The 55,047-nt window shown below is 67.7% G+C and carries 57 protein-coding genes and 1 riboswitch (1 of these 58 only partly in view); of the genes, 39 read left to right on the forward strand and 18 right to left on the reverse strand.

The features are described 5' to 3' along the window. From G6N77_RS13275 to G6N77_RS13285, 3 genes are all read left to right on the forward strand, one after another. Positions 1-394: P-loop NTPase family protein (locus G6N77_RS13275; protein WP_476855472.1), on the forward strand; the 394-nt coding region annotated here is incomplete at its 5' end. A 78-nt stretch (positions 395-472) separates the two neighbouring features. Then, positions 473-1,471, forward strand: coding sequence for a Gfo/Idh/MocA family oxidoreductase (locus G6N77_RS13280; protein ID WP_165182653.1), 999 nt, complete (start codon positions 473-475; stop codon positions 1,469-1,471). Next, positions 1,468-2,508, forward strand: coding sequence for a Gfo/Idh/MocA family protein (locus tag G6N77_RS13285; RefSeq protein ID WP_165182654.1), 1,041 nt, complete (start codon positions 1,468-1,470; stop codon positions 2,506-2,508). Before G6N77_RS13280 ends, G6N77_RS13285 begins: the two co-directional genes overlap by 4 nt. Here G6N77_RS13285 and G6N77_RS13290 read toward each other — a convergent pair. After that, positions 2,489-3,598 (reverse strand): LacI family DNA-binding transcriptional regulator, encoded by a 1,110-nt coding sequence (locus G6N77_RS13290; RefSeq protein ID WP_205678274.1) that lies wholly within the window; start codon positions 3,596-3,598, stop codon positions 2,489-2,491. The genes G6N77_RS13285 and G6N77_RS13290 overlap by 20 nt on opposite strands. A 118-nt stretch (positions 3,599-3,716) precedes the next feature. On the opposite strand from G6N77_RS13290, the gene G6N77_RS13295 reads away from it, so the two are divergent. Next, a complete protein-coding gene (locus G6N77_RS13295; RefSeq protein WP_165182655.1) occupies positions 3,717-4,886 on the forward strand; it encodes a Gfo/Idh/MocA family oxidoreductase in 1,170 nt (389 codons plus the stop codon). Further along, positions 4,886-5,656, forward strand: coding sequence for a TIM barrel protein (locus tag G6N77_RS13300; protein WP_165182656.1), 771 nt, complete (start codon positions 4,886-4,888; stop codon positions 5,654-5,656). The genes G6N77_RS13295 and G6N77_RS13300 overlap by 1 nt, the downstream gene beginning before the upstream one ends. A gap of 62 nt (positions 5,657-5,718) precedes the next feature. Here G6N77_RS13300 and G6N77_RS13305 read toward each other — a convergent pair whose 3' ends face one another. Further along, entirely contained in the window at positions 5,719-6,024 is a 306-nt protein-coding gene (locus G6N77_RS13305) for a rhodanese-like domain-containing protein (RefSeq protein ID WP_165182657.1), read from the reverse strand. Between the two features lie 124 nt (positions 6,025-6,148). Here G6N77_RS13305 and G6N77_RS13310 point away from each other — a divergent pair, with 124 nt between their 5' ends. Then, positions 6,149-7,291, forward strand: a complete 1,143-nt coding sequence (locus tag G6N77_RS13310) for an LOG family protein (RefSeq protein ID WP_306987337.1) — start codon at positions 6,149-6,151, stop codon at positions 7,289-7,291. A 1-nt stretch (position 7,292) separates the two neighbouring features. On the opposite strand, the gene G6N77_RS13315 is transcribed toward G6N77_RS13310, so the two are convergent. Beyond that, positions 7,293-8,384 carry a VIT1/CCC1 transporter family protein gene (locus G6N77_RS13315; RefSeq protein ID WP_306987338.1) on the reverse strand — a complete coding sequence of 364 codons (1,092 nt, stop codon included), beginning with the start codon at positions 8,382-8,384 and terminating at the stop codon, positions 7,293-7,295. A 250-nt stretch (positions 8,385-8,634) separates the two neighbouring features. Between G6N77_RS13315 and G6N77_RS13320 the strand changes: the two genes are divergently transcribed. From G6N77_RS13320 to G6N77_RS13335, 4 genes are all read left to right on the forward strand, one after another. Then, entirely contained in the window at positions 8,635-9,426 is a 792-nt protein-coding gene (locus G6N77_RS13320; protein WP_165182658.1) for an IclR family transcriptional regulator, read from the forward strand. 139 nt (positions 9,427-9,565) lie between these two features. After that, on the forward strand, positions 9,566-10,588 hold the full coding sequence (locus G6N77_RS13325; RefSeq protein ID WP_165182659.1) for a thiamine pyrophosphate-dependent dehydrogenase E1 component subunit alpha: 1,023 nt from the start codon (positions 9,566-9,568) through the stop codon (positions 10,586-10,588). Continuing rightward, a complete protein-coding gene (locus tag G6N77_RS13330; protein ID WP_240902146.1) occupies positions 10,585-11,652 on the forward strand; it encodes an alpha-ketoacid dehydrogenase subunit beta in 1,068 nt (355 codons plus the stop codon). Before G6N77_RS13325 ends, G6N77_RS13330 begins: the two co-directional genes overlap by 4 nt. Next, a complete protein-coding gene (locus G6N77_RS13335; RefSeq protein WP_165182660.1) occupies positions 11,649-11,879 on the forward strand; it encodes a biotin/lipoyl-containing protein in 231 nt (76 codons plus the stop codon). Before G6N77_RS13330 ends, G6N77_RS13335 begins: the two co-directional genes overlap by 4 nt. A 48-nt stretch (positions 11,880-11,927) precedes the next feature. Here G6N77_RS13335 and G6N77_RS13340 read toward each other — a convergent pair whose 3' ends face one another. Then, on the reverse strand, positions 11,928-12,227 hold the full coding sequence (locus G6N77_RS13340; protein WP_165182661.1) for a hypothetical protein: 300 nt from the start codon (positions 12,225-12,227) through the stop codon (positions 11,928-11,930). A gap of 14 nt (positions 12,228-12,241) precedes the next feature. Further along, positions 12,242-12,355, reverse strand: a riboswitch (SAM riboswitch). Between the two features lie 196 nt (positions 12,356-12,551). Then, a complete protein-coding gene (locus G6N77_RS13345) occupies positions 12,552-14,078 on the reverse strand; it encodes a sodium:solute symporter family protein (protein ID WP_205678275.1) in 1,527 nt (508 codons plus the stop codon). Positions 14,079-14,253: 175 nt separating this feature from the next. Here G6N77_RS13345 and G6N77_RS13350 point away from each other — a divergent pair, with 175 nt between their 5' ends. Further along, positions 14,254-14,838 (forward strand): helix-turn-helix domain-containing protein, encoded by a 585-nt coding sequence (locus tag G6N77_RS13350; protein WP_165182663.1) that lies wholly within the window; start codon positions 14,254-14,256, stop codon positions 14,836-14,838. 235 nt (positions 14,839-15,073) lie between these two features. Here G6N77_RS13350 and G6N77_RS13355 read toward each other — a convergent pair whose 3' ends face one another. After that, positions 15,074-15,295: a hypothetical protein gene (locus tag G6N77_RS13355; protein ID WP_165182664.1), complete on the reverse strand. Its 222-nt coding sequence runs from the start codon at positions 15,293-15,295 to the stop codon at positions 15,074-15,076. A 51-nt stretch (positions 15,296-15,346) separates the two neighbouring features. Here G6N77_RS13355 and G6N77_RS13360 point away from each other — a divergent pair, with 51 nt between their 5' ends. Genes G6N77_RS13360 through G6N77_RS13375 form a run of 4 tightly spaced genes read left to right on the forward strand, consistent with a single transcriptional unit; the run spans position 15,347 to position 18,588 of the window. After that, positions 15,347-16,375, forward strand: a complete 1,029-nt coding sequence (locus G6N77_RS13360; RefSeq protein WP_165182665.1) for an FAD:protein FMN transferase — start codon at positions 15,347-15,349, stop codon at positions 16,373-16,375. Further along, the gene (locus G6N77_RS13365; protein ID WP_240902148.1) at positions 16,368-16,937 is read left to right on the forward strand and encodes a ferric reductase-like transmembrane domain-containing protein; all 570 of its coding nucleotides are present in this window, start codon (positions 16,368-16,370) and stop codon (positions 16,935-16,937) included. Before G6N77_RS13360 ends, G6N77_RS13365 begins: the two co-directional genes overlap by 8 nt. Beyond that, positions 16,934-18,334: an NADH-ubiquinone oxidoreductase-F iron-sulfur binding region domain-containing protein gene (locus G6N77_RS13370; protein ID WP_165182666.1), complete on the forward strand. Its 1,401-nt coding sequence runs from the start codon at positions 16,934-16,936 to the stop codon at positions 18,332-18,334. Before G6N77_RS13365 ends, G6N77_RS13370 begins: the two co-directional genes overlap by 4 nt. Further along, positions 18,331-18,588, forward strand: coding sequence for a ferredoxin (locus G6N77_RS13375; protein ID WP_165182667.1), 258 nt, complete (start codon positions 18,331-18,333; stop codon positions 18,586-18,588). Before G6N77_RS13370 ends, G6N77_RS13375 begins: the two co-directional genes overlap by 4 nt. A 128-nt stretch (positions 18,589-18,716) precedes the next feature. Here G6N77_RS13375 and G6N77_RS13380 read toward each other — a convergent pair whose 3' ends face one another. Beyond that, positions 18,717-20,696, reverse strand: coding sequence for an amino acid permease (locus tag G6N77_RS13380; RefSeq protein ID WP_165182668.1), 1,980 nt, complete (start codon positions 20,694-20,696; stop codon positions 18,717-18,719). A 288-nt stretch (positions 20,697-20,984) separates the two neighbouring features. Between G6N77_RS13380 and speB the strand changes: the two genes are divergently transcribed. From speB to G6N77_RS13405, 5 genes are all read left to right on the forward strand, one after another. Continuing rightward, positions 20,985-22,124: an agmatinase gene (gene speB / locus G6N77_RS13385; RefSeq protein ID WP_240902150.1), complete on the forward strand. Its 1,140-nt coding sequence runs from the start codon at positions 20,985-20,987 to the stop codon at positions 22,122-22,124. Positions 22,125-22,144: 20 nt separating this feature from the next. Next, entirely contained in the window at positions 22,145-23,839 is a 1,695-nt protein-coding gene (locus G6N77_RS13390) for a thiamine pyrophosphate-binding protein (RefSeq protein ID WP_165182714.1), read from the forward strand. A 154-nt stretch (positions 23,840-23,993) separates the two neighbouring features. Beyond that, complete coding sequence (locus tag G6N77_RS13395; protein WP_165182669.1) at positions 23,994-24,926, forward strand: hypothetical protein; 933 nt, start codon at positions 23,994-23,996, stop codon at positions 24,924-24,926. A gap of 116 nt (positions 24,927-25,042) precedes the next feature. Further along, positions 25,043-25,378, forward strand: coding sequence for a hypothetical protein (locus G6N77_RS19655; protein ID WP_205678276.1), 336 nt, complete (start codon positions 25,043-25,045; stop codon positions 25,376-25,378). A 10-nt stretch (positions 25,379-25,388) separates the two neighbouring features. Then, a complete protein-coding gene (locus G6N77_RS13405) occupies positions 25,389-26,009 on the forward strand; it encodes a CG0192-related protein (protein WP_165182670.1) in 621 nt (206 codons plus the stop codon). 25 nt (positions 26,010-26,034) lie between these two features. Here the strand turns inward: G6N77_RS13405 and G6N77_RS13410 are convergent, their stop codons facing one another. After that, positions 26,035-26,883, reverse strand: coding sequence for an SDR family oxidoreductase (locus tag G6N77_RS13410; RefSeq protein ID WP_165182671.1), 849 nt, complete (start codon positions 26,881-26,883; stop codon positions 26,035-26,037). Between the two features lie 7 nt (positions 26,884-26,890). Then, the gene (locus G6N77_RS13415) at positions 26,891-27,184 is read right to left on the reverse strand and encodes a hypothetical protein (protein ID WP_165182672.1); all 294 of its coding nucleotides are present in this window, start codon (positions 27,182-27,184) and stop codon (positions 26,891-26,893) included. A 130-nt stretch (positions 27,185-27,314) separates the two neighbouring features. On the opposite strand from G6N77_RS13415, the gene G6N77_RS13420 reads away from it, so the two are divergent. The 9 genes from G6N77_RS13420 (at position 27,315) to G6N77_RS13460 (ending at position 37,470) form a co-directional block, all read left to right on the forward strand. Continuing rightward, complete coding sequence (locus G6N77_RS13420; protein WP_165182673.1) at positions 27,315-27,968, forward strand: TetR/AcrR family transcriptional regulator; 654 nt, start codon at positions 27,315-27,317, stop codon at positions 27,966-27,968. Continuing rightward, positions 27,965-28,855: a TIGR01777 family oxidoreductase gene (locus G6N77_RS13425; RefSeq protein WP_165182674.1), complete on the forward strand. Its 891-nt coding sequence runs from the start codon at positions 27,965-27,967 to the stop codon at positions 28,853-28,855. The genes G6N77_RS13420 and G6N77_RS13425 overlap by 4 nt, the downstream gene beginning before the upstream one ends. A 1-nt stretch (position 28,856) precedes the next feature. Continuing rightward, positions 28,857-29,363: a hypothetical protein gene (locus G6N77_RS13430; protein WP_165182675.1), complete on the forward strand. Its 507-nt coding sequence runs from the start codon at positions 28,857-28,859 to the stop codon at positions 29,361-29,363. After that, positions 29,360-31,417: a DUF5107 domain-containing protein gene (locus tag G6N77_RS13435; RefSeq protein WP_240902151.1), complete on the forward strand. Its 2,058-nt coding sequence runs from the start codon at positions 29,360-29,362 to the stop codon at positions 31,415-31,417. Before G6N77_RS13430 ends, G6N77_RS13435 begins: the two co-directional genes overlap by 4 nt. A gap of 458 nt (positions 31,418-31,875) precedes the next feature. Next, complete coding sequence (locus G6N77_RS13440; RefSeq protein WP_165182676.1) at positions 31,876-32,583, forward strand: FadR/GntR family transcriptional regulator; 708 nt, start codon at positions 31,876-31,878, stop codon at positions 32,581-32,583. Beyond that, a complete protein-coding gene (locus G6N77_RS13445; RefSeq protein WP_165182677.1) occupies positions 32,580-33,542 on the forward strand; it encodes an asparaginase in 963 nt (320 codons plus the stop codon). The genes G6N77_RS13440 and G6N77_RS13445 overlap by 4 nt, the downstream gene beginning before the upstream one ends. A 49-nt stretch (positions 33,543-33,591) precedes the next feature. Further along, a complete protein-coding gene (gene aspA, locus G6N77_RS13450) occupies positions 33,592-35,031 on the forward strand; it encodes an aspartate ammonia-lyase (RefSeq protein ID WP_165182678.1) in 1,440 nt (479 codons plus the stop codon). 47 nt (positions 35,032-35,078) lie between these two features. Next, entirely contained in the window at positions 35,079-36,617 is a 1,539-nt protein-coding gene (locus G6N77_RS13455) for an amino acid permease (RefSeq protein ID WP_165182679.1), read from the forward strand. A gap of 124 nt (positions 36,618-36,741) precedes the next feature. Further along, on the forward strand, positions 36,742-37,470 hold the full coding sequence (locus G6N77_RS13460; RefSeq protein ID WP_165182680.1) for an FMN reductase: 729 nt from the start codon (positions 36,742-36,744) through the stop codon (positions 37,468-37,470). A gap of 26 nt (positions 37,471-37,496) precedes the next feature. Here G6N77_RS13460 and G6N77_RS13465 read toward each other — a convergent pair whose 3' ends face one another. Beyond that, positions 37,497-38,561, reverse strand: coding sequence for a hypothetical protein (locus tag G6N77_RS13465; RefSeq protein WP_165182681.1), 1,065 nt, complete (start codon positions 38,559-38,561; stop codon positions 37,497-37,499). A gap of 125 nt (positions 38,562-38,686) precedes the next feature. Here G6N77_RS13465 and G6N77_RS13470 point away from each other — a divergent pair, with 125 nt between their 5' ends. Beyond that, positions 38,687-39,406, forward strand: coding sequence for a TetR/AcrR family transcriptional regulator (locus G6N77_RS13470; protein ID WP_165182682.1), 720 nt, complete (start codon positions 38,687-38,689; stop codon positions 39,404-39,406). Here the strand turns inward: G6N77_RS13470 and G6N77_RS13475 are convergent. Continuing rightward, complete coding sequence (locus G6N77_RS13475) at positions 39,396-39,968, reverse strand: NADPH-dependent FMN reductase (RefSeq protein ID WP_165182717.1); 573 nt, start codon at positions 39,966-39,968, stop codon at positions 39,396-39,398. The two genes, G6N77_RS13470 and G6N77_RS13475, sit on opposite strands and share 11 nt — an antisense overlap. 177 nt (positions 39,969-40,145) lie before the next feature. Between G6N77_RS13475 and G6N77_RS13480 the strand changes: the two genes are divergently transcribed. From G6N77_RS13480 to G6N77_RS13495, 4 genes are all read left to right on the forward strand, one after another. Continuing rightward, entirely contained in the window at positions 40,146-40,925 is a 780-nt protein-coding gene (locus G6N77_RS13480; protein WP_165182683.1) for a hypothetical protein, read from the forward strand. Continuing rightward, entirely contained in the window at positions 40,922-41,119 is a 198-nt protein-coding gene (locus G6N77_RS13485; protein ID WP_165182684.1) for a DUF6186 family protein, read from the forward strand. The genes G6N77_RS13480 and G6N77_RS13485 overlap by 4 nt, the downstream gene beginning before the upstream one ends. Positions 41,120-41,230: 111 nt before the next feature. Then, a complete protein-coding gene (locus G6N77_RS13490; protein ID WP_165182685.1) occupies positions 41,231-41,887 on the forward strand; it encodes a hypothetical protein in 657 nt (218 codons plus the stop codon). Positions 41,888-41,953: 66 nt separating this feature from the next. Continuing rightward, on the forward strand, positions 41,954-42,775 hold the full coding sequence (locus tag G6N77_RS13495) for an SDR family NAD(P)-dependent oxidoreductase (RefSeq protein WP_165182686.1): 822 nt from the start codon (positions 41,954-41,956) through the stop codon (positions 42,773-42,775). Here the strand turns inward: G6N77_RS13495 and idi are convergent. From idi to G6N77_RS13515, 4 genes are all read right to left on the reverse strand, one after another. Beyond that, positions 42,768-43,346 carry an isopentenyl-diphosphate Delta-isomerase gene (gene idi, locus G6N77_RS13500; RefSeq protein ID WP_165182687.1) on the reverse strand — a complete coding sequence of 193 codons (579 nt, stop codon included), beginning with the start codon at positions 43,344-43,346 and terminating at the stop codon, positions 42,768-42,770. The two genes, G6N77_RS13495 and idi, sit on opposite strands and share 8 nt — an antisense overlap. Positions 43,347-43,380: 34 nt before the next feature. Further along, entirely contained in the window at positions 43,381-45,207 is a 1,827-nt protein-coding gene (locus G6N77_RS13505; RefSeq protein ID WP_165182688.1) for a hypothetical protein, read from the reverse strand. A 158-nt stretch (positions 45,208-45,365) separates the two neighbouring features. Continuing rightward, complete coding sequence (locus G6N77_RS13510) at positions 45,366-46,133, reverse strand: cache domain-containing protein (protein ID WP_165182689.1); 768 nt, start codon at positions 46,131-46,133, stop codon at positions 45,366-45,368. A gap of 49 nt (positions 46,134-46,182) precedes the next feature. Continuing rightward, the gene (locus G6N77_RS13515) at positions 46,183-46,941 is read right to left on the reverse strand and encodes a FadR/GntR family transcriptional regulator (protein ID WP_165182690.1); all 759 of its coding nucleotides are present in this window, start codon (positions 46,939-46,941) and stop codon (positions 46,183-46,185) included. A gap of 197 nt (positions 46,942-47,138) precedes the next feature. Here G6N77_RS13515 and G6N77_RS13520 point away from each other — a divergent pair, with 197 nt between their 5' ends. From G6N77_RS13520 to G6N77_RS13540, 5 genes are all read left to right on the forward strand, one after another. Continuing rightward, a complete protein-coding gene (locus G6N77_RS13520; RefSeq protein ID WP_165182691.1) occupies positions 47,139-48,221 on the forward strand; it encodes an ABC transporter ATP-binding protein in 1,083 nt (360 codons plus the stop codon). A gap of 40 nt (positions 48,222-48,261) precedes the next feature. Further along, complete coding sequence (locus G6N77_RS13525) at positions 48,262-49,434, forward strand: ABC transporter substrate-binding protein (protein ID WP_165182692.1); 1,173 nt, start codon at positions 48,262-48,264, stop codon at positions 49,432-49,434. 3 nt (positions 49,435-49,437) lie between these two features. Then, a complete protein-coding gene (locus G6N77_RS13530) occupies positions 49,438-50,379 on the forward strand; it encodes an ABC transporter permease (protein ID WP_165182693.1) in 942 nt (313 codons plus the stop codon). 10 nt (positions 50,380-50,389) lie between these two features. Continuing rightward, positions 50,390-51,211, forward strand: coding sequence for an ABC transporter permease (locus G6N77_RS13535; protein WP_165182694.1), 822 nt, complete (start codon positions 50,390-50,392; stop codon positions 51,209-51,211). Between the two features lie 232 nt (positions 51,212-51,443). After that, on the forward strand, positions 51,444-51,710 hold the full coding sequence (locus G6N77_RS13540; protein ID WP_165182695.1) for a hypothetical protein: 267 nt from the start codon (positions 51,444-51,446) through the stop codon (positions 51,708-51,710). 521 nt (positions 51,711-52,231) lie between these two features. On the opposite strand, the gene G6N77_RS13545 is transcribed toward G6N77_RS13540, so the two are convergent. From G6N77_RS13545 to G6N77_RS13555, 3 genes are all read right to left on the reverse strand, one after another. Next, positions 52,232-53,329: a pyridoxal-phosphate-dependent aminotransferase family protein gene (locus G6N77_RS13545; RefSeq protein ID WP_165182696.1), complete on the reverse strand. Its 1,098-nt coding sequence runs from the start codon at positions 53,327-53,329 to the stop codon at positions 52,232-52,234. 267 nt (positions 53,330-53,596) lie between these two features. After that, positions 53,597-54,328, reverse strand: coding sequence for an IclR family transcriptional regulator (locus G6N77_RS13550; RefSeq protein WP_165182697.1), 732 nt, complete (start codon positions 54,326-54,328; stop codon positions 53,597-53,599). Positions 54,329-54,376: 48 nt separating this feature from the next. Further along, positions 54,377-55,047, reverse strand: the 3' portion of a protein-coding gene (locus G6N77_RS13555; RefSeq protein WP_165182698.1) for a type III PLP-dependent enzyme domain-containing protein. It continues 613 nt past the right edge of the window; 671 of the gene's 1,284 nt are visible here — the last part of the coding sequence; its start codon lies off the right edge, out of view; it ends in the stop codon at positions 54,377-54,379.

A 55,047-nucleotide genomic window follows, 5' to 3' on the forward strand; every position in this document is an offset into this window, starting at 1 on the left:
GCGACAGTGCGTGGCCATTGCCCGCGCCGTGCACTTCGGTGCGAAGGCCCTGATCCTGGACGAACCCACCGCGGCCCTGGGCGTGAAGCAGTCCGGGGTGGTGCTGCGCTACATCCTCCAGGCCCGCGACCGCGGCCTGGGCGTCATCTTCATCACCCACAACCCGCACCACGCCTACCCCGTCGGGGACAGGTTCCTGCTCCTCAAGCGCGGCAAGTCCATCGGTTACTACGACAAAAAGGACATCACCCTGGAGGAACTCACCGCCCAAATGGCCGGCGGCGCGGAGCTGGCCGAGCTGGCCCACGAACTCGAAAGCCTCGGCGGACACAGCGACATCGTCAGCGAAGTCCAGGCCGAAGTGGCCGAAACCGCTGATCAGCTGCCGCGCTAGCAAGACAGCCGGCTAGCATAACAGCCCGCAGGCACAACAGCCCGCAGGGCCACTTCACAAACAGGGGAGAACACCAGCATGACCCTCAACGTAGGCGTGATCGGCGCCGGAATCATGGGCGCCGACCACATCACCAACCTGGCCACGGCCATCAGCGGCGCCAGCGTCAGCTACGTGGCGGACATCGACGGGGACCGTGCCTCAGCCGCGGCGGCCGCCGCGGGCGCCCGCGCAACCACCGACGCACGCAAGCTCATCCGCTCAAGCCGGGTGGACGCCGTCGTGATTGCCTCGCATGATTCGACGCATGCCGGGCTCATCCTCGACTGCCTTGAGGCAGGCAAGCCGGTCCTGTGCGAAAAGCCCCTGGCCCCGACGGTGGCGGAATGCCGCGAGGTGGTGGCGGCGGATGAGGAGATTGCCGCCGCCACGGGGCGTTCGCTGCTGTCGCTGGGGTTCATGCGGCGCTTCGACCCGGGCCACCGTGAACTGCGCCGCCATGCCCAATCCGGGGACGCGGGCGAGACGCTGATGGTGCACTGCATCAGCCGCAACAGCACCTCCGCACCCAACGCCACCACCGCCTCCGCCGTGACCAACTCCGCCATCCATGAGCTGGACACCATTCCGTGGCTGCTGGGCTCGCCCATCACGGAGGTGGCCTGGCACGCCGGAAAACGGACGACGGCGGCACCCGGCGGGCTCCATGACCCCGCGTTCATCCTGCTGCGCACCGCTGACGGCGTCCTGACCACGCTGGAGCTGTTCCTCAATGCCCAGTACGGCTACACCACCCAATGTGAGGTGGTGGCCGAGCGCGGCACGGCCTCCCTGGCCGAGCCGGCCCTGCTGGCCGTGAATGCGCAGCGCAGCAGGTCGACGGAATATCCGGAGGACTGGCGGCCGCGGTTTGCCGACGCCTACCGGATTGAGCTGCAGGCCTGGATCCATTCACTCCAGCGCGGCGAACCATCGCCGCTGGCCACCGCCCGCGACGGGCTGCGCGCGGCCCAGGTGGCCGAAGCCGTCATTGCCGCGGCCGGCACGGGGCTCTTCACCGCGGTGGATTACACGTGAGTTTGCAGGCAACCGCGCCCGCGGTCCTGCCCGCTTCACGCGTGCCCGATTCCATGGATGCCCCGCCCCTGCGCTGGGGCATCATGGGTCCGGGCTGGATCGCCGGGCGCTTCACCGAGTCCGTCCAGGCGCACACGCGCCAGATGATTGCCGCCGTGGGGTCCCGCTCCCGGGAGCGTTCCCAGGCCTTCGCGGACACGTTCGGCATTGCAGCGGCGTACGGCAGCTACGGGGAACTGGCCGCCGCCGACATCGACATTGTCTATGTGGCCACGCCGCACACCTCCCACCACTCCGCCGCGCTGGCCGCCTTGGCGGCGGGAAAGCACGTGTTGATCGAGAAGCCCATCGGCATCAACGCCGCCCAGGCCCGGGACATCCGTGACAAGGCCGCCGCTGCAGGGCTGTTTGCCGCCGAGGCGCTGTGGACCTTCTTCCTGCCCAAGTTCGACGCCGTCCGGCAACTGCTCGACGCCGGCGCACTGGGCACCCTGACCACCGTCATCGCCGAGTACGGCGAACACTTTGAGCCGGGGCACCGGATCTTCGACCCCATGCTGGCAGGCGGCCCGCTGCTGGACCTGGGCACCTACCCGCTGGCGCTGGTCACCGCCGTCCTGGGCGCCCCGGACCAGCTCCGGGCGCTGGGCATCGGCCACCCGTCGGGCGTCAACGGCCAAATTTCAGCCGCCATGTCCTTTCCCGGCGGCGCCCACGCGGTGGTGAACACGCAGCTGAACAACTTCACGCCCACCCAGGCAAGCCTGGTGGGGACGGCCGCCACACTGACCCTTGACGGACCGTTCAACATGCCCGGCGGGTTCACGCTCAGCCAGCCCGACGGCACCAGCCTCCGCTACGAGGAGCCCGCGGGGGCGCACTTCGAGGGCCTGCACTTCGAGGCCGCCGCCGTCGCCCGGGCCATCCACGCCGGGCGCACCTCCGTGGCGGAACGCCCACTGGAGGCATCCATCCTGACCATGGACGTGGCGGATGCCATCCGCGGCCAGCTGGGAATCACCTTCCCGGGGGAGTGAGCCTCGCCGTGGTGCCGCCCGGCTCCAGCGACGGCGGGATGACCACGTCCTCCGCGGCGGCGCCGGCAATCCGGGCGGCCGCGCTGCGGACGGCGGCGGCCGCCAGCGCGGGCCCGTCCTGGCCAATGCTGGTCAGGTTGATGTGCTCCAGCCGCGCCATGCGGGAATTGTCGTAGCCCACCACGGACAGCTCCCCGGGCACGCCCAGCCCCGCGCGCCGGAAGGTGTCCAGGGCGCCCAGGGCGCTGCGGTCGTTGAAAACCACGACGGCGGTGGGCGCGCCGGGTGCCCCCGATGCGGTGCCGCCGTGGCCGGCATATGTGGCGTGCCCGGCCTGGGTGTTCCCCTCACGTCCGGCCCCGGCAGGCGGCCGGCCCATGGACGCCAGCAGCATGGCTGCCGCCCGCGATCCGTCCGATTCCAGGGGACCGCCGGGGATTACCTGTGCCGCCTCGCCGGCGTCGGCCATCCAGGCCAGGTAGGCGGTGCGCCGGGCTGCCGAGCCGACGGCGGCACCGCCGTCGAGGTGGGCGATGCGCCGGTGACCCAGGCCGTGAAGGTGGTCCATGGCCAGCCTGATCCCGGCGGCCTCGTCGCTTGCAACACTGGCGACGGCCCCGCCGCCCGGGGCCCGCAACATGGATACGACGGGAACGGGCAGGGCTGCGAGTTCCGCCGTCGGGCTGGTGGGGGCAATGACCACCGCCGCCTCCACGCCCAGGTCCAGCAGCGATTCAACAGCCTCCCGCTCGCCCCGGCGCGGCCCCGTGGCGCTGAGGGTGATGGCGTAGCGTTCGGCGGCGGCAGCCTCATAGAGGAGCTCGACCAACTCGGCGTGGTACGGCTCGGTCACGTTGAAGACCACGCCGATCAGCCGTGTCCGGCTGCTGCGCAACAGCCGGGCCCTGGTGTCCGGGCGGTAGCCGAGGTCCTTGGCCGCCTGCAGCACGCGCCGGCGGGTGGCGTCGCTGGCCCCTTCCGCGCCCCGGATGACGATTGAGACGAGGGCCCGCGAGACGCCGGCGGCCGCGGCGACGTCGGCCATGGTGGGGCGCCGGGGCGGTTGCGGGGGCTCTGCGGGGTTCATCATGGAAACAGACTACTAGATCGATCTAGACACGGTGCGGGATGTCGTGCCAGACTGGATCCATCACGTCGGCTAGATCGATCTAGTTCCGGCCCCAACTCCACTGAACGGTCGGCTTCCCATGGCATATCTGCAAGGACACACGGCAACTCCGGCACCGGCGGTGCGCCTGGGCCTCATTGGCGCCGGCTGGATCGGCGCCTTCCATGCCGAGAGCGTGGCCCTCCGCCTGCCCGGCGCCGTGCTGGAGGCCATTGCCGACCCGGCCATCGATGCTGCGTCCGCGCTGGCAGCCCGCCTGGGCGTGGCCAAGGTCAGTGCCGACCCGGCGGACCTGTTTGCCGACCCGGACCTGGATGGTGTCATCATTGCCAGCCCGGCCCGTTTCCACTCCACCCTGATTTCCCAGGCGGCGAAGGCCGGCAAGCACGTTTTCTGCGAGAAGCCGGCCGGGCTGTCGCTCGAGGAACTTGATGCGGCGCTGGCGGACGTGGCCGCCGCCGGCGTGCAATTCCAGGTGGGCTTCAACCGGCGCTACGCCGAGGACTTCCTGGCCGCGAAGGCGGACATTGACGCCGGGGTGGTGGGGACGCCCCAGCTGCTGCGCTCGCTCACCCGCGACCCCGGGACCGGCAGCATACAGGGGGCCGCGAAGACACCGCCGTGGACGGTGTTCCTGGAAACGCTGATCCACGACTTCGACACGCTCAACTGGTTCAATTCCGGGGCCGAGCCGGTGAACGTCTATGCAGTGGCGGACGCGCTGGTGGAGCCCGGCTTCAAGGACCAGGGCTTCCTGGACACCGCCGTGGTGACGGTCAAGTACAGCAACGGGGCCGTGGCTGTGGCGGAGGCAAACTTCAGCGCCCTCTACGGCTATGACATCCGCGGTGAGGTCTTCGGTTCCAAGGGTATGGTCCAGGCCGGACGAAGCACTGAAACCGCCGCCCGGCGCTACACCGCCGGCGGCCTGTCCGCCAACACGCCGCGGCTGAACGTGGAATTGTTCAAGCAGGCCTACACCGACGAACTCGCCGACTTTGCCGCCACCATTGCCGGGCTGCGAAACCCGGCGGACGGGGCCGCCGCATCCGGGTCCGGCGGGGCCGGGGCCTCAGTCACTCCCGGCGGTGCCGACGCCCGCCGCGCCCTGGCTGTGGCCCTGGCCTGCATCGAGTCCGTCACCACGGGCCAGCCCGCCGCCGTCGCCCGGCCGGCCGCGGTGGCCCGGCCGGCCGCGGTGGCCCGGCCGGCCGCCGTCGAGCCTTCACACAACGCGGCAGGCGCCTGATGCGCCTGGCAGTCTGCGCCGAAATGGTTTACACCGAGCTGCCGTTCGCGGAGCGGGTGCGCAGGATCCACGCGGCGGGCTTTGACGTGGAAATCTGGGACTCGCGCACCAAGGACGTGGCCGCACTCAAGTCAACGGGCGCCGCATTTTCCTCCATGACGGGATATTCCGCCGGCAGCGTGGTGGATGCCGACAGCTGCGATGACGTGGTCCGGACGGCGGCCGAACTCATCCCGACCGCGCTGGAGCTCGGAATCCCGCGCATGGTGGTGCACTCCGCCGAGCTCATCGACGGGCACGCGGCCCGCCCCGCGTTCAGGGCCACGGGGCGGATGTGGGCCACGGGCGCACGCACCCTCGCCCGCCTCGGCGAGCTGGGCGCACGCCACGGCATCACGTTTTGCCTCGAAAACCTCAACACCATCCTGGACCATCCGGGCATCCCGCTGGCGCGGGCCAAGGACACCCGGGCCCTGGTGGAGGCTGCCGGCCACCCCAACGTGAAGATGATGCTGGACCTCTACCACGCGCAAATGGGGGAGGGAAACCTGATCGGGCTGGTCCGCGACTCGCTGCCGCACATTGGCGAGATCCAGGTGGCGGACGTCCCCGGGCGCTGCGAACCGGGCACGGGGGAGATCAACTACGCGGCAGTCCACCGCGCACTGCTCGACGCCGGCTACCGCGGCACCGTGGGCATGGAGGCCTGGGCGCAGGGGGACAGCGACGCCGCCCTTGCCGCGTTCGGCGCCGCCTTCGGCCGGGTCTGACGTCCGCTTGCGGCGGCGGCTCGGCCGGGTCGGGCCGGCGGCGGCTCGGCATTTTCCGTTTCCTACGCAGGCGGGACCATGGGCAGGCCCTCGGCCTCCCAGTTGCTCATCCCGCCCACCAGGGTGTCCGCGTTGTAGCCGAGCTCCGTCAAAGCTTCAGCTACGCGCCCGCTGCGCCCGCCGCCATGGCAGACGGCGATGATGCGGCGCGACTTGTCCAGTTCGCCCACGCGCTCCAGGACTTCGCCGGAGGGAATGTGGACGGCGTCCTCGATCATGCCGGTGCTGAGTTCGCCCGCCTCGCGGACATCGATGATCTGCACGTCGGGATCGGCGGCCAGGACGTCGTTGGTGGTGATTTCCTTCAATGGGGCTCCTTGGTGGGGGCGGCGTGTCCGGGAGGGGCCGCCGTCGTGCTTGGAATTGCTGCCGTATCCACCGTACCCGGCCCCGCCTGGCCCGGCCGCCGGCGCGGCTCGCTATGCTGAAGGCGTGAACGCACCCCTTGCCCCCCGTGCCCGGACCCTCGAGGTTGAGGATGTGGCGGGGTTTGACGCCTTGCTGGCCGGCGGCGCCACATCCATGCACGGCTGGCACTTCCAGGCCGTGGACCTGCGGCAGAGGTCGGCGGAGCTGTTGGGCCTGCGGGCGTCGGGCGCCATTTTCATGGGCTGCCGCTTTGCCGCAGGGGTGGAGGCGCGGCTGAGGTCGGGCGGAGCCCTGATTTTCCCCACGCTGCCCAACATTCCCTTCAACGCCTACCGCGGCCACCTCTACACGGCTGCCGAGCTGTACAAGGGCATTGGCGGGGCGGAATACGAGGCTGTGCCGGACGCGCAAATCTACCAGTGGACGCTGCAGGACGGGCACGGACGCGAACTGAACGCCACGCTGGCCACGGCCATGCACGACCACGCGATTTCAGACTCCCTGGACGATTTTCTCGATGCCTGCGCGGCTGCCGGGAAGCGTGTGGTGGGTGTCATGGGCGGGCATGCCGCGGCCCGGGACAGCATTGAATATGAGCAAGCTGCCCGGCTGGGGCGGACCCTGGCGCACCAGGGCTTCATGGTGGCCACCGGCGGCGGGCCAGGCGCCATGGAGGCTGCAAACCTGGGGGCTTACCTGTCCCCGTACCGCGCCGATGCCCTGGACAGTGCGCTGCGCACCCTGGGGGCCGTCCCCGGCTTCCGGCCCTCCGTCACGGAGTGGGCCAGGGCGGCGGAATCCGTGCTGGCAAAGTTTCCCGGCGGGGCCGACAGCCTGGGCATCCCCACCTGGTTTTACGGCCACGAGCCGCCCAACCTCTTTGCCACCCGGATCGCGAAGTACTTTGCGAACTCGATCCGGGAGGCCGTGCTACTGGCGCGCTGCAACGGCGGGATCATCTTCCTGCCCGGGGCCGCCGGCACGGTGCAGGAGATTTTCCAGGACGCCTGCGAGAACTACTATGCGGCGGATGCGGCGGTGACACCCATGGTGCTGGTGGGGCGCCGGCACTGGGAAGAGGAACTGCCCGTCCGGCCCCTGCTTGCCGCCCTCGCCAACGGCCGGGCCATGGCGGAGCGGATGCGCGTGGTGGACACCATTGACGAGGCCTGTGCACTGCTGTCGGGCTGGTCCGGGCAGCCGTGAATCAGCCGACGATGGTGCCGAACACCAGCCCCAGCAGGTAGGTGGCGGCGGCCGCGCCCAGGCCAATGCCCAGCTGCCGCAGCCCGCGCCACATGGGCGAGGCCCCGGACAGCAGCCCCACCACGCCGCCGGTCCCCAGCAGCACCAGGCCCACCAGCGTGCACGCCAGGACAAGGGCCCCGATTCCCGTCATGCCAAACAGGAACGGGATGATGGGGATGATGGCGCCGGAGGCAAAGAAGCAGAAGCTCGACGACGCCGCGCCCCAGGCCGTGCCCAGCGTCTCGTGCTCGTCCGCCGTCTCGAAAGTGTCGGGGCGCAGTGACAGGCTGGGGTCGCAGTCGCAGGTGAAATGGCCCAGCCGCTCGGCTGCACGGTGTTCGGCAGCCTCGCGGGACATCCCGCGGGCCAAGTAGACCAGCACCAGCTCGTTGTTTTTCAGGTCCAGTTCAGGCGCTGCCGTCAGGGTGACCTGCGTGGGCGCGGACGCCTCCAGGAGCTCGCGCTGGGACCTGACCGAGACATATTCGCCGGCCCCCATTGACAGGGCGCCGGCGAGCAGGCCTGCGATGCCGCTGAACAGGACCACCTGGCTGCCCACACCGGTGGCGGCCATGCCCATGACGAGGGAGAGGTTGGAGACCAGCCCGTCATTGGCGCCAAACACGGCGGCCCGGAAGGAGCCGGCCAGCCGGTTGCGGCCCCGGGTGGCAAGTCCGCGGACCACTTCCTCATGGATGGCCTCATCGGCCGCCATGGCCTTCGTGGCGTCAAGGTCGGTGGCGTACGGGGAGCGCGACTCGGAGCGTTGCGCCAAGGCAAGGACAAAGACCGAACCAAAGCGGCGGGCCAAAAGCCCCAGGAACCGGTTTCGGAATGAGGGGCGTTTCGGCGGCCCCTCATGCTGGCCCAGCAGCCCCAGCCAGTGTTGTTCGTGCCGGCCCTCGGCCTCGGCCAGCGCCAGCAGGACGGACTTTTCCTCGCCGTCCCGGCGCTTGGCCAGATCGCGGTAGACCGAGGCCTCGGCACGTTCATCGGCCAGGTATTGGCGCCACCGCCTGATTTCGGCGGGCGTGGGAATGCGTTCGGGCACGGTGGAAACTCCTCGGGTCAGCCATCACTGTAGCGCTTTCCGTCCCGGAATACCGGCCGGTAGTCCTCGGAATAAAGTTTCGGGAAGCCGCAATCCGGCCGCCGCCGTCGAGGTAGCGGGTCCGCGCCGAGATCCCCCAAACATTGTGGGTGGTTTCGGCGCGGGGCCGCTGTCTCGGCGAATCCCACTGCGGGACCGGCCCCGTGAAAACCCCTGCAATCCGTAGTAGTCTGGCAAGTAAGGAGTTGTGATGCAGCCCACCTTCGCCAACGACGAAAAAACACCGACGCTGATCGCCTCGGTAAGCCGCGCCCTGGCTGTGTTGGACTGCATCGGTTCCTCCTCCCGCCCCCTGCCGGCCAAGTCCATTGCGCGCGCCACGGCCCTTAGTCTGGGCACCACCTACAACGTACTGCGCACCCTGGCGCACTCAAACTATGTGGTTCAGGACCATGACGGCTTCGTCCTGGGGCCCGGGCATCCGGCCCTCGCAGCGGCCGGGGGTGCAGTGTCGCTCGCGCAGGGCCGCACCGTGCTCAACGGCATCCGCGACGAACTGCGCGCCGCCACGTACCTGAGCCGCTTCTACGACGGCGAAATTGAGCTGGTGGACATTGTGGACGGGCCGCTCACGCCCCGGGTGGACTTGTGGGTAGGCCTGCAGGACGGCGCCCACGCCACGGCGTTCGGGAAGCAGATTCTGGCCGGCCTCGGTGCCGGCGAACGCCTGGAGTATGTTTCCTCGCATCCACTGGCCGAGCTCACGCCCTACACCATCACCTCGCCGCGGGAGTTCCTGCGGACACTTGAAGGCAGCCCGTCCTCCATGCTGGACGACCAGGAATATGCGCTCGGGTTCACCTGCCTGGCCGTGCCCGTTGCTGCGTCGTCGTGGGCCGGGGCCCTGGCCATCTCACTGCCGGCAGGGGAACAACGCCGCGGAATGAACTACACGGAGACCCTCAAGGACGCCGCTGCGCACCTGGAATTGATCCTGGGCGCCGGCGGCACCATCAGCGCGGGGCCCACTGGTCAAGGGTAGCTTTTTCACCTACTGAAATCCGCGCGGTGTTGCCGGCGTCGAACCCGTGCCTAGGCTCAAAAGTGAAAGGCATGCGAGCCGCCACAATCCTCCACGCTCAGTGGCACAGGCGGCGGCGCATCTGTGGAAGGGAGAGGCGATGACCACCGAAACAACCGAGGTCGCGAAGGACCTCAGTGCGGCGCAGCGGCAGGAGCTGTTGCGCCAGATGATCCTGATCAGGACGTTCGAGGCAGCAATTTTGCGTGAATACCACGCCGACAAGAGCCCCGGCTTTGACATTGGCAAGGGCCTGATCCCGGGGGAGATGCACCTTTCCGCCGGGCAGGAGCCGGTGGCCGCGGGCCTGTGCGCACACCTGGAATCCGGCGACGCACTCACGGCCACCCACCGCCCGCACCACCTGGCCATTGCCAAGGGCATGAACCTGCGCGCGCTGGCCGGGGAGATCTTCGGCCGCGAGTCCGGGCTGGGCCACGGCCGGGGCGGCCACATGCACCTCTTTGATCCGGCCACGCATTTCTCCTGCTCCGGCATCGTGGCCGAGGGCTTCCCCGCCGCGCTGGGCCAGGCCTTCGCGTTCCAGCGTGCCGGCACTCGAAACATTGCTGTGGCTGTCGCCGGTGAGGGCGCCGCCAACGCCGGCCCGTTCCACGAGTGCCTGAACCTGGCAGCCCTGTGGAAGCTGCCTGTCATCTTCGTCATCGAGGACAACGACTGGGGCATCTCCGTCCACCGCAGTGCCTCCACCTCAGTGCCGTCCAATGCGGTGCGGGCGGCGGGCTACGGCATGCCGGGGGTCCGGGTGGAAAATAACGACGTCGAAGCCGTCCACGCTGCTGTTGGCGAGGCCGTGGTGCGTGCCCGGGCAGGCAACGGGCCCAGCCTTATCGAGATCCACACGCTCCGACTGTGGGGCCACTTTGAAGGCGACGCCCAGGGCTACCGGCCCGAACTGGCCGAGGTTCCCGACCGGGACCCCATACCCGCCTACGAAAAGCAATTGCGCGACGCCGGGATCCTCACGGACGCTGACCTGGCCGAAATGACAGCGTGGGCGGGCACCCAGGTGGACGACGCCGTCGAACATGCCAAGGCCGCGCCAACGCCCAACCCGGCCGAGGCACTGAAGTACGTATTTGTGGAAGGAGCCCAGTCATGAGCATCTCAACCAGTGCAGCTGCCGCTGCTCAAATGTCACTGCCCGTGGAGCCAGACGCCGGCAGCCGGCGGTTGAACACGGCCAAGGCGCTGCAGGAAGCCATCGGCTCGCAGATGGAAAAGGACCCGTCTGTATTCGTGATGGGTGAGGACGTGGCGGCCTACGGCGGCATTTTCTCCTCCACCACGGGGCTGCTGGAGAGGTTCGGACCGGAGCGGATCATTGACACGCCGATTTCCGAGACGGCGTTCATCGGGCTGGGCATCGGGGCGGCCGTGGAAGGCATGCGGCCCATTGTCGAGCTGATGTTCGTGGACTTCTTCGGCGTGTGCATGGACCAGATCTACAACCACATGGCCAAGATCCACTACGAATCAGGCGGCAACGTCCGCGTCCCCATGGTGCTGATGACGGCGGTGGGCGGCGGCTATTCCGACGGCGCCCAGCACTCGCAAACACTGTGGGGCACGTTCGCGCATCTGCCCGGCATGAAGGTGGTGGTCCCCTCCAACCCGTACGACGCGAAGGGGCTCATGACGGCGGCCATCCAATCCGACGACCCCGTGGTGTACATGTTCCACAAAGGCGTCATGGGCCTGGCCTGGATGGCGAAGAACAAGCGCTCCATCGGCGCCGTCCCGGAGGAGGACTACGTGGTTCCGATCGGCAAGGCCAAGGTGGTCCGGGAGGGCACGGACGTCAGCATCGTGACGCTGTCGCTGTCCGTGCACCACAGCCTGGACGTGGCGGAGAAGCTGGAGGAGGAGGGCATCAACGTGGAGGTGCTGGACCTGCGCTCGCTGGTGCCGCTGGACCGGGAGGCGGTCATCGCCACCGCCGCCAAGACCGGGCGCGTGATTGTGGTGGATGAGGACTACCAGTCGTTCGGGCTTTCCGGCGAAATCGCGGCCACCATCACCGAGCACGACCCGGCCCTCTTGAAGCACTTCAGCCGCGTCTGCGTCCCCGACGTGCCCATTCCGTACGCCCATGAACTCGAATATGCTGTGTTGCCAACGGCCGCACGCATTGAGGCCGCGGTCCGGAAGGCGGCAACTGCATGAACGAAGTCCTGTTTCCGATGATGACGGGGGACGCCTCCGAGCCCGGCGTCCTGGCCACCTGGTACGTGGCCGACGGCGACGCAGTTGCCGAAAAGCACCTGCTCGCCGAGGTGGCCATAGACAAGGTCGACGCCGAAATCTACGCGCCCGTGGCCGGCACCGTCCGGCTTCGCGTTCAGGAAGGCGACGAAGTGGCGCAGGGTGCGGTGATCGCAGTCATCGAATGACCGCAGGCGGTTAGTGCGCCGCGGGCCAGCTAGTGCGCCGCAGGCCGGTTAGTGCGCCGCGAGGCGGAAGCCGAGGCGCCGGCCGGTCCGCACGCCGGTCTGGGCCACGGTCACCACCAGCGTGGCGATTTCCGGGATCCACTGGGCCGGGCGGACCGCCTGCGACAGCGCGTCCACCAGCAGGTCCGGCTCGGCAGACCAATAATTGTGGTGCCCGGACGGGGTGAAGAACGTGACAGTGCCGTAGTTGATATCCACGGCCGGCAGCACGGGAATGCCCTGCGGCGGTGTGGCGGCCCGGGCAGCGTTGCGGTTCGCGGGAATGCGGTTGACGGAGATAACGGTCATCATCACGGCCTTTGGGAGTGCTCTTGCCCCCGGATCCTGTCACCGCGGGCCGCTTCCTCATCCGAACCACCCTGTGAACATGGGGTTGGTGCGCGGCCAGTCGGAGCTTGGCGCCGCATCTCTTGAAGCTGGCTCAAGATTACCGCCAAAAAGCACGACGGCGGATGGTGACGTAATTTATTACGTGACCATCCGCCGTCGTGCCGCTTACGCAACGATGCACTTTCCTGTGGGGCAAAACTCGACTTGGGTTGTGCCCCCGGTGCACCCGGGGCAAAACCCAGCCCGGGTTTTGCCCCAGGGAAAAGTTCCCGACTGGTCCGGCTACTTCCGGCCGGTGAGCACCTCGATGTCGTCCTCGTTGGAATCCGTGGCAGCCGCACTCAACCGGCGGTCCCAGGCGTCGCGGATGTGGGCCGGAGTGGCCGGGGTGGCCAGCGAGACGGCAACGTAGACAATGAGGGAGGCGAGCAGGCCGTAGTAGATGGGCTCGTTGGCGTAGATGCCGTCCGCGCTGGGGATCACGCCCGTCGCGTAGAGCACCAGCAGCACCAGGGTCAGGCCGCAGCCCACAGCCATGGACCAGGCGGCACCCAGGCCGGTGCCGCGCTTCCACGTCAGCCCGCCGATGATGGCCACCAGGAGCCCGCCCACCAGGATGTCGTAGGCGATGGTCAGTGCGAAGACCACGTCGCTGACCACGATGGAAATGAGCACCACGCCCAGCCCCAGGCCCAGCACGTACCAGCGGTTGGCGTTGACGTCGTGCTCCGGGTTGGAGGTGTCGGAGGTGTCAACGGTCTTGCCGAACCAGCTGGCCACGAACGGGACCACGTCCTTGCGGGCCACGGTGGCTGCGGCGATCAGGGCGCCGGAGGCGGTGGACATCATGGCGGCCACGGCGGCGGCCATGACGATCCCGCCCAGGCCGATGGGCAGCAGGTGCGTGGCAACCTCCGCGTAAACCACGTCCTTGCCCAGCGTGGCGACGTCAATGGAGGGCAGGGCCACGCGGGCGGCCAGGCCGATCAGGGCACCGGCCACGCCGTACAGGATGCAGTAGATGCCGGCCGTGGCGCCGCCAACGCGGGCCACCTTGGGGTCGCGGGCGGTGAAGACGCGCTGCCAGATGTCCTGGCCGATCAGCAGGCCCAGAGTGTAGATGACAAAGTAGGTGATGATGGTCTGGACGCCGATGCCGTCCCACTGGAAGAAGCTGGACTCAACGCGGGACTGGATGCCGGCGAGACCTCCGGCGGCGTTCCAGGCGAAGGGGAGCATGAGCAGGAAGACTCCCACGGTCTTGATGACGAACTGCACCTGGTCCGCCAGGGTGATGGACCACATGCCGCCAATGGTGGAGTAGACCAGCACAATGGCACCGCCCACGGCAATGGCCAGCCAGCGCTCCCAGCCAAACAGCACCACAAAGATGGTGGCGTAGGCGCCGGTGGAGGTTGCCGAGATCATGACCGTGTAGGCCAGCATCACAATGCCGGACATCTTGGTGGTTTCCTGCCCGTAGCGCAGGCTGAGCATTTGGGAGACCGTGTAGATCTTCAGCTTTTGGATGGTGGGAGCGAACAGCAGGCTCAGCAGCAGCACGCCCACGCCGATCGCCACCACCAGCCACATGCCGGAAATGCCGAACTTGTACCCGAGGCCCACGCCGCCCACGGTTGAGGCGCCGCCCAGGACGACGGCGGCCATCGTGCCGGTGTACAGGAACGGGCCCAGGCGCCGCCCGGCCACCAGGAAGTCGCTGTTGTTCTTGGTGCGCGATTTGCCCCACCACCCGAAGGCCAGCATGGCCACCAGGTAGAGGACGACTATGGCAATGTTCAAGCTCATGTAAGGCTCCAGGGTGCAGTGATGATGACTCCTCGATAGAAAATTGCCTATCAGGCAACTTCCGTTGTCCATTAGGCTAAACTGTGATTGCGGTAACAGTCAAAATGGAAGTACGCCCGTCACATCCGTATAGAGTCGCCTTGGGCACGTGGTGCCCGGAGCTAAAGGAGTGAACATGAAGGCATTACCCGTTGAGCCCAGCTCGGCACCGGTGGCCATCGGGTCCAGGATCCGGGCGGCCCGCCAGTCCCAGCGGCTGACCATTGAGCACGTGGCCGATGCAACGGGACTCACCAAGGGCTTCCTGAGCCGGGTGGAGCGAGACCTCACCTCTCCCAGCGTTGCCTCCCTGGTCACCCTGTGCCAGGTCCTCTCCATCTCCATTGGCGACCTGTTCGCCGTCCCGGAGACGCACCTGACGCTGCGCGGGGAGGGCCCGCGCATCTCCCTGGGCGGCGAAGGCATTGTGGAGCGCCTGCTCACGGCCCGCTCAGAGCGCCGGCTCCAGGTGCTCTCTTCCACCATCGCACCCTTTGGCCGCGGCGAATCCGAGCTCTATGCGGTGGACTGCGACGTGGACGTGCTCCACATCATCAGCGGCGAGCTGACACTGATCCTGACCCAGGACTCCTATGACCTGAAGGCCGGCGACACACTTTCCTTCCCCGGCCGCGAACCCCACACCTGGGAAAACCGCACTGCCGAACCGGTCGAGGCGCTGTTCATCCTGGTCCCCGCCGCGTCGGGCTCGGGCGCGTAACCGCCGGCCCCCGGCACCGGCTCCCACCAATTGCTATGCGGCCGAAAGGCTCCTCACGGCCAATTCTTAGCAAGGCGTTGGATTGTAGTAACTGACAATCCACCGCAAATCAAGACTTTGAATGTGAGGAGCACGCCATGGCTTCATCCAGAAACCCCAAAACACTTGCCAAGGCGGTCACTTCCGTTGTGGCGCTGGGAGCGGTCGGCACGGTGGGGCTCGGCAGCGCCGCCTTTTACGGCACCATCACTTCCGCCAATGCCGTCAAAGCCGCCACCTCCCAGACAACGCAAACTACGACGGCGGCGCCAACGGCTTCCGCGGACAGCTCCGGTTCGAGTTCTGGTTCCAGTTCGGGTTCAAGTTCCAGCTCCGGCTCAAGTTCTGGTTCCAGTTCGGGCTCAAGCTCAAGTTCCAACTCCGGTGCCAACTCCGGTTCCAGCTCAAGTTCAAGCACGCAGCTGCAGGCCGGAAACGGCGGCTCCAGCCACTCACAGTCTTCAGGCTCATGAGGGCCCCGGAAACGTCCGCCATCGCATCGCGGGCCTGGCAGGTGTGGGGCCTTGAGGCGTCCGTCTTGGTGACGGAACCCTCCCGGCTGGATGCGGCGGCGCAGCTTGCACGGCACGTGCTCGACGCCGTCGACCTCGCCTGCAGCCGCTTCCGCCCCGACTCGGAGCTTGCCCTGCTCCGGGAAAGCCTCACCCAGGGCGCACTGGTCACCCCCCTGCTGGCCACGCTGATGGAATCCGCCCTTGCGGCGGCGCGATGGACAGACGGAGCCGTGGACCCCACGCTCGGAAACGATCTCATTTCCCTTGGCTATGACAGGGATTTTTCGGCCGGAACCTCCGGCCGGTCCGCGAATGACCCACTCGCGGCGGAACTCTCCGGCCTGGCGGCCGCCCCGCTGCTGCGCAACCGCATCGTCCCTGGCTGGACACGGGTCAGCCTCGACGGCCGGCTGCTGACCGTCCCGGCCGACATCACGGTGGATCTCGGCGCAAGCGCCAAGGCGGTCGCCGCGGACATGGCTGCGGCGCGCATCGCCTCCGAGCTGGGGTGCGGGGTCCTGGTCAACCTTGGCGGTGACATTGCGACGTCCGGGCCCGCCCCGGCCGTGGACCCTGCGGTGGAGAGTCCGCTTGCCGTGGCTGCGGCCGGCCACTGGCAGATCCTGGTCCAGGACACGCCGCAGGACCCTGCCCAGCAGGTGTCACTGCCCGCCGGGCATGCCATGGCCACCTCCAGCACGGTCAAGCGCCGCTGGCAACAGGCCGGGGCGCGGCGGCACCACATCCTGGACCCCCGTTTCGGCCTGCCGGCGGAAACCGTTTGGCGGAGCGTCAGCGTGGCGGCCCCCACCGCCCTCGAGGCAAATGCCTACAGCACGGGCGCCATCGTCAAGGGCCATGCGGCCGTGCCTTGGCTGAGGGCGCAGGGCATCAGTGCCCGTCTGGTGGACCAGCGCGGCCGGACCGTGACCACCACTTCCTGGCCGGCGGTTGAGCTCGCGGGGGTGGGATCCCATGGATAACGCCATGTGGGCCTTTGGCCGGGCCAGCGGCTTCGCCTCGATGCTGCTGCTGAGCGCGTCCGTGCTGCTGGGCATCCTGACCCGGTCGGGACGTCCGCTGGTGCAGCTGCCGCGCGTCTCCGTCTCGCTCCTGCACCGCAATGTCTCGCTCATGGCAGTTGTGTTTCTCATTTTCCACGTGGGCGCACTGCTCCTGGACTCGTATGCGCAGCTGCACGTCACGGACGTTTTCGTGCCCTTCCTGGGTTCCTACCGGCCATTCTGGCAGGGGCTCGGGACCGTGGCGCTGGACCTGCTGGCCGCCGTCGTGGTGACAGGCCTGCTCCGGCACCGGATCGGGCAGCGCACCTTCAAGCTGGTCCACTGGCTGAGCTACGCCATGTGGCCCGTGGCCATCGCCCACTCGGTGGGGAACGGGACCGACGGCACCAGCGCGCCCGTGGTGGCCGCCGTCGTCGTTGTTTCCGTGGCTGTGGTGGCCGCGGTGGCCTGGCGGCTGTCGGCGGGATTCCTGGAGACGGCCAGGCTGCGCCAGCTCCACGGCCAGTGGAGGCGGCCATGACGGCGGCGGTGGGGCAGCTGTCGCCGGCCGCCGTTCGGGAGCCCTGGGATGGCGGCTCGCGGCTGTTTGCGGCAGGGGGCCGGGCCGGGTACGCCGGCCATCTGGCGGCCTACGGGCCGCTTCCCGGACACGAACCGCGCGGCACCCTGCTGGCGCAGTTGCAGGCGTCCGGGCTGACCGGGCGGGGAGGCGCCGCGTTCCCGGCCGGGCCCAAGCTCGCCGCCGTCGCCGAGGCAGGCGGGGCGGCCCGGTACGCCACCCGGCCGTCCGGCCCGGTGCTCATTGCCAACGGCGCGGAGGGCGAACCGCTCAGCTTCAAGGACGCCACACTGCTGCACAACGCCCCGCACCTGGTGATCGACGGGCTGCTGGCAACGGCACAGTCGGTGGCTGCCAGCGCCATCTACATTTACACGGCGGCGGGCAACCTGGACGTCGTGGCCGCGGCCCTGGCTGAGCGCCCGGATGCCGCCGGGGTGATCCTCACGGAGTCTCCGGACGCCTTTGTGGCGGGGCAGGCCAGTGCGGCTGTGAACTTTCTGGAAACCGGCAGGGCGATTCCCGTGGACCTGCGCCGGCGCCTGGCCGACTCCGGTTTCAAGGGCCGCCCCACACTGGTCCAGAATGTGGAAACGTGGGCGCAGGTGGCGCTCATCGCCCGATACGGCGCCGATTGGTTCCGCGCGGCGGGCGTGGCCGGGGATCCGGGCACCCGCCTGGTCTCGCTCTCCGGCGACGTCCCTGCCCAGCAGGTCTTGGAGGTTCCGGGCGGCGCGCCGCTCACCGACGTGCTGGCCACGGCAGGGATCAGGCACGACGCCGTTGCCGCGGTTTTGGTGGGCGGCTTCCACGGCCGCTGGGTGCGGCCCGAGGGGGTGGTGCTTTCCGTGGATGAAGGGGCCGCCGGCTTGGGTGCCGGGCTCGCTGTCCGGCCGGGCGCGGGGGTGCTGCACGTGCTGGGGCCGGGCCGCTGCGGCCTGGCGGCCACTGCGGACATGGTGGATTACCTGGCCGGCCAGTCGGCCCGGCAGTGCGGCCCGTGCATGTTCGGGCTGCCCGCGCTGGCGGATGTCATGCGGCGGCTGGCGGGCGGCGGGTCTGGTGGGTCCGGCCGCGGCGGTGCCGGTGCTGGTGCCGGTGTTGCCGGACCGCCACTGGATCCCGGGCTGGTGGATGAGGTGGGGCGGCTTTCCCGCCTGGTGTCCGGCCGCGGAGCCTGCCACCACCCGGACGGCACCGTCAGGCTCATCGCCAGTGCCCTGGAAGTCTTCGCCGACGACATTCCCTGGCACCTTGCCGGGCAGTGCAATTCGGGGCATGCCGGGCATGCCGCCGTCGGGCTGGCCGGAGTCCGGGACCAGCCAGGCCGGGTGCCTGCGGAAGGGGGCCGGCGATGAGCGCGGATTCCCGGAGGGAAGCCGCGGCCAGGCTCCACATTGACTGGACGCGGTGCGACGGACGGGGGCTGTGTGCCGAATTGCTGCCCGAAGCACTCAGCCGCGACGACTGGGGCTTTCCGCTGGCGGCGCCGGGCCGGCTCGCGGTGGATGCCGACAAGTCGAACGTCCCGCTCAAGCACTCGGAGCTCGGTGCAGCTGCGGACGCAGTCAAGCTCTGCCCCGTGCTTGCCCTTCGCCTCGCCCGCCCCTGACCACCGACGCTCCCTCACCTTTCGCGGTGTTGTGGCCGACCCTCCCTCACCTTTCGCGCCCTTTCCACCGATGCCCCCTCACCTTTCGCGGTGTTGTGGCCGACCCTCCCTCATCTTTCGGGGCGCCGTCAGCCGACGTGGACCCAAGGGCGCTGCGTGAGGTCGGGTTCGGCCTCGCGCAGCACCTCGCGGGTGACGGGGGCAATCTCGCCTTCGCCAATGAAGAGGAACTTCAGCAGGTTCGTGATGGGGTTGCCCTCGTTCCAGCGGAAGTAGATGTGCGGAATGATCCCGGTGGCGTCGCGGACGTGGAGCAGCACGGCGGCAACGGTGTTGGGGACCGTGGAGCCGTGGACTTCCAGGATTTTGAAGCCGTGCCGCTCAATGCCGCGGATCTCCAGGGCCGTTTCAAAGTCGGAGGAGTCGTCGACGATGACCTCAAGGAACAGTGCATCCTTGGGATTGCCGATCTCGTTGACGGTGGCGGCGTGGGAAAGCTTGCGGCGGTAGGCTGCGGCGTTGCGCGTTTTGGGGTCGTGGGAAATGAACCGGATGGTGTCCTCATCCACGGCGGCCACGAATTTCATGGCTGCCTCATCCATGCGGATGTACGTGGCCCGCAGTTCAAAGGCGCGGCGCATGCGGGACAGGAAGCTGACGCCCACAATGCCCACGATGAACAGTGCCGCGATCTTCAGTCCGTCAGGGCGCTCGATCGAGTTGGCAACGGTGGTGTAGATGAACGCCACGGATACGGCCGCGAAGCCGATGGTTTGCCCCTTCTGCTTCTTGCGCCTGGCCGAAAGCGTCACCGCAATGGCGGCCGAGGTGATCAGGACCAGCACCCCTGTGGCGTAGGCGCCGCCCTGCGCGTCAACGCTGGCCTTGAAGGCGAGGGTGATGACGACGGCGATGACGCTGAACACCAGCACCAGCGGCCTCACCGCCCCGGCCCATTCCGGCGCCATGCCAAAGCGCGGCAGGTAGCGGGGAACCAGGTTCAGCAGTCCGGCCATCGCGGAGGCGCCGGCAAACCACAGAATTGCGATGGTGCTGATGTCGTACACGGTGCCGAAGCCCTGCCCCAGCAGCTGGTGGGCCAGGTAGGCCAGGGCGCGGCCGTTGGCGGCGCCGCCGGGCTGGAATTCCGCGGCGGGGATCAGGATGGTGGTGGCCAGCGAGGAGGTGATGAGGAAGCTGCTCATGATGACTGCCGCCGTCGTCAGCAGCTTGTGCGCGCCGGCGATCCGGCCCACGGGCTTCTCCTCGGTGTCACCGGGGCGGCCCTTGATCTGGGGCATGACGGCCACGCCCGTTTCAAAGCCGGACAGGCCCAGGGCCAGGCGGGGGAAGACCAGCAGGGCGATGGCCACCACCATGACGGGGTTGCCGTGCTGGGTGGTCAGCGCCGTCCACCAGTCCGCAGTGAGGAGCGGGCTGCCCAGGGCCTTAACCAGGGCCACCGCGATGACCACCAGGTTCAGTGCCAGGAACACGGCCACCAGCACGACGGCGATGCCAATGGCCTCTTTGAAGCCGCGGAGGAAGACGGCGGCCAGGGCGGCAACGAGCACCAGCGTGATGATGATGTTTTGCCCGTGCAGGAAGCTGGGGGCAAACGGGTTTTCAATGACGTGGGCGGAGGCGTCGGCCGCGGAGAGCGTGATGGTGATCATGAAGTCGGTGGCGGCAAAACCCAGCAGGATCAACACAAACAGCTTGCCCCACCAGCGGGGGAGCAGGCGCTCCAGCATGGCGATGGACCCGGCACCGTGGGGGCTTTCGCGGGCCACGCGCTTGTAAACGGGCAATGCCCCGAAGAGCGTCACGATGACCAGGACGATGGTGGCAAGAGGGGCCAGCACGCCGGCGGCGAGTGCCGCAATGGCAGGCTGATAGCCCAACGTGGAAAAGTAGTCCAGGCCCGTCAGGCACATGACCCGCCACCAGGTGTGCGGCTTGTGTTCGGAGTCCGGGCGCCCGTGCGGGCCCTGGCGCTTTCCGGAGCTTTCCGGCAGGCCGTCCATGAGCCACTTGCGCAACGCCGCCTTGCCCGTGGGCTTTGTCCGCTCCCCGGGTTCCGAAGGCATGCGGGAGAGGGAAGTCACGGATGGATCCTTTCGGCCGGGGCCACGCAACGGTGCAAGGTGCACTATTGCGGCAGAGTGAGACTAGCACCCCGGATTGCGGATTGACCCGGCCTTGACGAAATCTTTACGCAGACTGTGGTGGTTGTCGCCTGGCTCAGTTCTCGGCGGGGCTGGGCGGTGTCCGCTGCCCGGCCGCTGTATATCCGGGCGAAACTTTTGGTTTCCATTGAGCAACATCGGTTGTACTATGGTCAACAACGGCCTGTGTGTGATCCAGGTCAACCCCGACATGAAACGAGGACGTCCATGAAAGAGATCCGCATCGAGGCCAACGGCAACCTTGGGCCCATTGATTCCTCCCAGATTCCGCGCTATGCCGGGGCCGCCACGTACGCGCGCCTGCCGCGCCTGGACCAGGTGGCCAATGCGGACGTGTCCGTCGTCGGCGTCCCCTTTGACAGCGGCGTCTCCTACCGCCCGGGGGCCCGCTTCGGCGCGAACCACGTGCGCGAGGCAAGCCGGCTGCTGCGCCCCTACAACCCGGCCTGGGACGTTTCCCCCTTTGAAAACTGCCAGGTGGCGGACGCCGGCGACATGGCCGTCAACCCGTTCAACATCGGCGAGGCCATCGAGACCATTCAGCAAAATGCACTGGACTTGACCGCCGGCGGCTCCAAGCTGCTTACCCTGGGCGGGGACCACACCATCGCCCTGCCCCTGCTGCGCGCCGCCGCTGAAAGGGCCGGCGAACCCGTGGCCATGCTCCACTTCGACGCCCACCTGGACACCTGGGACACCTACTTTGGCGCCGCCTACACCCACGGCACGCCCTTCCGCCGCGCCGTCGAGGAGGGCCTGCTGGACACCGAGGCCATCTCCCACGTGGGCACCCGCGGCCCGCTTTACGGCAAGAAGGACCTCGACGACGACCACCGCTTCGGCTTCGGCATCGTCACCTCCGCCGACGTCTACCACCAGGGCGTGCTGGAAACCGTGGCGAAAATCCGCGACCGCATCGGCAAGCGCCCCCTCTACATCTCCGTGGACATCGACGTCCTTGACCCCGCCCACGCCCCCGGCACCGGCACGCCCGAGGCCGGCGGCATCACCAGCCGCGAACTCCTCGAGATCATCCGCGGCTTCCGCGGCATGAACCTCATCGGCGCCGACATCGTGGAGGTCGCCCCCGCCTACGACCACGCCGAAATCACCGGCGTCGCCGCCAGCCACGTGGGCTACGAGCTCATCTCCCTCATGGCGGACAACTTCGTTGCAGGGGACCGCTTTGGCGCCCCCAACGGCTATGCCGCGCAGGCCCTCGATGCAGAAGCACGACGCCGGCCGGCCGGGTTCGCGCCGTCGTCGCAGGGCGAGCCCGGCTCCCCGCTGGTCGAGCCTGGTTCCCCGCTGGTCGAGCCAGTCGAGACCAAGGGAGCCACCAAGTGAGCGACACGGCAACGAGCCACATGACCGACTTTGATCCCGGGGCCCAGGCCCCCACCAAGGGGACGGCCCAGCGCAACGGCGGGGACCTCGTCGTCGAAACCCTGGCAGCCCTCGGCGCGAAGACCGTCTTCGGCATTCCCGGCCAGCACGCGCTGGGCTTGTTTGACGCCCTGAGCCGCTCGCCGCTGCACTTTGTCTCTTCCCGCGTGGAGAACAACTCCGCGTTTGCCGCGGACGGCTACTCGCGCGCCACGGGCGAGGTGGGCGTGCTGTTCCTGTCCACCGGCCCCGGCGCCCTGACCGCGCTGGCGGGTCTGCAGGAGGCCTACGCAACCGGCGTGCCCATGATTGTGGTGGCGAGCCAGATTCCGCTGGAAGGCCTGGGCGCCCGCCGCAAGGGCATGCTGCACCAGTTGGATGACCAAAAGGCGTCCGCCGCCAACGTCACCAAGAGCCAGCGCCTCATCCAGCACGCCTCCGGCATCCCCTCGGCCATCCAGGACGCCTGGACCGAGGCCGTGTCCTCGCCGCAGGGCCCGGTGTGGATCGAGGTGCCGCAAAACGTGCTGCTCGACCCGATCTTTGTGCCCGCCGTCGAGGACGCGTTGGCCGAGCCGTTCGACAACCCGCCGCGCGTGGAACTGGTCCGTGAGGCCGTCAAGTGGCTGACCGAGTCCAAGCGGCCCGCCATCGTGGCCGGTGGCGGCGTGCGGCGCGGCAAGGCTGCGGCCCAGCTGCTGTCCATTGCCGAAAAGCTGAACGCCCCCGTGGTGTGCACGCCCGGCGGCAACGGCGCATTCCCCTGGAACCATGAACTGTCACTGCAGTCGTGGGTGGAGGACCGCTACGTCACCGAAGTCCTGGAGGACGCCGACGTCCTGGTGGTGATCGGCTCATCCCTGGGCGAGGTGTCCAGCAACTACTTCACCATGGAGCCGCGGGGGCGCATCATCCAGATCGACGCCGAACCGCGCGTCCTGGAGTCCAACCGCCCCGCCTTGGGGATCCGGGCCGACGCCGGCCAGGCCCTCGGTGCCCTCGACGACGCCCTTGACGCCTCGCTGAGTGCCGACGCCGACTGGCACGGCGCCACCCCGCAGTCGGTGGTCAAGGAGACGCTCGCCAAGGTTTCGGCGCGGCTTGACGAGCAGGACCTCGCCATGGAACGCAAGTTCATGGCGGACATCCGCGAGGCCGTCCCGGCCGACATGCAGACCTTCTGGGACATGACCATCTCCGCCTACTGGGGCTGGAGCTGCTGGGACTCCCGGGACGGCGAATTCCACTCCGCCCAGGGGGCAGGCGGCCTTGGCTACGGCTTCCCGGCGGCAATCGGCGGATCATTGGGCCTGCAGAGTTTGGGCAAGCCGGGGCGTGTGCTGGCGGTGGCCGGCGACGGCTCCTCCATGTACTCCATCTCCGAACTGGCCACGGCCAAGCAGCACAACGCCCCGGTCACCTGGCTGATCGTGGACGACGGCGGCTACGGGATCCTGCGCGAATACATGGTGGGCGCCTTCGGCAAGGCCACACACACGGAGCTGGCTCGGCCTGACTTCGTGAAGCTGGCGGAAGCCTTCGGGGTTCCCGCCCGGCGGGTGAAACCCGAGGACGTCGGGGACGCTCTGAAGGCGGGCTTCGCTGCGGACGGGCCGAACGTCGTCGTGGTTGACGTGCTGCTGAAGATGTTCGGCCCCACCCACCTCAACCTCTAACGACACCCCTTCCCGCCCCACTCATCCCCCGAATCGGCACTTAACGTGGATGTTCACCGAGAACATCCACGTTAAGTGCCGGTTCGGCGCGGGGGCGGGGAAAGAGGGCTGTGGATAACCCGGAAAGTGGGGTTTTTCCCGGGAACAATTGAGTATGCGCCGGATTCCATTGCCGCCACATTTGTTGGGGCGGTCGTTCACCACGGAGGCCGCGGACCTTGCCGGGGTCCCGCGGGACCGGCTGCGTGCCCGGGACCTGATCACGGTTTCGCGCGGCATCAGGATTCCGGCTGCCGTGCCCCTGCAGGGCGCGGCGGCGCTGGCCGCCTATGTGCAGGTGAATCCCGACAGCGTGCTCAGCCACACCTCGGCCGCCCGGCTGTGGGGGATCCCGCTGCCGCCCCAGGTTGAGGGCGACTGGCGGATCCACCTCGCCAACCCGCCGAAATCACGGGCACCCCGGCGCGTCAACGTGGTGGGTCACAGCATGGTCCTCGGCCTGGACGACGTCGGCGAAATCGATGGCGTCCGGCTCACCAGCCCCGCCCGGACGTGGCTCAACCTGGCGGCCATGCTCCCCTTGGAGGACCTGGTGGCTGCGGGGGACTTCCTGGTGTGCAGCCACGGGCCGGACTTCCCCGAGCCTCGGGAGCCGCTCTGCAGCATCGCCGAGCTGGCCCGCTGCATCGCCCGGCATGCCGGGATGCGGGGGATGCGCAACGCCCGCGCCGCGTTGGACCTGGTCCGCGTGGGCGCCGATTCGCCGCCGGAAACGTACCTGCGACTGGCCCTTGTGAATGCCGGACTGCCCGAGCCCGAGCTGAACGTGGTCCTTTACGATCCCGCCGGAGTGCCGGTGCTGTGGCCGGACGGCGCCTACCGAAAGTACCGGATCAGCCTGCAATACGACGGCCGCCACCACGGCGGCGGCGAGCAGTACCAGCGCGACATCCGCCGCCAGGAGACCACGCGCAGGCTGGGCTGGACGGAAATCCGGCTGTCCAGCGAAGACCTGGCAGGGGACGGGCGGGCCGTGGTGGTGAAGGTCGCCCAGGCCCTGCGCGCGGCCGGTTGGACCCCCGGCTGACTTTTTGCAGCCACCACCTCGCCGAACCGGCACTTAACGTGGATGTTTCCCGCGGACATCCACGTTAAGTGCCCGCTCGCGCCGCTGGCGGGAGGGATCGCGCGGATAATGGAGGCATGGAGCCGGCGGAGCGCTTTGAAATCGTGGTGGACAGGTTCGCAGACCGTCCCGGCATCACCCCGCCCGACGCCGGACGCGGCTTTGGGCGGTCGGCGCTGCGGATCGACGGCCGGATTTTTGCCATGCTGGTGCGCGGGCGAATCGTGGTGAAGCTGCCGGCGGACCGCGTGGACGCGCTGCTCGCCGCGGGGGAGGGCGCCCGCTTCGACGCCAACAAGGGCAAGCCCATGAAGGAATGGTTCGCCGCAGGGGAGGATTCCTCCCTGGACTGGGGCGAATTGGCGGCGGAGGCCCTGGACTTCGTGGGCGGACCGGGGCCGGCCGGCACCTAGACTGGTCCGCATGGCAATTGTCTACCAGGCCGAGCTCCGGCCCTCAAAAATGGAACTTTTGGCCGCCTGGCTGCCCGCACAGGCGTGGTTTGCAGGGGATGCCTCCGGCCTGGTGCGGCTGGGCTCCTTCCGCTTCGATGACCCTGCCGGCGAAGTGGGCATTGAAACCATCCTGGTTGATGCCGGATCCGCCGCGTACCAGGTGCCGTTGAGCTATCGTGGTGCACCGCTCGCCGGAGCGGAAGATTTCCTGGTGGGCACCATGGAGCACTCCGTCCTCGGCAGCCGCTGGGTCTACGATGCCACGGCAGATCCGGTCTACGTCGGCGAGCTCGTGGCCGCGCTGCTCACAGGCAAGCCGCAGGCCGTTGAATTCCGGGAGGTGGACGGAACGGTGGAAACCCTCCCGGCCACGGCACAGCTTGCCAGCACGGGAAGCGCTGCGGCAGTCCCGGCCCTTGCGCCGGAAAGGCCCACGACGGCGGATGCCGTCACCACCGTGGGTGCCGGGGTGCTTTCGGTGCGGATCGCCCGCGAACTGGAGCTTTCCGGCGTCGTGCTGGGGGAGCCCGGGCTGACGGTAACGTGGTTCGGGCAGGAAACGCCTGTCCAGCTGGCCACGCTCGGCTGACGGGAGGGCCCGCGGGATCCCAGACTTACTGGCCGGTGCCGGCCAAGAATTCGGCCAGTGACCGCGGCGGCCGGCCGGTCAGCTCCTCCACCGACGGGCTCACCCGCTCCAGCTCGCCGGCCGCGACGGCCAAGTACGTCGAAACCCAGGCGTCGTACTGCCACGGCGGGGCGTCCCAGGCCTTCCGGGATTCGTAGGCCTCGGCCACGGTTTCGTTGTGGAATGTGACGGCCCGGCCCAGGCCCGCACTGAGAATGTCGGCAACCTCCTCCGTGGTCAGCGCTTCGGGCCCGGTGAGCTCATACGTCCGGCCCGCGTGCGCGCCAGCATCCTGCAGGACTGCGGCAGCCGAGGCCGCCACGTCCCGGCGCGACACCAGCGCGGCGCGGCCGCTGCCCGCAGGACCCCGGATGACGCCGTCGTCCCCCACCATCAACGACATGAAATCCTGGTACAGGTTGTCCCGCAGGAACGTCCACGCCATGCCAGAGGCCCTGAGATGCTCCTCGGTGGCAAAGTGGTCGCGGGCCAGAGTGAAGATGGCATCCGGTGCGGCGGACACTAACGAGGTGTAGACCACGTGCCGCACCCCGGCCGCCGCTGCCCCGTCAATGAACGATTTGTGCTCGGCCAGCCGCGTGTTGTTTTCCTGGGCCGACACCATGAGCACTGTGTGTATGCCGCGCAGGGCATGTTCGACGGCGGACCTGTCACCGAACGCTGCCACGGCCACCTCCGCGTTGGGCAGTTTCGGCGCCTTGGCGGGGTCGCGGACCACCAGGCGCACGGGCACGCCGGCATCGGCCAGGGCGCGGGCTGCGTGCCCGCCAACGAATCCGGTTGCGCCCGTGACGGCGATGGTTGGAGGGTTCATGGCTCCATTAGATGCCCGTGGGGCCGGGCTTGTCGACATTCGATTCGGCGTTGGCCCCGGCTTCAGTTCCGGCTTCAGTTCCGGCGTCGCTTGGCGGCGGCCTGCGCGGCCTGCGCGGCCTGCGCGGCCTGCGCAGGCGGCGCCTGGCCCACGGCACCACCAAGAACACCAAGGCCAGCAGGACCAGCAGGACGGCGATCCCGGCTATGAATGCGGTGTTCGTGGGCACGGTCAGGTCCACGGTGTCATTGCACTCCGTGGTCGCCACGGCGCACGACGCCACGAGGGCGAACGGGTTCATGGCTCCAGTCAACTCCCGCGGCCATGGAATGAACAACACAGGGAGGCAACGTTGCCCCGAGGGAGAGTTGAACATGTTCAAAAAGGGTGCTGTACTAGTAATTGAACACGTTCAAAATTGGAGGCAGCGCATGGACACGACGAAAAGTGCGGCAACGCGGGCGCTGGTGCTGGAGACCGCGCTCGCCATGTTCCGCAGCAGGGGCTACGCGAAGACGACCATGCGTGCCATCGCGGCGGAGGCCGGCGTGTCCCTGGGCAGCGCCTACTACTACTTTGAGTCCAAGGACCAGCTGGTGCTTGAGCTCTACAGGGAATCCGTCGCTGAGCAGCATGCGGGGGCAACCGCAGCATTGGACGGTGCCACGGGCCTGCCGGACCGGCTCAAGGCAGCCATCCATGCCGGCCTCGACGCCCTGGGCCCGTACCACCCCTTCGGCGGCGCCTTCATTGCCAGCGCCCTGCCGCCGCAATCCTCGGTCAACCCCTTCGGCGAAGCATCAAGGCAGGCGCGGGCCGAGGCAACCGCCATCTTCGAAGATGTCGTCCAGGGCACCAAAATACCCCAATTCCTGCGGGCCCAGCTGCCGGAACTGCTCTGGCTCGCGTACATGGGGATCGTTCTGTTCTGGGTGTATGACCGCTCCGAAAACCAGCGCCGCACGCGCATCCTGGTCGACGGCGCGGCGCCCCTCATCGGCAGGCTGGTCTCCCTGTCACGGCTGCCCGTGGTCAAGCCGCTTGTGGAGGAAGCCCTTGCGCTCAAGGCCCGGGTGCAGGCATGACGACGGCAGTGATCGCGGGGGCATCCGGCTTCATTGGGACCCATTTTCGGCGCGAATTGAAGGTGGCCGGCTGGCAGGTGCGCACCATCGGCCGCACGGGCCACGCCACCTGGGGCGACACCGCGGCCATCACCGAAGTGCTCGAGGGGGCCGACTTGCTCCTAAACCTGGCCGGCAAGTCCGTCTCCTGCCGCTACAACACCCGCAACATGGCGGAGATTGTGCGCTCGCGCCTGGCAACCACGGAGGAACTGGGCCGCGCCATCGCCGCCTGCCGCACCCCGCCGCGCGACTGGTTCAACGCCAGCACCGGCACCATCTACCGGGATGCGCGTGACTGCCCCCAAACCGAGCACGACGGCGAACTTGGCTCCGGCTTTTCGGTTGACGTGGCGCGGGGCTGGGAGGCAGCACTGGATGCTGCACCGGCGCCCGGGACGCGAAAGATTCCGCTGCGGATCACCATTGTGATGGGCCCGGGCGGAGGCGCGATGCGGCCCTTCGTGAACCTGGCCAGGCTGGGCCTGGGCGGGGTCATGGGGCCGGGCCGGCAAAAATTCAGTTGGATCCATGTCGATGACCTGTTCCGGGCCGTCCTGTTCCTGCACGAGCACCCTGAAATAACTGGCCCCGTCAACATCGGTTCACCGAACGTGGCCGACAACGCCACCTTGATGGCGGAGGTTCGCCAGGCCGTGGGTGTCCCGTTCGGGCTGCCCACCCCGGCCTGGCTGCTGAAAATTGGTTCCGTGCTGATCCGCACGGAACCCGAGCTGGTGCTCAAAAGCCGGTGGGTGCAGCCGGCCACATTGCAAGGCGCCGGATTCACGTGGCGCCATCCGGCCCTCGGTGAAGCACTGACGGACATCATGGCAAAGGGCCGCTGACATGCCCGGACCGGGGCGGTCTCAATCACGCCAGGTCCGCTTCAGCATGCGGTATGGGGCCCCTGCCCTGCTCGTGGGTTGGCTGATTTCCTTTGTCCTCTTCTGCCTCGGGATGACGGCGGCCAGCCTGCTCGCCACGGGAGGGGACACCGGCCTGGGCTGGTACTTCCTGCCGATCTCCCTCATTTACGGGTTCCCGTTCGCCTCCATCCTGGGCCTGCCGCTGGCCATCCTGGCGGCCTGGCCGCTCCGCCGACTTCGCAGGCAGTGGCTGCATGTGTGCGCCTTTGCGATGGCCGCGGGGCTGGTCTTCTGGCTCGTGGTGGTTGCCGCCGCGGGCGGTTGGGCCGGCTCAGTGTACGGCGCCGGAATTGGCCTCCTGACCGCCGCCTGCGCCGCCGCCGGCCGTGCCGCGGTGATCCCGCTGGTCGCCCGACGGAACCAGCCAAATCCTGCCGGACAGCCATCCCCGTCAGCCGGTGGATATTCCGATAAGCTCGGCGCATGAGCTCTGCGCCCTCCATCACCGTCACCACGCGCACCATCGAATTGGCCGGTCTTGGCCCCGAATCGCCGCTGCCCTCGGTGCAGCCGCTGCTGGAGCCTCCCTACATTGTGGACGGCGGGATTCCTGACGAAATCGTCGAGGGATCCCGCTGGGGCAAGGCCCGGAACATCTACCCCTACCCGCTTCAGGACGCCTACTCGCGGGCCACCAGCGCAACGGAACTGACCGCCGTCGTTCTTGAAAACGGGCATGTGAAGGCGACTTTCCTGCCCCAGCTGGGCGGGCGGCTGTGGCAGCTCACGGACAAGGCCACCGGCAAGGAACTGCTCCACACCGGGGACCGGATCCAGTTTGCCAACCTGGCGCTGCGCAATGCCTGGTTTGCCGGCGGGATCGAGTGGAACATCGGCACGCGCGGCCATTCGCCCACCACCTGCGCGCCGCTCCACACGGCCATTGTGCGCACGCCGGACGGGCAGGAGGTGCTGCGCATGTGGGAGTTCGACCGCCTGCGCGAGGTGGTGTTCCAGCTTGACGCGTGGCTGCCGGCGGACTCCCGCGTGCTGTTCACGGCCGTGCGCCTGCGCAACCCCAACGCCGAAACCGTGCCCATGTATTGGTGGAGCAACGCCGCCATCCCGCAGACGCCCGGCACGCGGGTGATCGCCCCGGCCACGCGCGCCTACGCAACAGGATACGACGGCGCCATGACGGTGGTGGCGCCCGCCGATTTCCGCGGCATCGACGCCACCTGGCCTGACCGGAACCCGCAGGCAGCCGACTTTTTCTTTGACCTGGAGCCGGACCAGCCTCGCTGGGAAGTGGCCATGGACGACGGCGGCGACGGGCTTGCACTGGTGTCCTCGCCGCAGCTGCGGGGACGCAAGCTGTTTGTTTGGGGCGAGGGCGCGGGCGGGCACCGGTGGCAGGAGTGGCTGACGCCGTCCGAATCCGGTGCCCCGCCGCGGTTGTATGCGGAGATCCAGGCCGGGCTGGCGCAGACCCAGTTTGAGCACGTGCCCATGCCGGCAGGGGCGTCTTGGCAGTGGGTGGAGGCCTACGGCAACGCCGCCCTGGACCCCGTGCTGGCTTCAGGGGCCTGGGACGACGCCGTTGACCATGCGGGGGAGCGTGTGGAGGCGCTGGTCCCCGGCGCTGTGCTGGATGCCGCGCTCGCCGACGCCGGCCGCTGGGCGGACCTGCCGCCGTCGGACTTTGTGGTGGCCGGGAGCGGGTGGGGGGCCCTGGAGCGCGTGCGGCGCGAGGCCTCCGGGGCGGTTTGGATTGACGAGGCCGGCACGCCGTTTGCGCAGGAGACCCTGACGGCGGACCAGGCGCCGTGGCTGGAACTGCTGCGGGCGGATGCGGACGGTGGGGAGGGGTCCTCGCGCCGTCCCTTTGCCGGGTCCGCCAGCTTTGTGCGCGGGCTGGATTGGGAGGAACTGCTTGCGGCCCAGCGCAATGAAAGTGCCGAGGCAGTTTTTTATCGCGCCGTCATGGCGCACGCCCGCGCCGATTTCACGAGTGCCGCGGACCGGCAGGCCGTGGCCGCCCTGTACTCCCGGGCCATGGGCGGGCACATGACCGCGGAGATGGTCAGGGCAGGCAACTATCCGGACGGGATTGTCGGGGCGGGCGCACCGCTCAGCAATCGAAGCAGGGCGCTGGCATGCCGCGGCGTGGGCCTGGCGATGATTGCGGCGGGGGACATCGACGAGGGGCTGCAGCAGCTTGAGACAGCCTGCGCGTTTGATCCCGGCAACCGGGCGTTGGTAGTGGAGGCCATGACGCTTGCGGTGGATAGCGGCCGGCCGGAGCTAGTGCCGGACCTGCTGGAGCGGGGGCCCCTGGCGCTGTCATCCTTGGGCAGGGTCCGGTTCCTGCTGGCCCGGGCAAAGGCGGACATGGGGGACAGCGCCGCGGCGGCCGCACTCCTGAAGGAGGGGATCGAGGTGGCCGACCTGCGCGAGGGCGAGAATTCCATCGCCGCGCTGTGGCACAGGGTCTGCCCCGGCGAGGACGTTCCGGCGCAGTACCAGTTCGGCATGCACTGAAAGGGTGGCCGCCCGGCGCCCCAGCCCCCACCCCTCGCCCCTTCACCCCCTTCACGCCCCGTCACCGCTTCGCACCCTTCGCCGCTTCGCCCCCTTCGCCGAACCGGCATTTAACGTGGATGCGGGGCGGAAACATGCCCGTTAAGTGCCCGTTCGGGGAAGTCGGTTCGGGCTGCGAGCAGGGTTCTGATCGGCGGTGCAGCTCCTGCGGCCTGCCCCCCGGCGAACCCGCAGCTGCTGCACCATCGATTTCCGTAGCGGGCACCTTTGCCGCTCGGCACCCACCCCTTCGCCGAACGGACACTTAACGTGGATGCGGGGCGGAAACATCCACGTTAAGTGCCGGTTCGCGCAGCGGACGTGATCGCTCGGCACCCGCCCGCTGACGCAGCGCAGGGCAGGGGGCCCGCAGCACCACGCCTTTGACACAACCTTGTGAGCCGTGTCATAGTCAGAGCATGAACTTGTCAGACAGCTGGACAGCCGGACAGCGGCAGATTGTCCGCGTGAGCGCCGCGGAGGCAGTTTTCAAGGCGATCCGTGCGGCAATCGAGTCCGGCGAACTGGCCATCGGCTCCAAGCTCAGCTCCGAAACAGCGCTCGCAGCCCAATACGGCGTGAGCCGTTCCGTGGTACGCGAGGCCCTGCGCTCCTGCACGGCCCTGGGCCTGACCGCCACGCAAACCGGCAAGGGCACCTTCGTCATCGCCAGCGGCCCCTCCAACGACCTGGTCCTGGGCCAGTTTTCCGCACGCAGCCTCATGGAGGCCCGCCCGCACATTGAGGTGCCCGCCGCAGAACTGGCCGCCCTCCGCCGCACCGAAGCCGAGCTGGAACAGCTCCGCGGCATCGTGGAAACCATGGCCGTGGAGGACGACCCCGAAATCTGGGTCAGCCTGGACGCCAGCTTCCACGCCGCCATAGCCGCCGCCAGCGGAAACGGCGTCTTCGCCCGAGTGGTCAACGACATCCGCGAGGCCATGGCCAAGCAGTCCGAAACCATCAACCTCATCACCGGCCGGCAACGCCCATCCGACGCTGAACACCGGCTCATCCTCGACGCCATCGCCGGCGGCAACACCAAGGAGGCCGGCCGCGCCATGGCCGCCCACCTCGCCAAGGTGGACGACGCCCTGACCACCATCATGGGAGACACGAACGCATGACAACACCCACCTTCCCCAACCACGCCCCGCTGGCAGTGCAGACCCGCGGAAACCTGGTGGAAAGTGTCCACTTCGGCTCGCTGGCCGCCGTCGGGCACGACGGCGTGAGCCTCCTTTCGCGCGGAGAGCCCGCCGCCCGCGTGTACCCCAGGTCCGCGCTGAAGCCGCTGATGGCCGTCGCGATGCTGCGGGCCGGCCTTGAGCTGCCGGACGACCAGCTGGCCCTGGCCGCGGCCAGCCACTCGGGCGGCGCGCAGCACCAGGAAACGGCCGCCAAGATCCTCGCCAATGCGGGGCTGTCGCCGGAAAACCTGGGCAACTCCACGGACCTGCCCTATGGCGTGGCGGAGCGCGAGGAATGGCTGCGGGCCGGCCACGGCCCCTCGCACCTGGCCCAAAACTGCTCAGGCAAGCACGCCGCCCTGCTGGCCACCTGCGCCAGAAACGGCTGGCCGCTGGAAACATACCTGCACCCGGAACACCCCCTGCCCACCCTCATCCGCGAGGTGGTGGCGGAGCTGACTGGCGAGGAGCTCACGGACATCAGCACCGACGGCTGCGGCACTGAGGTCTTCGCGCTTTCGCTGACCGGCATGGCCCGCGCCTTCAGCAAGCTGGTCACCGCGGCTTCCGGCACGCCCGAACGCCGCGTGGCCGATGCCATGCGCGCCCACCCGGACATGGTGGCCGGTCCCGGCCGCGACGTCACCGCGCTCATGGCAGCCGTGCCGGGCCTGCTCGCCAAGGACGGCTTCGAGGGCATCCAGCTGATCGCACTTGCCGACGGCGCCGCCGTCGCGCTTAAGATATCCGACGGCGGCGACAGGGCCCGCATGCCCTCCGCCGTGCCCGCCCTCATTGCCCTCGGCCTGGACCCCGCGCCCCTGGCGCCCTTCAACAACCTGCCCGTGTTCGGCGGCGGCCACCCTGTGGGCACGCTGCACGGCCTGCCCTACTGACAGCCAGCCACCAAGCGCCGGCACCGCCACCATTTCACCAAGGAGAACCATGACTGAGACCGCAACACCCCTGGACCCCCTCGCAGCAGCGGCGCCGCTGACGCGCGTGGAGCACGACCTGATCGGGGACCGCGACATCCCCGCAGACGTCTACTGGGGCGTGCACTCGCTGCGCGCGGTGGAAAACTTCCCCATCACCGGCCAGGCACTGTCCACCAATACCAACCTGGTGGTCGGCTTGGCCATGGTGAAGCAGGCGGCCGCGCAGGCCAACCATGAGCTGGGACTGCTCGACGACGTCCGCGCCGGCGCCATCATCGCCGCCTGCCAGGAGATCATCGCCGGCAAGCTGCATGACCAGTTCGTGGTGGACGTCATCCAGGGAGGTGCGGGGACGTCGTCGAACATGAACGCCAATGAGGTCATCGCCAACCGCGCGCTGGAACTGCTGGGCCACAAGAAGGGCGAGTACCAGTTTCTGCACCCGAACGACCACGTCAACCTCAGCCAGTCCACCAATGACGTGTACCCGACGGCGGTGAACGTGGCGACGATCTTTGCCGCCAAGTCGCTGGTGACCGCCATGGAGTACCTGGGCAATGCGTTCAGCGCGAAGGCCACGGAATTCAAGCACGTGGTCAAGATGGGCCGCACCCAGCTCCAGGACGCCGTCCCCATGACCCTGGGCCAGGAATTCAACACCTACGTGGTCACCCTGGGGGAGGACCGGGCGCGCCTGGCCGAATCCACGCTGCTGGTCCATGAGATCAACCTCGGCGCCACGGCCATCGGCACCGGGCTGAACGCGCCGAAGGGCTACTCGGAACTGGCCTGCCGGCACCTGGTGGAAATCACCGGGCTGCCGCTGACCACCTCGGTGGACCTGATCGAGGCCACCCAGGACGTTGGCGCGTTCGTGCACCTCTCCGGCGTGCTCAAGCGCGTGGCCGTTAAGCTGTCCAAGATTTGCAACGACCTGCGGCTGCTCTCCTCCGGCCCCCGCGCCGGCTTCGGCGAGATCACGCTGCCGGCCGTGCAGGCAGGGTCCTCGATCATGCCAGGCAAGGTCAATCCGGTGATCCCGGAAGTGGTGAACCAGGTGGCCTACGAGGTCATCGGAAACGACATCACCGTCACCCTGGCGGCCGAGGGCGGGCAGCTCCAGCTCAACGCCTTCGAGCCCATCATTGTGCACAGCCTGACCAAGAGCATGCGCCACCTCCAGGCCGCCTGCTACACGCTGGCCGACAAGTGCATCAGCGGCATCACCGCCCACGAGGACAAGTTGCGGGCCCAGGTGGAACACTCCATCGGCCTGGTCACGGCGCTCAACCCGCGCCTGGGCTATGCAGCATCAACGGCCATCGCGCTGGAGGCCCTGCACACGGGCCGCGGCGTGGCCGAGCTGGTCCTGGAGCACAAGCTCCTCACGGCCGAACAGCTGGACGAGCTTTTGCGTCCGGAACACCTGGCCAACCTCACCGACTAGACAGCAGCCCGCAACGGTGCGGGCCGCACTCACCGATAGGCAAGCGTATGCACCATGAAACACCATTGGACACGTCCGACCTGGTCCAAGATGTACCCAACGCGTCACTGACGGCCGAGGATGCAGGCCTGCACAAGGGCCTGAAAACCCGACAGATCCAGATGATCGCCATTGGCGGCGCCATCGGCACTGGCCTGTTCATGGGCGCCGGCGGCAGGCTCGCCGGCGCCGGCCCCGCCCTGATGTTCAGCTACGCGATCTGCGGCTTCTTCGCCTTCCTGATCCTGCGGGCGCTGGGCGAGCTGGTCATCCACCGGCCGTCGTCGGGCTCCTTTGTCTCCTACGCCCGCGAGTTCTTCGGCGAAAAGGCCGCCTTCGTGTCCGGCTGGCTGTACTGGCTCAACTGGGCCATGACAGCGATCGTGGACATCACGGCCATTGCCCTGTACATGCACTTCTTCGCCAAGTACGTACCCTGGATCGGTTCCGTGCCGCAGTGGGTGTGGGCGCTGGCAGCGCTGCTGATTGTGCTGGGGCTGAACCTGGTGTCCGTGAAGGTCTTCGGAGAGCTGGAGTTCTGGTTTGCGCTGATCAAGGTGGTCGCCCTGGTGGGCTTCCTGCTGGTGGGCGCGTACTTTGTCATCTTCGGCACCCCCGTGGCCGGCCAGCAGGTGGGCTTCACGCTGATCGCCGACCACGGCGGCTTCTTCCCGAACGGGCTGCTGCCGGTGGTGGTGGTCATGCAGGGCGTGGTCTTTGCCTACGCCTCTATTGAGCTGATCGGCACGGCGGCCGGGGAAACCCAAAACCCGGAAAAGGTCATGCCCAAGGCCATCAACACGGTCATCATCCGCATCGGTGTTTTCTACGTCGGCTCGCTGGTGCTGCTGTCCCTGCTGCTCCCGTACACGGCGTACAAGGCGGGGGAGAGCCCGTTTGTGACCTTCTTTGGCTCCATCGGCGTCCAGGGCATGGACTCCATCATGAACCTGGTGGTGCTGACGGCGGCCATGTCCTCGCTCAACGCCGGGCTGTATTCCACGGGCCGGATCCTGCGTTCCATGTCACTGGCCGGTTCGGCACCGAAGTTCACGGCCAAGCTGAACAAGCGCGGCGTGCCCTACGGCGGCATTGCCCTGACGGCCGCCGTGGCGGGGCTGGGCGTGATCCTCAACGCGATTGTGCCGGCGTCGGCCTTTGAGATTGTGCTCAACATGGCGGCCATCGGCATCATCGCCTCCTGGGGCATGATCGTGCTGTGCCAGCTGGCCCTGTACCGGCTCTCGAAGAAGGGCGAGGCCATCCGGCCGGCGTTCCGCATGTTTGGTGCACCGTACACCGGCTACCTGACGCTGGCCTTCCTCCTGGCCGTCATCGTGCTCATGGCCTTTGACAACCCGGTGGGCACCTGGACTGTGGCCTCCCTGGTGGTCATCATCCCGGCGCTCATGGGCGGCTGGTACCTTAGCCGCGGGCGCATCAATGCGATTGCCGCCGCCCGCCACGAGGACCTCCACGCCCACCCGGTGGAGGCCCACCACGCCGGGGCAGCCGGCGCGGAAGCCGCCGTCGTCCGGGAGCAGTAAGCGGGAGCCGTAAGCGGGAACGCCGGGGCCGGCCCGGGAATAACTTCAATGGCGCGCCAGTTGACCCCATTAGATGCAAACGCATGAAACATGCGGCAGCGAAAAAGGAGTCACAGTGCAGGACATGGCAGTACAGCGCACCATTGTTGTCATCTCGGCCGGCCTCGGCGTTCCGTCGTCCACGCGCATGCTTGCGGACCAGATGGCCGGGGCAGTCAAGGCGCACCTGGGCGAGATGGGCGCGGAGGCCGTGCTCGACGTCGTCGACCTCCGGGACTTTGCCACTGACATCGCCAACAACATGGTGACCGGTTATGCCGGCCCGGCGCTGGCGGATGTGGTGGCCCGGGTGTCCCGCGCGGACGCCATGATCGCCGTCACCCCCACCTTCAGCGCCTCCTACAGCGGCCTGTTCAAGTCGTTCTTTGACGTGCTGGACCCCAAGTTCCTCGACGGCATGCCCGTATTTTTCGGGGCCACCGGAGGCACGGCGCGGCACTCGCTGGTGCTGGACACGGCAATCCGCCCGCTTTTCAGCTACCTGCGGGCGCGCACCATGCCCACCGCCGTCTACGCCTCACCCGAGGACTGGGCCAACTCCGGCACCGACTCCCTGGACCGCCGCATTGGCCAGGGTGCGGGGGAGCTTGCCGCCGTGCTGGCACCGTCCCGCCCGGCTGTTTCAGGCACGACGCCGGCCCCCGGGGACACCTCCGCCGCACCTCTGTCCCGGGCCGGGTTTTCGCCCGCCGGGTTTTCCCCCGACCACAAGGCGAAGCGGCACGCCCACGAGGTGGAGCAAATGACGTCCCTGCCGTTTGAGCAGCTGCTGGCGCAGACCCAGCGCCACTAGGCCCAGGCCCGCCGCCGTCGTCCCCGTCAGAAGATCGGAAGCACCGGCTGGCTGGTCAGCGGCGGCGGGTCGAGCTTGTCCAGCACCACGGCCAGGCCCGTCCGGTACACGTCGGGGTGGATCTCGGGGCTGGCGTGGCCGGTGTGGGGCACGTCGTACTGGAACACCGGATTGTGCGGGAACAGCAGCTCCCACCCCGCGATGGCCATGGGCGCGTCCACAATGAAGTCCTCGGGATCGTACATCAGCCCGATCCCCGTGGTGCGCGGGATGTGCCCGTCATACTGGGCCGGGAAGGCCTGCAGGAACGTGGCTTGGGTGGTTTTCAGGATGAGCGAGTTGCTCGACTGGTCCAATGAGCTGTTGATGCCGGACCGTGCCGCCTCGTACATGCCCTGCCCGTTGGGGTTGCTCAGCCCGCTCCACACGCCCGCGCCCAGCCGCCCCAGCAGGCCAAGGTAGGGGACCACGCGCCCGGCCAGGGAAATGTATTCCTTGCCCGGGTCCAGGACGTCGCGCACGCTGCTTGGGCTGGATCCCATGACAATGACCTTGACGGTGATGCCGTTTTCCACCAGCAGCGATGCCAGCACGACGGCGGCCATCCCGCCGAAGCTGTCGCCGTAGAAGTAGACGGTGTCCAGCTTGCGCTCGTAGGCATCCCGCTGGATGGCGATGAAAAGCTGTGCGATGTCGATCCCGCCGTTGGAATAGCCTATGTACGACGCCGGAGCGCGTTCGTTCATGGCGGGCTGCAGGGCTGCCAACTTCCGCCCGGTGTCGCGATAGCTGACGCCGAACCCGCCCAGGAGGTACCAGGTTTTGCCCGGAAACCTGTTGGCGGCAGTCTTGTTTTCATCGTTGTCCGGGGTGGTGACACGGAACTGGGAACGTTCCGTCAGCAGGTAGTCCGCGGCAATGTTTGCCTTGAAGGCGGTGGTGGCGGCGGCCAGGGCCACGGAGGCCAGCACGGCCCGGCGCCGGTAGTCCGGCGGCTGGCGAGTATGCGGGCGGCGTACACCGGATTTGTGCGCAGGGCGTTCCGCGCCGACGGGTTCCGGCTCCGGTGGAGTTTTCTTCTTTGCTGCCATGGGTGATCTGTATTTATTCTGTCATGGCGAGTCCTGCCCGCCGGACGTCGAAGGCGGCACGCCACCCAGCACGCCACCCAGCACATACGGTCATTACGCAGCACCGCGGGCATATGATGACTCCCATGAAAGTTCCGCGTGAGGTGCCGGTCCCGGAACCGGTGCAGCATGCGGTCCCAAGGCGCGCGAAGGGCCGGGTGTACTCCGGCCTCGATCCCTCAACCCGGGCGCAGGAGCGCAGGGACCGCCTCATCGCAGCGGGAATCCAGGTCTTTGGGACCACGGGCTACCTCCGGGCGACGGTCAAGGACGTCTGCCGTGAGGCGGGCCTGAGCGAGCGCTACTTCTACGAGTCCTTTGAAGGCCGCGAGCACCTGCTGGCCGAGGTCTACAGCCACCTCGTTGAACGGCTGTTCGCGGCCACCCAGGCGGGCATGGAATCCGCTGGCGGCGACGTCGTCAAGGGCGCGCATGCCGGATTATCGGCGTTTGTCGGCTTCCTGCTGGGGGACAGGCGGCATGCGCGGATCGTGCTCATTGAGGTGGTCGCCGTCTCGCCACACCTGGACGCAAAGCGCTTCGAGGTGCTGGGCTCCTTCGCCAACATCGTCCACCAGCAGGTGCTTCTCGACCAGGGCCCCGTGAACGCCGGAAACCTGGAGGATGCGCTGCCGGTCAGCGACTTTGCAGCGCTGACGGCAGTGGCCCTGGTGGGGGCCGTCAACCACCTTCTGGTCAATGTGCTCATGGGCGTTGCGCCCCAGGATGAAGCGTTGGTGGTCGAGGTGGGATTCAGGCTCTTCGAACAGGCCCGCGCCGGGCTGCAAAACCGCCCTACAGCGTGATCCGCTGCGCCCCCAGCACCTTCACCACGAAGATGTGGAACTCCTGCAGCCAGTTGCGCAGGAACTCCTCCGTGCGGGCCACGGTGACGTTGCCGTCGTCGTCAATCATGCCCTCCGTGAAGTGGATGTACGCCTCCGGCTGAGCCAGCTCCGGCGAATTCACAAACGACAGGATGCTGCGCAGGTGCTGCTGCGCCACCGCCGTGCTGATCTGCCCCCGCGAGGTGCCCGTGACGGCCGAAGGCTTCTTGGCGAAGGAATTGGTGCCATACGGCCGCGACCCCCAGTCAATGGCGTTCTTCAGCACGCCCGGGATGCTGCGGTTGTACTCCGGCGTCACGAAAATCAGTGCGTCCACGGCGGCCACGGCATCCTTGAACGCGCGCCCGGCCGGCGGAAAGTCGGCGTCGAAATCGCGGTTGTACAGCGGCAGCGCGCCGATGGGAATCTCCACCAGCTTCAGCTCCGGAGGCGACAGTTTGAACAGCGCCTTGGCCAGCTTCCGGTTGATTGAATCCGAGGCCAGGCTGCCAATGAAAACGCCGACCGTGTAGCTCATGATGGCTCCCTTCGGGGATCTTTGACTTCCTGCCCACAAATCTAGACCGCAGCCGCGCCGCCGTCCATGGATTTTTTGGCCGCTGCCGCACCGTTTCCAAGCACGACGCCGGGTGCCCGGCCCGGGCTGCCGGCCCGCCTCCCACTGGCGCCGGGGCGCCAGTGGTGGTGGACTGGACATATGGCTTCCAGCACACGTTCAGGAAAGCCGGGGGAATCCGCCCAAGACCCCGGAGCCGGCCATCCTCATGGCGGGGGGCTGCCGGGCCACGGTGTGCCGTCCGCGAAGGCGGCCAGCCGTCCGTCGCTGTGGCTGTCCACCCCGTGGGTGGCCATCCTGTTCATCACCGCAACGTTCCACTTCTACCGCGGCGTGCCCGTGGACGGGTTCATCTTTCTGGCCGGGGCCCTGGCGCTCGCGGCCGACACTGCCGTGCGGCACCGTTCCCCGGCAGATAACACGGGCCCGTCAACTGGCCCGTCCACAGACCCCGGCCCGACTCCTCCCGGCGCCCCGCACCACCGCCATTCCGGCGGGACCCGGAGTGTAAGGCTGGTGCCCCGGTGGGCATGGCTGGCCGCGGCGGCCGCCGCCGCGGTGCTGGTGACGGCCGTGGTGGTCGTGGCCCCGCAGGACAGCGTCGGCATACCGGCCGTGGTGGGGCTGGTGGGTTCTGCCATGCTCCTGCTGACGTGGCCGCAGCCCCCGCACCCGCTTGGCCGTGCGGCACCCAGGGTGCGCCGGGCCGCCTGGTGGTGGGCCGGCGTCGTGCTTCTGCTGTGCGTGTGGGAGCTGGGGACGTATTTCATTGACAGGTTTGCCCCGGCGGATGCGGCCGTTTTCCCTCCTCTGACCGACCTGCTGCAGCCCCTGTTCAACGATGATTCGAGCCGCTGGGCCATGACCGGGATGTGGCTGGTGGCCTGCGGGGCGTTGGTGCGGGTGGTGCGGCGGGCATGATCTACGTGCTGGTGGTGGTCGGGTATGTGCTGGTTCCGGTGGCGGGGCTGGCACTGGTGGTGGTGTCCCGGGTGAAGCCGGCGGCGCTTGCCGGTCTCGGCGAACTGCTGGGCCATGTTTTCGCCGTCCGGGCCGCGCGCGTCACGTTGCTGCTGTTTGTCTGGTGGCTGGGCTGGCACTTCCTGGTGGGCTGACGCGTGCGGCCATTGGTCCGGCAGTGTGGCCCATGGCACGATTGAGTGGTGCAAGACATAATCGTTTTCTTCACCCACAACTGGTGGCTGGCATTCCCTTTAATATGGGCGGTGGCTCGTGGTGGCCGCGGCATCAACCGGGCCGCCGAACGGCGGCACCGCCGGCGGGTGGAGATGTACAAGCTCCGTCATCCCGAGGTGGCCGGGCCTCCCGAGGCCGCCCAGCTGCCCCCGATGCAGCAGGAAACTTTGGCCAAGGACCCTGATGCGTTCAGCGAGGCGGACGTGGCTCGGGTCATGGAAACGCACGACGCCGTCAACCGGCGCTGGCTGGATTACGAGCTCGACGTCGGCAAGCTGATCGACTTCCCCATGATGACGGACGTCCGCGAACCTCTCACCGTCGCGTTCCTGCGGGCCAAGCGCGACGCCGACGCCCTCCGCCCGGTTGCCGCCTCCGACGTCACGTCCAAGGTGCGCTGGGATGACTACCGGAATGCCGTCAACGCCTACGACGTGGCCTTTGACGTGGCGGAAAAGGAGGCCCGCCGGCTCAAGGACACGGCCTTTTCCGAGGCGGAGAGGGGCCGGCTGGACACCGCCCGCAAGCTCGTCAACATTGCCGAAAATGAGGCCGCCAGCCCGGCCGAAAGGCAGTCAGCGTACAAGCGGGCCCGCAAGGAACTGGACGGAATTATCGTCCTTCCGGACGTCACCTTGGCATCGTTGGAGCAAAAGGTTGCCCGCATGATCGACCGCTCCAAGTAGGGCCACGCCACGGCGGGGATTCCAAGGGCCGCGGCTGTAAGCTGAAGCCAATTCTAAGGACGGTCCATGTCACGCACAATTGTTATCACAGGCGCCAGCGACGGAATTGGTGCTGCCGCCGCCACCATGCTCGCCAACCCTGGGGACACCCTGGTGGTCGTGGGGCGCTCGGCGCAGAAGACCCAGGCCGTGGCGAAGGAGCTGGAGGCGGACTTTTTCCTGGCCGACTTCACCGACCTGGCGCAGGTGCGCGGGCTGGCGGAAAAGCTGGGGAACAAATACCCGCGGATTGACGTGCTGGCCAACAATGCCGGCGGCATCATGGGCGCCCGCGAGCTCACGGTGGACGGGCATGAAAAGACGTTCCAGGTGAACCACCTGGCGCCGTTCCTGCTCACCACGCTGCTGATTGAGAAGCTGGTGGCCAGCCGGGCCACTGTCATCAACACCTCCAGCATGGCCCACAGGATCATGGCCAAGTACGACATCGACGACCTGGACGCCGTGAAGAAGTACAGCGCCAATGCGGCGTACGGCAATGCGAAGCTGGACAACATCCTGTTCACCATCGAGCTGCAGCGCCGCTACGGGGACCACGGAGTTTCCGCGGCAGCCTTCCACCCCGGCGTGGTCGGCAGCGGGTTTTCGGCCGAATCCAACCGGGTCACCAAATTCATGTACGGTAGCCTGATGCGGCGGTTCATGCTCACGCCGGCGCAGGGCGCGGACACGCTGGTGTGGCTGGCGACCACCGTGCCGGGGGAGGACTGGGAGCCCGGAAAGTACTACGCCAAGCGCAAGGTGGCCACGCCCACGCGCACCGCCCAGGATCCCGCGCTGGCGCGGCAGCTGTGGGACCGCAGTGCGGCCATGGTGGCCGTCAAATAGAGTCAATGCTGGGGACGCCGGGCGTGCCGGGCAGCAGTCCGCCCGTGTAAATGCCCTCAGCCACCTGCTGGACCAGCCACGGGCTGAACGCGAACGGCGTCGAAATGACGGCTTCCTCCAGGTCCACAATGTCCGTCCACGCCCAGTCGCACACTTCCTCCGGGTTGGGTGAGATGTCGCTGCTGCCTGCGTAGACGGCCGTGAAAACGGGGCAGACCTCGTTTTCCACTACGCCGGAGGCGTCGACGGCGCGGTAGCGGAAGTCGGGCAGGGCGGGGCGGATGTCTGAGATCTCGATGTTAAGCTCGACGGCGGCGCGGCGCCTCACAGCGTCCTCGAACGTTTCGCCGGGGGCCGGGTGGCCGCAAAACGAGTTGGTCCACACCCCCGGCCAGGTCAGTTTGGACAGTGCCCGGCGCGTGGCCAGCGTGCGTCCCGAGCCGTCCACCAGGTGGCAGGAAAAGGCCAGGTGCAGCGGGGTGTTTGCACCGTGGACCAGCGACTTGTCCGCAGTGCCGATCTCGGCGCCGTCGTCGTCCAGCAGGCGGACCAGCTCAATGGGGGCAGGCATGGGAGTGCGTCCTTTCCGACGGTGTCACACCAGCTTATGGCTTGACGTCGTCGTGCGTGACAACCTCGTGGAGCTCGAAACCGCCGGATTTCAGCTTCCAGTAGTGCAGCCGCAGCGCCCCGGCCGTGCCCTGCTCCACATAGAGGCGCCAGCAAACATCGTCGCCGCGCATGCGCGCCGGGGCGTGGGCGCCCTCATTTTCGCGCAGGAAGTGGGGCTTGCGGTTGCGCAGCGGCCCTTCGCGGTTGGCAATCAGGTCCACCGCGGCCCGCAGCGTCTTGGCGCGCTGCGGCGCCGGCAGCTGGGACAGCGTGGCCAGGAACCCCGGCCCCACCACGTACTCGCCCAGCGGCTGCGCGGCCTTGTCCATGGCTGGAACCATGAGCGCCCATTCGTGGCGCAGCTCGAAATCAAACTGCTCTTCCGGCTCGGCGAACAGCCCCGCCAGGCTGGATTCCGAACGGGACGACGCCGACCGCCGCTGCTTCTTCGCCCCCACCAGCTTGGCCGTCGTCTTCGCCAGCTCTGCCTTGAAGGCGTCGATCTGGTGCACCGCATCGTTGTGCCTGCGCGCCAGGTCGTCGGCTTTGGCGTGTTCCTGCGCCAGCTTGTCCTGCAGGGTCCGGGCGGCCTTGTCGGTGGCCACTAACTTGTCCACCAAGTCCTGCAGCTCGGCAATGGTGTGGCGCGCCTTTTCCAGTTCCATCTGCGTCGACTTCAGCGCCGTTTTGCGTTCCGCCGGCGTCAGGGCAGGCTCCTGCGCTTCAAGCACGACGCCGGCCGCCCCGGTCCCAGCCGCGGCTTGCCCTGCGCTTGACTCACCGGGGAGGGGCGCTGCGGGCGGGGCAAAGATGCTGGCGTACGGTCGGTCCAGGTCAAGCCACGGCGGCCCGCCCTGGACCAGGGGCGGCGCTGGGACGATGGGTTCGTCGTCGTCCACGTCCAGCATCGACAACACCACGGCGCCGTTTTCATACAGCACCCTCACCCGCACCACTTCACCCTCGGTGAGGAGGTCTTCCGCGGAATCGAGTTCATTGGAGGAGATGCGCGCGGTGCCGATCCGGAAGTCGGAGCCGGGCCACAGGGTGACCATGGCATGGGTGGCGCCGGCGCTGCGGACGCGGGCCAGGGCCACGTCGCCCTCGCTGTAGCTGGTGATGGGCGAGCCGGGCTTGAGCAGGAGTGCGCTGATGTCCAGGGTGCCGTTGCCTTCATCCAGCAGGCCCGTGACGGACTGTCCCGGCGTGAGGAGCCAGTTGAGCGGCACGCCCGGCAGCAGGTCCTCGGCCCGGACAGTGACAATCTTTCCCGTGGTGGACAGCTTGACCAGGGCCCGGCTGTTGTCTTCCGAGGCGAATCCACGGACTGTCCCCGTGGCCGTGGCACGTGTCGGTTTCGCTGTTTCGGCCGGCGGGGAAGGGAATCCGGAGTGGGCGGCGGCATGCACGTCGCCAAGCAGCTGGTTGGTCAGCCGGCCCAGGTCGGTGGATCCCACCACCAGCCGGGCCGGGGGAGTCCGTGCGGCCCACCCGGGGCCTGCTGGATAGACCCGGGCGCCGGTGCCGAACACGTGGAGGTCCTCCGGGAGCCCGTCCTGGAGCTTGCGGGTTTCCACGCCGTTGGCGATTTCAAAGACGTCCGCCTCGTCGCCGAGCTGCTGGGCCAGGAACTGTGCGTTGATGCGCCGCTTTCCGGCGTCGGACTTGTAGCTGACCACCACCGCCGGGCGGGTCCGGCCGCTCCCCACCAGCCGCGATGCCAGCAACGTGCCGGGGATGGAGTGCACCGGATACGGCTCCGGCGGCGGCTCGGGGGCTGGCTGCGCGGCCGGCCTGTGGTGCTTCCTCTGTGCAGGCATTCCATCTCCTTCCCCACAATGTGCGCGGCACTTCTCATGTCACTGCCAGATTACAGTGGCGCAGTGGTTCGACGCCGCACACCCTGAAATCGTGGCAATTTAAGATGTGCGCAGCATACGAACGGCTGTCCAGCGCCTGAAAGGACCGCCGGATCGGCTCACACGGTGTGGGTGATGATCCTGAACTGCCGGCCCACGGGGTAGATGGCGGCCTCCGGCGCAGCCTGGACCAGGTCGCCCGCGTCCACCGTGGGGGACGCACTGACAATGGCCCGCCCGCCCGCGTTGACCAGCACGGCCCCGGGGCCCAAGCTGCGCAGCGAAGCCAGGCCGGCGCGTTCCAGCGTCTGGGCCGTGACATCCATGCCCACCACGCCGGCGATGGTGCCGGAGCTGAACACCGGGTTGGTGAAGGTCAGCACGTATTCATCCGTGCAAAGCAGGTCGATGTAGGGGCCGGTGACGTGCGGCCGGCCGGTTTCCACGGGGACCTTGAACCATTCCGTCTTCACATAGCGGCTGATGGAGGACGGGCTGAAGTTGGCCAGCGCATCCACCCGCTCCAAGTCCTCGCCCTGCCACCAGGCAATGTAGCTTCGGCCGTGGCCCAGCAGTCCCGTGACGGCCACAAATCCGGCGCCGGCCAGCCGCGACCCTGGTTCGTGGAGCATGCGGGCCACCGCGGGCCGGATGAACTTGTCGATGGCTGTCCCGGTGGGCTTTGACTGCCCGGACAGCCACTCCGTGGTGGCCTGCGCCCAGGCGTCGATCCCCGCCTCAATCGAGTCGATCAGGGCAGCGAGCTCCCTGGCGCCTGCGGGAACGGCGCCCTCCGGAATGACTGCGGGAACGCCCCCTGCGGTGGTGGTGGTGGCCGAAGGTTCCCCAACCCCTGCAGCGGACGGTGCGGCTTCCTTGCCGTTCATCAGCGTGACCTTACTTGTCGATGGTGCGGATTGTTTCAGTGCGGAGTGTTCAGTGCGGACTGCCGGCGTATTCAGCCAGCAGCCAGGTGATGGTGGAGGTGATGAGTTCCCTGGTCCGGGCCTCGGCGCCGGTGGCGTCGTGGTCCGCTATCGCCTCCGTGATGGAGCTGTTCAGTGCGGCTGTCTGTTCACAAAAAGCCGGATCCGAGAACGGCAGCAGCGTCATGGTGCCGATGTCCGCCTGGAGGCGCAGCATTTCGCGGGCTAGCCTGGCGGAGCGTGCCACGGACGCCATTTCCAGCAGGAACTCCGCCGCGGACAGGCGCCAGGCGAATGCTGTTGCCGGTTCGCCGTCGTCGAGCTGGGGCCGGATGTAGTTCCGCAGCGACTCCACGTCCTCCGGGCTGGAACGCCGCGCCGCCACGGCGGCACAGGCCGCGGCGATGGCCTGGAAATGCAGTCCCAAATCGGTGATTTGCAGGCGGGTCAGTTCCATCAGCTTCCCGCGGGCCTGAACCAGTGAAGGGAAGGAATTTTCCGTGACGAAGCTGCCGCCGCTGCGCCCCCGCGTGGTGCGGATGAGCCCCTGGCCGCGAAGTTGGGACAGCGCCTCCCGTGCCGTCACGGCCGACACGCCCAGCGCGCCGGCCAGCTCCACCTCGTTCGGCAGCCGCTGTCCGCTCGCCAGCAGGCCCGATTCCACGGCAAGTTCAATGCGCCGGCACACCTCATCCACCAGCCCGCCGGACTTGATGGGGGTGAATACTGCCGCCAGGCTCCGTGATGCACCCAGGGGGGAGAGGGACATGCGGCCCCTCCTTTCCGGGGATTCGGGGCTTTACACAATCGTAACGGCCACTTTGCCACCGGGTCTATACATAAAACATCTTAAGTAATAGTATTTAGCTTCAGCACCACATTGTGGCCCCCATCACAGCCATAACCCGGCCAAGCACCAACCACTGAAACCACAGAAAACCAAGAAACCACTGAAAGGCGCATTCCATGAGCCAGACCACGTTGAGCGGGGTGCGGGAAACCACCGCCGAGGTTCCCGCCATCCGGCTGCGCAACCTCACCAAGACGTTCGGCAGCAAGGGATTCAACGAAACCCGCGCCGTGGACGGCGTGGACCTGGACATCCGGCAGGGGGAGTTCTTCTCCATGCTGGGCCCGTCCGGCTCCGGCAAAACCACCGTGCTGCGACTCATTGCCGGCTTCGAACTGCCCACCTCCGGCACCATCGAGCTGGAAGGGGCGGACGTCAGCGGCAAGGCGCCGTTCCAGCGCGACGTCAACACCGTCTTCCAGGACTATGCGCTCTTCCCGCACATGTCCCTCGTGGACAACGTGGCCTACGGGCTGCGCGTGCGCGGCATGAAGAAGGCCGAACGCCGCGAGCGCGCCATCGAATCCCTCGAGAGGGTGCAGCTGGGCAAGTTCATGCAGCGCCGCCCCAGCCAGCTTTCCGGCGGGCAGCGGCAGCGCGTGGCACTGGCCCGGGCACTTGTCGTCGAGCCCAAGGTCCTCCTGCTCGACGAACCACTGGGCGCCCTGGACCTCAAGCTCCGCCAGCAAATGCAGATCGAGCTCAAGGAACTCCAGCGCAGCCTGGGCATCACCTTCATTTTCGTCACGCACGATCAGGAGGAGGCCCTCACCATGAGCGACAGGATCGGCGTGTTCAACAACGGCAAGCTGGCCCAGATCGGCACGGCGCACGAGATTTACCAGCGCCCCACCGGCGCGTTCGTGGCCAACTTTGTGGGCACCTCCAACCTCTTCGGTCCCGACATTGCCGCCTCCCTCTACCAGCGCGGCGGGCAGTTTGTGGTCCGCCCCGAGCGACTCACCCTTGACTGGACGGCCTCCACTGCCAAGCACGACGGCGCCGCCTCCCTGCGGGGGACCGTCACCTCCCTGGTCTATGTGGGGCACGCCACGCAGGTGAGGGTGGCGCTGGAAGGGGGCCCCGCTGTCGTGGTGCTGGTGGGCAGTGACCTGCCGGACGAGGCCAGCGTTGTGGGGAAGACAGTGTCCGTCAGCTGGCTGGACCGGGATGCCGTGTGGCTCCCCGACGGCAACTAAAGCTTCAAGCAATCACTCATTTCACCTGAAAGGAAACATCATGAAGAGCTCCCTGAAAGTCATCGGGACCCTGGCCGTGGCAGCATTGGCGCTGGCGGCGTGCGGCACCTCCTCCGGCGGCGGCTCGGCCGCAGGAACACTGAAGGAATCCATCGGCGCAGGCGAGGGCCAGGTCTCCATCCTGGGCTGGCCCGGGTACGTGGAAGACGGCAGCAACGATCCGAAGGTGGACTGGGTCACCCCGTTCACGGCGGAGACCGGCTGCAAGGTCAATTTCAAGCCGTTCGGCACCTCGGACGAGGCCGTGACGCTGATGCGCACCGGCCAGTATGACGTCATTTCCGCCTCCGGCGACGCCTCCCTGCGCCTGATTGCCGGCGGAGACGTGCAGCCGGTGAACATGTCGCTGCTGAAAAACTACCCGGACGTGTACCCGTTCCTGAAGGACAAGGCCTGGAACACCGTGGACGGCAAGAACTACGGCATGCCGCACGGCTGGGGTGCCAACCTGCTGATGTACCGCACCGACAAGGTCACCCCGGCACCCACCTCCTGGGGTTCCGTGTTCGACGGCGCGTCCTCGTTCAGCGGCAAGGTCACCGCGTACGATTCGCCCATCTACATTGCCGATGCGGCGCTCTACCTGATGAAGCACAAGCCTGAGCTGAACATCAAGAACCCCTACGCCCTGGACAAGGACCAGCTGGCGGCCGCCGTCGCGCTTCTGAAGGACCAGCGCAAGCACGTGGGCGAGTACTGGAATGACGTGGTGAAGGAAGTGCAGTCCTTTGCTTCCGGCACATCCGTGATCGGCACCACCTGGCAGGTGGGCGCCAACATTGCCAAGGCCGACGGCGCCAAGGTGGAGACGCTGCTGCCTTCCGAGGGCGCCACCGGCTGGTCGGACACCTGGATGATCGGTGCCAAGACGAAGAACTCCAACTGCGCGTACAAGTGGCTGGACTACATTGCCAGCCCCAAGGCCAACGCCGCCGTCGCCGAGTACTTTGGCGAGTCCCCGGCCAACCCCAAGGCCTGCGCGCTGACCACGGACAAGAACTTCTGCGAGACCTACCACTCCGGCGACGCCAGCTACGCCTCCAAGATCTGGTACTGGACTACCCCCATTGCCAAGTGCCTGGACGGCCGCACCGACGCCACCTGCACCGACTACTCGGAGTGGACCAAGGCCTGGACGGAAATCAAGGGTTAGCCCATGTCACTGAACACACAGCAGCCCGGCACTGCGGCGGACCCGGGCACCCGGCCCGGGACCGCCGCGGTCCCCCGGGCCAGGAAGAACTCCTTCTCCGCCCTGCTCAACAGGACCCCGCGGCTCCGGCTGGCGGCACTGCTCACGGCCCCGGCCGGCTGGCTGGTCCTGGTGTACATTGCCGCGCTCGCCGCCCTGCTCATCACGGCGCTGTGGACGGTGGACACTTTTACCGGCAAGGTGTCCACCACGTGGACCTTCGCAAATGTGATCCAGGTGCTCACCGATCCGGTCTACCAAATCATTACCCTGCGGACCATCTGGATTGCGCTGGCCGTCACCATCATTGACGCCGTCATCGCCGTGCCGATCGCCTTCTTCATCGCCAAGGTGGCCACGGCGCACTGGCAGAAGATCCTGGTGATTGCCGTGCTCATGCCGCTGTGGGCCAGCTACCTGGTCAAGGCCTACGCCTGGCGCAATGTGCTGGCCAGCGGCGGGCTGCTTGAGTGGATGGGCGCGCCGCTGGGCGTTGCCAGCCCGGGCTACTCGGAGACTGCGGTGATCCTGACGCTGGCCTACATCTGGCTGCCGTACATGATCCTGCCCATCCATGCCGGCTTTGAAAAGGTGCCGAATTCGCTGCTGGAGGCCTCCTCCGATCTGGGGGCCAAGCCGCTGAAGACCATGCGCCTGGTGATGCTGCCCATCCTGGTGCCATCCATCATTGCCGGGACCATCTTCACGTTTTCGCTGTCGCTGGGCGACTACATTACGGCGCAGATTGTGGGCGGCACCACGCAGATGCTCGGCACCGTGGTTTACGCCAACGTGGGAGCGGCGAATAACCTGCCGTTTGCCTCCGCGGTGTCCCTGGTCCCGATCGTGATCATCATGGTCTACCTCTTCGTGGTCCGCCGCACCGGCGCCCTGAACAACCTTTAGGAGGATTGCTATGAGACTTTCCAAGAGTGCCAAATCGATCCTCGGGGTCATCACCGGGCTGGTGCTGCTGTTCATTTACGCGCCCCTGCTGCTGGTGGTGGTCAACTCCTTCAACTCGGACAAGACGTTTGGCTGGCCGCCCAAGGGGTTCACCCTGGAATGGTGGGGGAGGGCCTTTGAATCCGAGGGCGTCCGCTCCGCCCTGGTCACGTCCCTGTGGGTGGCGGTGGTGTCCACCATCATTTCGCTGGTGCTGGGCACGCTGCTGGCGCTGGCCCTGCAACGGTACAGGTTCTTTGGCCGCGAGGCCGTGAACCTGTTGGTGATCCTGCCCATCGCGCTGCCCGGCATTGTCACCGGCATCGCGCTGAACAACATGTTCACCACCATCCTGGGTGTGCCGCTGAGCATGTGGACGGTGGTCATTGCCCACGCCACGTTCTGCATGGTGACGGTGTTCAACAACGTCATTGCCCGGCTGCGGCGCGTGAACAGCCGGCTCGAGGAGGCATCGGCGGACCTGGGGGCCGGCGTGTTCACCACGTTCCGCCTGGTCACGTTCCCGCAATTGCGTTCCGCGCTGCTGGCCGGGGGGCTGCTGGCGTTTGCGCTGAGTTTTGACGAAATCATTGTCACCACGTTTACCATTGGCGCCGGCGACACCACCCTGCCCATCTGGATCCTGCAGAACCTGTTCCGCCCCAACCAGGCCCCCGTGGTCAATGTGGTGGCGGTGGTGCTGATAGTTGTCTCGATTGTGCCGATCTACCTGGCGCAGCGGCTTTCCGAGGATTCGGTGGGGGTTCGGCGCCCTGCGAAGGTGGCTGCGTAGCCGTTTCGGGTGGCGGGTCCTTGCTGGTGTCAGAATTGCCGCCGTTCCCGCATTTTGCCGCAGGTGTACCGGCGGCAAAATGCGGGAGCGGCGGCATTTCCTGGGGCATGGGGAGTCCTGCATGGGGACCGGTCCCCATCGACGGCTGCGCGGGCCGGTTGTTAGGTTCTAAGTAGTCAACCGGCCGGAGCAACCAGCCGGACCACTCATTGAGCGAAGGATGTGCATCACCATGGCAGGAATGCTTGGCAGCGACCCGAATGACATGGCCGACCTGGTCAACAAGATCGGCCACGCCGTGGACCAGATCCACACCGTGACCTCCACCCTGGACAGCAAGGCCCAGTCCGTGCGCTGGGAAGGCCCCGACGCCAACCGCTTCAAGTCCAGCGAATGGCCCTCCTACAAGGCCTCCCTGCAGCGCGTGGCCCAGGACCTGGAACAGGTCAAGAACCTGGTCAACAAGCAGAAGGAACAGCAGATCAACGCCTCTGCCTAAACACCATGGCAGGCCCGGTGCGGGAAACACCCCGCACTGGGCCTGCCGTGTTTTAGCGACTGGCAGGGTTTCGACAGGCTTAACCACCGGGGCCTCGACGCGCTCGCAGAGCTCGCTGCTCGACCACTGGGGCCATGCCAAATCGAAGGAGCAGCTAATGCGGGCTCGGGGCCGGCAAGGTCGCAGGAGCTGCACCACCGAATCGGGTTGGTCGCAGGAGCTGCACCACCGAATCGGGTTGGTCGCAGGAGCTGCACCACCGAATCGGGTTGGTCGCAGGAGCTGCACCACCGAATCGGGTAGGTCCGGCATGGCGGGAATTTCGCTCGAATCGATGGACTGCAGAGGTCGGATCGGGGCCTCGACGCGCTCGCAGAGCTCGCTGCTCGACCAGCGGGTTTCGACAGGCTCGACCAACGGGGCAGGGCCCTTGGCCTCGACGCGCTCGCAGAGCTCGCTGCTCGACCAACGAGTTTCCACAGCCTCGACCACCGGGTCTCGACGGGCCCGACCACCGCTACCTATGCCTTCGCGATGGCCTCTTTCAGCGCACCCAGCACCAGCACCACGGAGCCCGGGTTGGCGTTGGGGCCCATCATGCCGATTCGCCATACCGTGGAGGCGAACTGGCCGGAGCCGGCGCCGATCTCCAGGCTGAAGTGCTCCAGCAAATAGGCCCGCACGGCAGCCGAATCGACCCCGGAAGGCACGCGCACCGTGGTCAGCGACGGCAGCCGGGAGCCTTCGGCCGCGAACAGTTCCAGCCCCATTTCCTGCAAACCCTCCTGGAGCGCAAGGCCTGCGGCGGCGTGACGCGACTGAACGGCGTCGAGCCCTTCATCGAGGACGCGCGAAAGCCCGGCATCCAGGCTGGCGATCATGGTGACTGGGGCCGTGTGGTGGTAGGTGCGCTTGCTGCCGCTGGCCGCGCCCACGTAGCCGCCCAGCAGGCCGATGTCCAGGTACCAGGACTGCGGGTCCTTGATGCGGCGTTCAAAGGCGGCGTCGGAAATGGTGAAGGGGGACAGGCCCGGCGCCACGCCCAGGCACTTCTGCGTGCCGGCGTAGCCCACGTCGATGCCCCAGTCGTCCGCGAGCAGTTCCAGCCCGCCGATGGAGGTGACGGCGTCGGTCAGGAGCAGGGCGTCGCCCTTGAGCTGGCCCAGGGCGGCAATGTCGGAGCGCACGCCCGTGGAGGTCTCCGCGTGGACGGCGGCAATGACCTTCGGCGCAGGGTGCGCGGCGGCCACGCGCTCCGGGTCGATCGGCTGGCCCCACTCGTGGTCCACCCGCACCACCTCGGCACCGGCCCGCCGGGCAATCTCACACATGCGCTCGCCAAACTGCCCGTTGACCGCCACCACGGCCACGTCGCCCGCGCCCACGGTGTTCACGAACGCGGCTTCCATGCCCGCCGAACCCGTCCCGCTCAGGGGCAGCGTGCGGGCATTTTTCGTACCCCAGACCTGGCGCAGGCTCTCGCAGGTGCGGTCCAGGATCTCGATGAACAGCGGGTCAAGGTGCCCCAGGACGGGGTTTCCCAGCGCGGAAATCGCCTCCGGATAACAGTTGCTGGGGCCCGGCCCGAACAGGTGCCGGTAAGTGAGGGAGGCGGTCATGGGAGGCTCCTTTGGCGCGGGCGGACGGTTCCCCTACAGCATATGCGCCCCGCGGTTCCGGGTGCCGGGGATTAAGCACGACGCCGGCTCCCGCCTCCCGCTTTCGGCGGCCAGGTCCGGTGGGTGCGCCAACCATGCCAAAAACCCGAACGCTCCCGCGCAAAAGTGCGGGAGCGTCGGGGAAAAGTGCCCCGATTGCAACCGAGCGTCGGTATGGGGCGGCGGGGGTGGGGCGTCTGTTTGGGGCGGCGGGTTGGGTGGGGCCGCTTAGCCTAGTTCGCGCGAAATGGCTGCTGCCGTTTGGCGCATCAGCGGAATCCGCGTCTTGAGCTGCTCCAGGTCAGCCACCATGCGGATGGCCGTCAGCGACATGGCGCCCACCACGCCGGCGGAGCTGTGGATGGGCACGGCCACGCAGTTGACGAAGTCCTCAAATTCGCCGTCGTCGGCCGCCCAGCCCTGCCGTCCGATCGCGGCCAGCTCCACGTCCAGGGCGCCGCGGGTGAGGATGGTCTTGTCGGTGAACTTTTCCCACGCCGTCTCGCCCAGGATGGCGTCCCTCTCCGCTACGTCAACATTCGCCAGGATGGCCTTGCCCACCCCGCTGCAGTGCGGCAGGACGGCGGCGCCGATGCGCGAGTACATGCGCACCCCGCTGGCGTCCTCCACCTTGTCCACGTACACAATGCTGTGCTCCATCAGTGCCGCCAGGTGGATGGTGTTGCCCACGGTCCGGTGGAGCTTGCGGATGTGGTCGTGGGCGGCCTCGCGCAGGTCCAGGTTGTCGAAGGCGTTGCGGGAGAGGGAGATCAGGTGCAGCCCCAGCGAGTACGTGCCGTTCCTGCGCCGGCGCACGTAGCCCACCTCCTCCAGGGCCTGCAGCTCCCGGAACATGGTGGACCGGTGCAGCGAGAACGCCTCCGCCAGTTCCATGACGGTCTTGGGCTCCTCGGCTATCGAGTCGATGATGCGGGCTGCACGCCGGACACTCTGGGACATGGGGGCCTTCGGCTGGAAATTCGGCTGGAAATTCGGCTAGGAATACGGCTAGAAATACGTGGGCAAAAGGTCGACAACGCGGTTTGAGCCTGGCTGTTCCACCACCGGAATGAACCGCCACTTGTCGAAGGCGGTGCAGGGGTGGGAGAGGCCCAGCTGGACCACGCTGCCCACGGGAAGCGCCGTGGCGGGGTCAAATTCCACAAACGCGTGCTGGTCGTTCACGGCCGTGACCTTTGCCCCGGCCAGCGGCTCCATGGCCTGGCCCAGCCCGGCGGCCCGACCCATGGGAATCGGCAGGCCCCAGTCGTGCGCGAAGTCGCGCTTGCCGCCGTCGAGCAGGGCAAGCCCCGGCTCCGGGTTGGAAAGCACGCGCGCCATCCCGTGCATCGCGGCACGCAGGGTCCCGGGGTCCGCGCCGGCACCCGTGTCGGCGAGCGGCGACACCTCCCGGTAGTAGCCGTCGTCGTGCGTGACATAGGAGCCGGACCGCAGCACCCAGCGCGTGCGCCGGTCGGCTGCCATGGCCTCCGCAAACTCCTCCGCCACCAGGTCAAAGTAGGCGCTGCCGCCCACCGTCACGATGGCCGGCTCCGAATCGTAAAATTCCTTGAGCGCGCTGTGCAGTTCCAGCTGCGCGCGCAGGAAGGCACGGACGGCGGCCAGCTCCGCAGGGGACCGGTCATGCGCCAGCGCCCCTTCATAACCGCCGACGCCGG

Origin of the sequence: Arthrobacter silviterrae (assembly GCF_011045165.1) — a bacterium.
GTDB lineage: Bacteria > Actinomycetota > Actinomycetes > Actinomycetales > Micrococcaceae > Specibacter > Specibacter silviterrae.

Excerpts from the sequence above, each read along its gene's own strand:
- G6N77_RS13280 (WP_165182653.1), top strand. The coding sequence starts at position 473 with ATGACCCTCAACGTAGGCGTGATCGGCGCCGGAATCATGGGCGCCGAC.
- G6N77_RS13290 (WP_205678274.1), bottom strand. The coding sequence starts at position 3,598 with ATGATGAACCCCGCAGAGCCCCCGCAACCGCCCCGGCGCCCCACCATG.
- G6N77_RS13295 (WP_165182655.1), top strand. The coding sequence starts at position 3,717 with ATGGCATATCTGCAAGGACACACGGCAACTCCGGCACCGGCGGTGCGC.
- G6N77_RS13300 (WP_165182656.1), top strand. The coding sequence starts at position 4,886 with ATGCGCCTGGCAGTCTGCGCCGAAATGGTTTACACCGAGCTGCCGTTC.
- G6N77_RS13320 (WP_165182658.1), top strand. The coding sequence starts at position 8,635 with ATGCAGCCCACCTTCGCCAACGACGAAAAAACACCGACGCTGATCGCC.
- G6N77_RS13325 (WP_165182659.1), top strand. The coding sequence starts at position 9,566 with ATGACCACCGAAACAACCGAGGTCGCGAAGGACCTCAGTGCGGCGCAG.
- G6N77_RS13330 (WP_240902146.1), top strand. The coding sequence starts at position 10,585 with ATGAGCATCTCAACCAGTGCAGCTGCCGCTGCTCAAATGTCACTGCCC.
- G6N77_RS13335 (WP_165182660.1), top strand. The coding sequence starts at position 11,649 with ATGAACGAAGTCCTGTTTCCGATGATGACGGGGGACGCCTCCGAGCCC.
- G6N77_RS13340 (WP_165182661.1), bottom strand. The coding sequence starts at position 12,227 with ATGACCGTTATCTCCGTCAACCGCATTCCCGCGAACCGCAACGCTGCC.
- G6N77_RS13345 (WP_205678275.1), bottom strand. The coding sequence starts at position 14,078 with ATGAGCTTGAACATTGCCATAGTCGTCCTCTACCTGGTGGCCATGCTG.
- G6N77_RS13350 (WP_165182663.1), top strand. The coding sequence starts at position 14,254 with ATGAAGGCATTACCCGTTGAGCCCAGCTCGGCACCGGTGGCCATCGGG.
- G6N77_RS13360 (WP_165182665.1), top strand. The coding sequence starts at position 15,347 with ATGAGGGCCCCGGAAACGTCCGCCATCGCATCGCGGGCCTGGCAGGTG.
- G6N77_RS13365 (WP_240902148.1), top strand. The coding sequence starts at position 16,368 with ATGGATAACGCCATGTGGGCCTTTGGCCGGGCCAGCGGCTTCGCCTCG.
- G6N77_RS13370 (WP_165182666.1), top strand. The coding sequence starts at position 16,934 with ATGACGGCGGCGGTGGGGCAGCTGTCGCCGGCCGCCGTTCGGGAGCCC.
- G6N77_RS13375 (WP_165182667.1), top strand. The coding sequence starts at position 18,331 with ATGAGCGCGGATTCCCGGAGGGAAGCCGCGGCCAGGCTCCACATTGAC.
- speB (WP_240902150.1), top strand. The coding sequence starts at position 20,985 with ATGAAAGAGATCCGCATCGAGGCCAACGGCAACCTTGGGCCCATTGAT.
- G6N77_RS13390 (WP_165182714.1), top strand. The coding sequence starts at position 22,145 with ATGACCGACTTTGATCCCGGGGCCCAGGCCCCCACCAAGGGGACGGCC.
- G6N77_RS13395 (WP_165182669.1), top strand. The coding sequence starts at position 23,994 with ATGCGCCGGATTCCATTGCCGCCACATTTGTTGGGGCGGTCGTTCACC.
- G6N77_RS19655 (WP_205678276.1), top strand. The coding sequence starts at position 25,043 with ATGGAGCCGGCGGAGCGCTTTGAAATCGTGGTGGACAGGTTCGCAGAC.
- G6N77_RS13405 (WP_165182670.1), top strand. The coding sequence starts at position 25,389 with ATGGCAATTGTCTACCAGGCCGAGCTCCGGCCCTCAAAAATGGAACTT.
- G6N77_RS13410 (WP_165182671.1), bottom strand. The coding sequence starts at position 26,883 with ATGAACCCTCCAACCATCGCCGTCACGGGCGCAACCGGATTCGTTGGC.
- G6N77_RS13415 (WP_165182672.1), bottom strand. The coding sequence starts at position 27,184 with ATGAACCCGTTCGCCCTCGTGGCGTCGTGCGCCGTGGCGACCACGGAG.
- G6N77_RS13420 (WP_165182673.1), top strand. The coding sequence starts at position 27,315 with ATGGACACGACGAAAAGTGCGGCAACGCGGGCGCTGGTGCTGGAGACC.
- G6N77_RS13425 (WP_165182674.1), top strand. The coding sequence starts at position 27,965 with ATGACGACGGCAGTGATCGCGGGGGCATCCGGCTTCATTGGGACCCAT.
- G6N77_RS13430 (WP_165182675.1), top strand. The coding sequence starts at position 28,857 with ATGCCCGGACCGGGGCGGTCTCAATCACGCCAGGTCCGCTTCAGCATG.
- G6N77_RS13435 (WP_240902151.1), top strand. The coding sequence starts at position 29,360 with ATGAGCTCTGCGCCCTCCATCACCGTCACCACGCGCACCATCGAATTG.
- G6N77_RS13440 (WP_165182676.1), top strand. The coding sequence starts at position 31,876 with ATGAACTTGTCAGACAGCTGGACAGCCGGACAGCGGCAGATTGTCCGC.
- G6N77_RS13445 (WP_165182677.1), top strand. The coding sequence starts at position 32,580 with ATGACAACACCCACCTTCCCCAACCACGCCCCGCTGGCAGTGCAGACC.
- aspA (WP_165182678.1), top strand. The coding sequence starts at position 33,592 with ATGACTGAGACCGCAACACCCCTGGACCCCCTCGCAGCAGCGGCGCCG.
- G6N77_RS13455 (WP_165182679.1), top strand. The coding sequence starts at position 35,079 with ATGCACCATGAAACACCATTGGACACGTCCGACCTGGTCCAAGATGTA.
- G6N77_RS13460 (WP_165182680.1), top strand. The coding sequence starts at position 36,742 with ATGGCAGTACAGCGCACCATTGTTGTCATCTCGGCCGGCCTCGGCGTT.
- G6N77_RS13465 (WP_165182681.1), bottom strand. The coding sequence starts at position 38,561 with ATGGCAGCAAAGAAGAAAACTCCACCGGAGCCGGAACCCGTCGGCGCG.
- G6N77_RS13470 (WP_165182682.1), top strand. The coding sequence starts at position 38,687 with ATGAAAGTTCCGCGTGAGGTGCCGGTCCCGGAACCGGTGCAGCATGCG.
- G6N77_RS13480 (WP_165182683.1), top strand. The coding sequence starts at position 40,146 with ATGGCTTCCAGCACACGTTCAGGAAAGCCGGGGGAATCCGCCCAAGAC.
- G6N77_RS13485 (WP_165182684.1), top strand. The coding sequence starts at position 40,922 with ATGATCTACGTGCTGGTGGTGGTCGGGTATGTGCTGGTTCCGGTGGCG.
- G6N77_RS13495 (WP_165182686.1), top strand. The coding sequence starts at position 41,954 with ATGTCACGCACAATTGTTATCACAGGCGCCAGCGACGGAATTGGTGCT.
- idi (WP_165182687.1), bottom strand. The coding sequence starts at position 43,346 with ATGCCTGCCCCCATTGAGCTGGTCCGCCTGCTGGACGACGACGGCGCC.
- G6N77_RS13505 (WP_165182688.1), bottom strand. The coding sequence starts at position 45,207 with ATGCCTGCACAGAGGAAGCACCACAGGCCGGCCGCGCAGCCAGCCCCC.
- G6N77_RS13510 (WP_165182689.1), bottom strand. The coding sequence starts at position 46,133 with ATGAACGGCAAGGAAGCCGCACCGTCCGCTGCAGGGGTTGGGGAACCT.
- G6N77_RS13515 (WP_165182690.1), bottom strand. The coding sequence starts at position 46,941 with ATGTCCCTCTCCCCCCTGGGTGCATCACGGAGCCTGGCGGCAGTATTC.
- G6N77_RS13520 (WP_165182691.1), top strand. The coding sequence starts at position 47,139 with ATGAGCCAGACCACGTTGAGCGGGGTGCGGGAAACCACCGCCGAGGTT.
- G6N77_RS13525 (WP_165182692.1), top strand. The coding sequence starts at position 48,262 with ATGAAGAGCTCCCTGAAAGTCATCGGGACCCTGGCCGTGGCAGCATTG.
- G6N77_RS13530 (WP_165182693.1), top strand. The coding sequence starts at position 49,438 with ATGTCACTGAACACACAGCAGCCCGGCACTGCGGCGGACCCGGGCACC.
- G6N77_RS13535 (WP_165182694.1), top strand. The coding sequence starts at position 50,390 with ATGAGACTTTCCAAGAGTGCCAAATCGATCCTCGGGGTCATCACCGGG.
- G6N77_RS13540 (WP_165182695.1), top strand. The coding sequence starts at position 51,444 with ATGGCAGGAATGCTTGGCAGCGACCCGAATGACATGGCCGACCTGGTC.
- G6N77_RS13545 (WP_165182696.1), bottom strand. The coding sequence starts at position 53,329 with ATGACCGCCTCCCTCACTTACCGGCACCTGTTCGGGCCGGGCCCCAGC.
- G6N77_RS13550 (WP_165182697.1), bottom strand. The coding sequence starts at position 54,328 with ATGTCCCAGAGTGTCCGGCGTGCAGCCCGCATCATCGACTCGATAGCC.